The sequence below is a fragment of the Ktedonospora formicarum genome (assembly GCF_016587355.1).
GTDB lineage: Bacteria > Chloroflexota > Ktedonobacteria > Ktedonobacterales > Ktedonobacteraceae > Ktedonobacter > Ktedonobacter formicarum.
The window spans coordinates 1-57671 of record NZ_BNJF01000010.1 but is presented as its reverse complement, the minus strand read 5'-3'; the positions used below and the strand labels follow the sequence as shown (position 1 = coordinate 57671).

56 protein-coding genes and 1 pseudogene (1 of these 57 running past the window's edge) are annotated in these 57671 nt (G+C 50.8%); 19 read left to right on the top strand and 38 right to left on the bottom strand.

Going from position 1 to position 57671, the window contains the following annotated elements:
- Both K3T82_RS44660 and K3T82_RS44655 read left to right on the top strand, forming a co-directional pair.
- A protein-coding gene (locus tag K3T82_RS44660) for a GH39 family glycosyl hydrolase (RefSeq protein WP_220199919.1) crosses the window boundary here: on the top strand, positions 1–573 show its end. It extends 1272 nt beyond the left edge of the window; 573 of the gene's 1845 nt are visible here — the last part of the coding sequence; its start codon lies beyond the left edge, outside the window; it ends in the stop codon at positions 571–573.
- Positions 574–597: 24 nt separating this feature from the next.
- A complete protein-coding gene (locus K3T82_RS44655) occupies positions 598–2097 on the top strand; it encodes a sulfatase family protein (protein WP_220199918.1) in 1500 nt (499 codons plus the stop codon).
- A 120-nt stretch (positions 2098–2217) separates the two neighbouring features.
- Here the strand turns inward: K3T82_RS44655 and K3T82_RS44650 are convergent, their stop codons facing one another.
- The 4 genes from K3T82_RS44650 to K3T82_RS44635 all read right to left on the bottom strand — a co-directional run bounded on the left by K3T82_RS44650 (position 2218) and on the right by K3T82_RS44635 (position 3840).
- The gene (locus K3T82_RS44650; protein WP_220199917.1) at positions 2218–2508 is read right to left on the bottom strand and encodes a hypothetical protein; all 291 of its coding nucleotides are present in this window, start codon (positions 2506–2508) and stop codon (positions 2218–2220) included.
- A complete protein-coding gene (locus K3T82_RS44645) occupies positions 2502–2894 on the bottom strand; it encodes a site-specific integrase (protein ID WP_220199916.1) in 393 nt (130 codons plus the stop codon). Before K3T82_RS44645 ends, K3T82_RS44650 begins: the two co-directional genes overlap by 7 nt.
- Before the next feature lie 6 nt (positions 2895–2900).
- Positions 2901–3053, bottom strand: coding sequence for a hypothetical protein (locus K3T82_RS44640; protein WP_220199915.1), 153 nt, complete (start codon positions 3051–3053; stop codon positions 2901–2903).
- 382 nt (positions 3054–3435) lie between these two features.
- Positions 3436–3840 (bottom strand): hypothetical protein, encoded by a 405-nt coding sequence (locus K3T82_RS44635; protein ID WP_220199914.1) that lies wholly within the window; start codon positions 3838–3840, stop codon positions 3436–3438.
- A 414-nt stretch (positions 3841–4254) separates the two neighbouring features.
- Between K3T82_RS44635 and K3T82_RS44630 the strand changes: the two genes are divergently transcribed.
- Positions 4255–4494 carry a hypothetical protein gene (locus K3T82_RS44630; RefSeq protein WP_220199913.1) on the top strand — a complete coding sequence of 80 codons (240 nt, stop codon included), beginning with the start codon at positions 4255–4257 and terminating at the stop codon, positions 4492–4494.
- Between the two features lie 65 nt (positions 4495–4559).
- Here K3T82_RS44630 and K3T82_RS44625 read toward each other — a convergent pair whose 3' ends face one another.
- The 9 genes from K3T82_RS44625 to K3T82_RS44585 all read right to left on the bottom strand — a co-directional run bounded on the left by K3T82_RS44625 (position 4560) and on the right by K3T82_RS44585 (position 11478).
- Complete coding sequence (locus tag K3T82_RS44625) at positions 4560–5378, bottom strand: 3'-5' exonuclease (protein ID WP_220199912.1); 819 nt, start codon at positions 5376–5378, stop codon at positions 4560–4562.
- Between the two features lie 147 nt (positions 5379–5525).
- Complete coding sequence (locus tag K3T82_RS44620) at positions 5526–5831, bottom strand: helix-turn-helix transcriptional regulator (RefSeq protein ID WP_220199911.1); 306 nt, start codon at positions 5829–5831, stop codon at positions 5526–5528.
- Between the two features lie 932 nt (positions 5832–6763).
- On the bottom strand, positions 6764–7351 hold the full coding sequence (locus K3T82_RS44615) for a DUF488 family protein (protein ID WP_220199910.1): 588 nt from the start codon (positions 7349–7351) through the stop codon (positions 6764–6766).
- A gap of 107 nt (positions 7352–7458) precedes the next feature.
- Positions 7459–7959, bottom strand: coding sequence for a glucosaminidase domain-containing protein (locus tag K3T82_RS44610; protein WP_220199909.1), 501 nt, complete (start codon positions 7957–7959; stop codon positions 7459–7461).
- On the bottom strand, positions 7956–8630 hold the full coding sequence (locus K3T82_RS44605) for a C39 family peptidase (RefSeq protein ID WP_220199908.1): 675 nt from the start codon (positions 8628–8630) through the stop codon (positions 7956–7958). The genes K3T82_RS44610 and K3T82_RS44605 overlap by 4 nt, the downstream gene beginning before the upstream one ends.
- A 147-nt stretch (positions 8631–8777) precedes the next feature.
- Entirely contained in the window at positions 8778–9155 is a 378-nt protein-coding gene (locus K3T82_RS44600) for a hypothetical protein (RefSeq protein WP_220199907.1), read from the bottom strand.
- Between the two features lie 20 nt (positions 9156–9175).
- Positions 9176–9688, bottom strand: a complete 513-nt coding sequence (locus tag K3T82_RS44595) for a hypothetical protein (RefSeq protein WP_220199906.1) — start codon at positions 9686–9688, stop codon at positions 9176–9178.
- 24 nt (positions 9689–9712) lie between these two features.
- On the bottom strand, positions 9713–10873 hold the full coding sequence (locus tag K3T82_RS44590) for a hypothetical protein (protein ID WP_220199905.1): 1161 nt from the start codon (positions 10871–10873) through the stop codon (positions 9713–9715).
- A 329-nt stretch (positions 10874–11202) separates the two neighbouring features.
- Positions 11203–11478, bottom strand: a complete 276-nt coding sequence (locus K3T82_RS44585; protein WP_220199904.1) for a hypothetical protein — start codon at positions 11476–11478, stop codon at positions 11203–11205.
- A gap of 456 nt (positions 11479–11934) precedes the next feature.
- On the opposite strand from K3T82_RS44585, the gene K3T82_RS44580 reads away from it, so the two are divergent.
- On the top strand, positions 11935–12477 hold the full coding sequence (locus K3T82_RS44580; protein WP_220199903.1) for a hypothetical protein: 543 nt from the start codon (positions 11935–11937) through the stop codon (positions 12475–12477).
- Positions 12478–12580: 103 nt separating this feature from the next.
- On the opposite strand, the pseudogene K3T82_RS44570 reads toward K3T82_RS44580, so the two are convergent.
- The 3 genes and pseudogenes from K3T82_RS44570 to K3T82_RS44560 all read right to left on the bottom strand — a co-directional run bounded on the left by K3T82_RS44570 (position 12581) and on the right by K3T82_RS44560 (position 19527).
- A pseudogene (locus tag K3T82_RS44570) lies at positions 12581–14880 on the bottom strand (DNA polymerase).
- 174 nt (positions 14881–15054) lie between these two features.
- Positions 15055–17715, bottom strand: coding sequence for a bifunctional DNA primase/polymerase (locus K3T82_RS44565; protein ID WP_220199901.1), 2661 nt, complete (start codon positions 17713–17715; stop codon positions 15055–15057).
- Between the two features lie 90 nt (positions 17716–17805).
- Positions 17806–19527: a DEAD/DEAH box helicase gene (locus K3T82_RS44560; RefSeq protein WP_220199900.1), complete on the bottom strand. Its 1722-nt coding sequence runs from the start codon at positions 19525–19527 to the stop codon at positions 17806–17808.
- Positions 19528–19866: 339 nt separating this feature from the next.
- Between K3T82_RS44560 and K3T82_RS44555 the strand changes: the two genes are divergently transcribed.
- The gene (locus K3T82_RS44555; protein WP_220199899.1) at positions 19867–20430 is read left to right on the top strand and encodes a hypothetical protein; all 564 of its coding nucleotides are present in this window, start codon (positions 19867–19869) and stop codon (positions 20428–20430) included.
- A gap of 272 nt (positions 20431–20702) precedes the next feature.
- Here K3T82_RS44555 and K3T82_RS44550 read toward each other — a convergent pair whose 3' ends face one another.
- The 6 genes from K3T82_RS44550 to K3T82_RS44525 form a co-directional block, all read right to left on the bottom strand.
- The gene (locus K3T82_RS44550; RefSeq protein WP_220199898.1) at positions 20703–21593 is read right to left on the bottom strand and encodes an adenine nucleotide alpha hydrolase family protein; all 891 of its coding nucleotides are present in this window, start codon (positions 21591–21593) and stop codon (positions 20703–20705) included.
- Positions 21594–21763: 170 nt separating this feature from the next.
- Positions 21764–22354, bottom strand: a complete 591-nt coding sequence (locus K3T82_RS44545; protein WP_220199897.1) for a hypothetical protein — start codon at positions 22352–22354, stop codon at positions 21764–21766.
- 185 nt (positions 22355–22539) lie between these two features.
- Positions 22540–22989 carry a hypothetical protein gene (locus K3T82_RS44540; protein WP_220199896.1) on the bottom strand — a complete coding sequence of 150 codons (450 nt, stop codon included), beginning with the start codon at positions 22987–22989 and terminating at the stop codon, positions 22540–22542.
- Positions 22990–23069: 80 nt separating this feature from the next.
- Positions 23070–23615 (bottom strand): hypothetical protein, encoded by a 546-nt coding sequence (locus K3T82_RS44535; protein WP_220199895.1) that lies wholly within the window; start codon positions 23613–23615, stop codon positions 23070–23072.
- Positions 23616–23697: 82 nt separating this feature from the next.
- The gene (locus tag K3T82_RS44530) at positions 23698–23979 is read right to left on the bottom strand and encodes a hypothetical protein (protein ID WP_220199894.1); all 282 of its coding nucleotides are present in this window, start codon (positions 23977–23979) and stop codon (positions 23698–23700) included.
- 404 nt (positions 23980–24383) lie between these two features.
- Positions 24384–24575 (bottom strand): DUF1275 family protein, encoded by a 192-nt coding sequence (locus K3T82_RS44525; RefSeq protein ID WP_220199893.1) that lies wholly within the window; start codon positions 24573–24575, stop codon positions 24384–24386.
- Between the two features lie 242 nt (positions 24576–24817).
- Here K3T82_RS44525 and K3T82_RS44520 point away from each other — a divergent pair, with 242 nt between their 5' ends.
- On the top strand, positions 24818–25198 hold the full coding sequence (locus K3T82_RS44520; RefSeq protein WP_220199892.1) for a cupredoxin domain-containing protein: 381 nt from the start codon (positions 24818–24820) through the stop codon (positions 25196–25198).
- Positions 25199–25269: 71 nt separating this feature from the next.
- Here K3T82_RS44520 and K3T82_RS44515 read toward each other — a convergent pair whose 3' ends face one another.
- Positions 25270–27609 (bottom strand): glycoside hydrolase family 65 protein, encoded by a 2340-nt coding sequence (locus K3T82_RS44515; protein ID WP_220199891.1) that lies wholly within the window; start codon positions 27607–27609, stop codon positions 25270–25272.
- Positions 27610–27888: 279 nt separating this feature from the next.
- On the opposite strand from K3T82_RS44515, the gene K3T82_RS44510 reads away from it, so the two are divergent.
- On the top strand, positions 27889–28509 hold the full coding sequence (locus K3T82_RS44510) for a uridine kinase family protein (RefSeq protein ID WP_220199890.1): 621 nt from the start codon (positions 27889–27891) through the stop codon (positions 28507–28509).
- A gap of 273 nt (positions 28510–28782) precedes the next feature.
- Here the strand turns inward: K3T82_RS44510 and K3T82_RS44505 are convergent, their stop codons facing one another.
- The 5 genes from K3T82_RS44505 to K3T82_RS44485 all read right to left on the bottom strand — a co-directional run bounded on the left by K3T82_RS44505 (position 28783) and on the right by K3T82_RS44485 (position 32074).
- Positions 28783–29259: a hypothetical protein gene (locus K3T82_RS44505; RefSeq protein WP_220199889.1), complete on the bottom strand. Its 477-nt coding sequence runs from the start codon at positions 29257–29259 to the stop codon at positions 28783–28785.
- A gap of 192 nt (positions 29260–29451) precedes the next feature.
- Entirely contained in the window at positions 29452–29862 is a 411-nt protein-coding gene (locus tag K3T82_RS44500; protein ID WP_220199888.1) for an SRPBCC family protein, read from the bottom strand.
- A 186-nt stretch (positions 29863–30048) separates the two neighbouring features.
- A complete protein-coding gene (locus K3T82_RS44495; RefSeq protein ID WP_220199887.1) occupies positions 30049–30381 on the bottom strand; it encodes a hypothetical protein in 333 nt (110 codons plus the stop codon).
- Positions 30378–31073, bottom strand: a complete 696-nt coding sequence (locus K3T82_RS44490; protein ID WP_220199886.1) for a hypothetical protein — start codon at positions 31071–31073, stop codon at positions 30378–30380. Before K3T82_RS44490 ends, K3T82_RS44495 begins: the two co-directional genes overlap by 4 nt.
- A gap of 170 nt (positions 31074–31243) precedes the next feature.
- Positions 31244–32074 carry a class I SAM-dependent methyltransferase gene (locus K3T82_RS44485; protein ID WP_220199885.1) on the bottom strand — a complete coding sequence of 277 codons (831 nt, stop codon included), beginning with the start codon at positions 32072–32074 and terminating at the stop codon, positions 31244–31246.
- A gap of 413 nt (positions 32075–32487) precedes the next feature.
- Here K3T82_RS44485 and K3T82_RS44480 point away from each other — a divergent pair, with 413 nt between their 5' ends.
- From K3T82_RS44480 to K3T82_RS44445, 8 genes are all read left to right on the top strand, one after another.
- Positions 32488–33546: a LacI family DNA-binding transcriptional regulator gene (locus tag K3T82_RS44480; RefSeq protein ID WP_220199884.1), complete on the top strand. Its 1059-nt coding sequence runs from the start codon at positions 32488–32490 to the stop codon at positions 33544–33546.
- 174 nt (positions 33547–33720) lie between these two features.
- A complete protein-coding gene (locus K3T82_RS49740) occupies positions 33721–34422 on the top strand; it encodes an ABC transporter substrate-binding protein (protein ID WP_220199883.1) in 702 nt (233 codons plus the stop codon).
- The gene (locus K3T82_RS49735) at positions 34389–35012 is read left to right on the top strand and encodes a sugar ABC transporter substrate-binding protein (protein ID WP_220199882.1); all 624 of its coding nucleotides are present in this window, start codon (positions 34389–34391) and stop codon (positions 35010–35012) included. The genes K3T82_RS49740 and K3T82_RS49735 overlap by 34 nt, the downstream gene beginning before the upstream one ends.
- Before the next feature lie 113 nt (positions 35013–35125).
- A complete protein-coding gene (locus K3T82_RS44465) occupies positions 35126–36076 on the top strand; it encodes a carbohydrate ABC transporter permease (protein WP_220199881.1) in 951 nt (316 codons plus the stop codon).
- Positions 36076–36954, top strand: a complete 879-nt coding sequence (locus tag K3T82_RS44460) for a carbohydrate ABC transporter permease (protein WP_220199880.1) — start codon at positions 36076–36078, stop codon at positions 36952–36954. Before K3T82_RS44465 ends, K3T82_RS44460 begins: the two co-directional genes overlap by 1 nt.
- Before the next feature lie 79 nt (positions 36955–37033).
- Entirely contained in the window at positions 37034–38950 is a 1917-nt protein-coding gene (locus K3T82_RS44455; RefSeq protein WP_220199879.1) for a glycoside hydrolase family 127 protein, read from the top strand.
- Positions 38951–39245: 295 nt separating this feature from the next.
- Entirely contained in the window at positions 39246–39779 is a 534-nt protein-coding gene (locus tag K3T82_RS44450; RefSeq protein WP_220199878.1) for an RNA polymerase sigma factor, read from the top strand.
- Positions 39780–39794: 15 nt separating this feature from the next.
- Complete coding sequence (locus K3T82_RS44445; protein WP_220199877.1) at positions 39795–41345, top strand: WD40 repeat domain-containing protein; 1551 nt, start codon at positions 39795–39797, stop codon at positions 41343–41345.
- 222 nt (positions 41346–41567) lie between these two features.
- On the opposite strand, the gene K3T82_RS44440 is transcribed toward K3T82_RS44445, so the two are convergent.
- Complete coding sequence (locus K3T82_RS44440; RefSeq protein WP_220199876.1) at positions 41568–42524, bottom strand: zinc-dependent alcohol dehydrogenase family protein; 957 nt, start codon at positions 42522–42524, stop codon at positions 41568–41570.
- A gap of 137 nt (positions 42525–42661) precedes the next feature.
- Here K3T82_RS44440 and K3T82_RS44435 point away from each other — a divergent pair, with 137 nt between their 5' ends.
- Entirely contained in the window at positions 42662–43558 is an 897-nt protein-coding gene (locus K3T82_RS44435; protein ID WP_220199875.1) for a LysR family transcriptional regulator, read from the top strand.
- 190 nt (positions 43559–43748) lie between these two features.
- Here K3T82_RS44435 and K3T82_RS44430 read toward each other — a convergent pair whose 3' ends face one another.
- The 3 genes from K3T82_RS44430 to K3T82_RS44420 are packed head-to-tail and all read right to left on the bottom strand — an operon-like array spanning position 43749 to position 47888.
- A complete protein-coding gene (locus K3T82_RS44430; protein ID WP_220199874.1) occupies positions 43749–44696 on the bottom strand; it encodes an acetamidase/formamidase family protein in 948 nt (315 codons plus the stop codon).
- 22 nt (positions 44697–44718) lie between these two features.
- Positions 44719–46344, bottom strand: coding sequence for an APC family permease (locus K3T82_RS44425; RefSeq protein WP_220199873.1), 1626 nt, complete (start codon positions 46342–46344; stop codon positions 44719–44721).
- A gap of 50 nt (positions 46345–46394) precedes the next feature.
- Positions 46395–47888 carry an APC family permease gene (locus tag K3T82_RS44420; protein WP_220199872.1) on the bottom strand — a complete coding sequence of 498 codons (1494 nt, stop codon included), beginning with the start codon at positions 47886–47888 and terminating at the stop codon, positions 46395–46397.
- Positions 47889–48564: 676 nt separating this feature from the next.
- Here K3T82_RS44420 and K3T82_RS44415 point away from each other — a divergent pair.
- Both K3T82_RS44415 and K3T82_RS44410 read left to right on the top strand, forming a co-directional pair.
- Positions 48565–49044 (top strand): aminoacyl-tRNA deacylase, encoded by a 480-nt coding sequence (locus tag K3T82_RS44415; RefSeq protein WP_220199871.1) that lies wholly within the window; start codon positions 48565–48567, stop codon positions 49042–49044.
- 266 nt (positions 49045–49310) lie between these two features.
- Complete coding sequence (locus K3T82_RS44410) at positions 49311–50225, top strand: NmrA family NAD(P)-binding protein (protein WP_220199870.1); 915 nt, start codon at positions 49311–49313, stop codon at positions 50223–50225.
- Between the two features lie 35 nt (positions 50226–50260).
- On the opposite strand, the gene K3T82_RS44405 is transcribed toward K3T82_RS44410, so the two are convergent.
- Positions 50261–51253: a DMT family transporter gene (locus K3T82_RS44405; protein WP_220199869.1), complete on the bottom strand. Its 993-nt coding sequence runs from the start codon at positions 51251–51253 to the stop codon at positions 50261–50263.
- Between the two features lie 532 nt (positions 51254–51785).
- Here K3T82_RS44405 and K3T82_RS44400 point away from each other — a divergent pair.
- Complete coding sequence (locus K3T82_RS44400) at positions 51786–52520, top strand: hypothetical protein (protein WP_220199868.1); 735 nt, start codon at positions 51786–51788, stop codon at positions 52518–52520.
- Between the two features lie 140 nt (positions 52521–52660).
- Here the strand turns inward: K3T82_RS44400 and K3T82_RS44395 are convergent, their stop codons facing one another.
- The 5 genes from K3T82_RS44395 to K3T82_RS44375 form a co-directional block, all read right to left on the bottom strand.
- Positions 52661–53443: a polysaccharide deacetylase family protein gene (locus K3T82_RS44395; protein WP_236031930.1), complete on the bottom strand. Its 783-nt coding sequence runs from the start codon at positions 53441–53443 to the stop codon at positions 52661–52663.
- Between the two features lie 407 nt (positions 53444–53850).
- Positions 53851–54729, bottom strand: a complete 879-nt coding sequence (locus tag K3T82_RS44390) for a hypothetical protein (protein WP_220199867.1) — start codon at positions 54727–54729, stop codon at positions 53851–53853.
- Positions 54730–55106: 377 nt separating this feature from the next.
- Entirely contained in the window at positions 55107–55988 is an 882-nt protein-coding gene (locus K3T82_RS44385) for a sulfite exporter TauE/SafE family protein (protein ID WP_220199866.1), read from the bottom strand.
- A gap of 909 nt (positions 55989–56897) precedes the next feature.
- Positions 56898–57146 (bottom strand): hypothetical protein, encoded by a 249-nt coding sequence (locus tag K3T82_RS44380; RefSeq protein ID WP_220199865.1) that lies wholly within the window; start codon positions 57144–57146, stop codon positions 56898–56900.
- A 3-nt stretch (positions 57147–57149) separates the two neighbouring features.
- Positions 57150–57476: a hypothetical protein gene (locus tag K3T82_RS44375; protein WP_220199864.1), complete on the bottom strand. Its 327-nt coding sequence runs from the start codon at positions 57474–57476 to the stop codon at positions 57150–57152.
- Between the last annotated feature and the right edge of the window lie 195 nt (positions 57477–57671).

Below are 57671 nucleotides of genomic sequence, written 5' to 3'. Positions count from 1 at the left end.
CATGCTGATGCCCTGGCCTACTGGGTCGTGAGCGATCATTTTGAGGAACTGGGTAGAGCACCTAAGCTATTTCACGGCGGTTTCGGCTTGCTCTCCGTTGGCAATCTGCATAAGCCGCGCTACTGGGCGTTAGCCTTACTTGAAGAGATGGGACGTGATCTTGTGCATGCAGAGTTACAGGGCGATGGCGCTGGCTCTCTCATTGATTCCTGGGTCACACGCAAAGCCGATGGTACGCTCGATGTCCTGGTCTGGAACGGAACCCTTGATCAATCCAAGATTGATGGTGATCCTCTTCTCGACCGCCAGATTCGCATTCATCTTGAACAGCTTCTTGCCGAGTCCTATCACTGCTCCATCACGCGTATTGATATGACCCACTCCAATATTACGACTCATTGGACCGGGCAGACTGACTGGCCCACTCCTGAACAATGGGATATCCTGCATGCCGCCGATACCCTTGCGGTCGAAGAGATGCCAGATGTCGTAGCAACGCATGGTGCTGCTGATCTTGCCTTTACGCTCCCCATGCCAGGTGTCGTACGATTACGATTGACACCTACACGCTAGTGTTCAGATTGAAAGGAGAGAAGCATGCGCATTCTTTACATCGATATCGATTCGTTACGACCTGATCACCTGGGATGCTATGGATATCAGCGTCCGACCTCCCCAAATATCGACCGCATCGCTGCACAAGGAATACGCTTCTCTAACTATTTCTGCTCCGATAGCCCCTGTGTGCCAAGTCGCGCCGCTTGTTTTAGCGCGCGACCTGGCATTCAAAACGGCGTAGTCGCCCACGAGGATACGCCGGCTGGGTCCACGATGCGCTATGACCATCAGACCCAAGATGAGGCTCCACTCTGGATGCACCATCTCGTGCAGGCAGGTATGAATACGGTGAGCTTCTCCAGTTACGCCAATCGCCATCTGGCTGGCTGGTTTCATTTTGGGTTCAGACAGTTCAATCTCTCCAGTCTAAAAAACGGCAATGAAAACGCGGATGAGGTAAATGCTGTCGCGCTTCCCTGGTTTGAGCAGCACGCTCATGAAGACAATTGGTTCGTGCACCTCAATTACTGGGATCCGCATACCTCGTACACTGAGCCCCTCTCCTATATGCGGCATATGGAAAATTTTCCAGCCACCCCCTCCTGGCCGGATGAAGAGGCCATTCAGGAACATCAGCAAACCATTGGGGCACGTACCGCGCGTCTGCTCTGGAATGATACCATCTGGGAAGGCTATGGAAAGAGCCAGTTCCCGACTATGCCTGACCAGATTGCCAATCGTGGCGATTTCGAACACCTGATGAATGGCTATGATGGAGCGATTCGCTTTGTCGATGAGCACATTGGTCATGTGTTTGCGGCCCTGGAACGCCAGGGAGTTCTAGACGAAACAGCCATCATTATCTCTGCCGACCATGGCGAAGCCTTTGGCGAGCTGGGACAATATATGGAGCATGGCACCGTCAGCCCTGCGGTTAACCGCGTTCCACTCATTGTTAAATGGCCCGGGATCACAGAAAACATCATGGGTAGCCAGCGAGACGAGCTCCTCCTCAATATTGATCTAGCCCCAACGGTCTCTGATGCCCTTGGACTCAGCATTCCTCGGGGCTGGGTTGGTCAAAGCTTCTTGTCCCTACTTGAGGGACAAACACTCACCGCACCACGTAGCGAGATCATGCTGTCACATGGATTGCACACACGACAACGAGCAGTCTATGATGGGCGCTGGCTCTATATCCGCACCTATCATCCAGGGCTGTTTGTCTATCCTCCACAGATGCTCTTTGACCTGGACAATGATCCACATCAAACATCCGATCTGGCTGAGCATCACCCCGAACGGGTCGCTCAGATGGATGCCCAATTGCGAGCATGGGAACACGAGAATATTGCGATCACACACCAGGGCGATCCAATGCGCGCCATTCAAGGATCAGCACCAGTTATGCTTGGTAAGTCTTTTGTGGACTTTGCTGAAAGGCTACGTAAGCAGAATCGAGAAGACGATGTCCAACGCTTACAGACATGCTGGTCTCGCATTGAGAAAGACTACACACCTCAACCTATCGAACAATAGAAGCAAAGAGACAAGAACGATGCTGCCAGTGCTGGATAACTTACTGGCAGCATCGTTCTTGTCTCTTTAAATCATGTAGATTGTCTCCCCAGACGGAACCGTCAGCTAGAGGCTCTTCCCTTAGCGACGCTGTTGCAGTGCGTGAGAGACCGCTCTTACCACAACTATAATGAGAGCCATACCAGGAAGAAGCAATACCAGCGAAGGCTGAGTGAACGCGATGAGGCCATTCATGAAAGCCCCAAAGAGATAGATCAGCAACATAGTTGCCTGAAGGACTGGCGTGGAGAAGGGAATGAAGCCTCTCATTTTATCATTAGTGACAGGTGAGCCAGGAGAAGGCTGCTTCAAACGCTTTACCAGTGTACTGATAAGGCTATTCATTGTACCCGTGATATAGGTAGTTACCACACCCTCGGATCTACACCTAAGGAGAAGAGTATACAGGTGGTATTGTTTCGCACGTCGTGAAGGCTAAGCAATGGAACTTCAGCCTCACGACACACCTGCAGAAGGTCTTGCCGGAGATGCGCTGGCGAGAGAGGTCCTCCCGCCGCTGTAGAGAAGATCAAGCCCTTCTCACTCCAGCCCTCGCTTTCGGCGAGGAACATCTCGCGCTGCTCCTCCTGGTGACGCAAGAGCGCTTCGAGAAGAGATGGTGGGAGCTTAATCCTCCGTTGGAGGGAAGGAGCGACCTCCTCTTCGGTATTGACCTTCTCAGAGAGCGAATTTCGCGTCCGGAGAATTGAAAGCACCCTGGTCTCACCATTGAGATCGTGCCAGCGAAGACTAAGCAATTCTCCCTAGCGCATACCAGTGCAGAGTGCAAACCACAGCAGCGTTCCAAGACTCTGCTGCTCTGCGACCTGGAAGAAGCGACGTAATTGATCGAGGGTCAATACGTGTGGCGTATTCCGCAGACGGACACGGATCGCATTTTTCTCATGTTCTGTCATTGTTCTACCTGACTTTCTCTTGAAGTTGAGGGATTGTTCCCGATGGTTGTTGACGATGGGTCTGAAGGTCGTGCTGGAACTCTTATTACTCCCCTTTCGCGCTCATCTGGGGCTATGGAGGGAACGCGAAAGCAGAAAAGCTGTGTTAAGATAGATCCAGTCAGTGTAGTCTTTGTGGGTAAGAAGGAGGGATACTCCTGGTTCATCCCTGAAAGATGAAATGCCTACCCATGGATTCTGTCGTCGCTGCCTGGTGCTTGCATGGGCGTGCGCGAGGATCTATCAGGTCTGGGCACAGAGATCACGAATGCGATCTCAGATGAACCTGTTCCATTGAAGCTTTCTGCAGAGGGAGTTGAGTCGTGTAAGCACAATACCCCTATCACCTCATGCCCGAAGGCTTTAATCTCAGCTCATGTAGGGTGAGCTGGGTTCCTGGCAATCGGGAATGTGGAGAAGGGTGGACACGATGAGTGCAAAGGGTGACTGGTGCCGGCGTCAGGCCGAGCGTCGTCATGACCCCGCTCAGGCTGAGCGTCGCAACGATGGTCAGGGCGACAAGGAGAAGATCGCCTTGCTGGAGGCGGCTCACCTGTATGACCTGGGCCGCGAGGAAGAGGCCCAGGCCAAGCTCGACAGCGTGCACTACGAGGAGCCGCCGAGCTCTCTCTGAACGCTCTAGATGACGCCATGAGATAGGGCTGAGGGGCCGCTGATACAGCGGCCCCTCAGCCCTATCGTTACGAGGGTGGGCTTTTACTTTAGAAGGGATGCTCATCCAGATCATTAAGACGTAGCTTTCCTTCGAGGCCTGCGCTTGTGCACTCTCGTTGCTGGGGCATTGTGTATGAGGTCACCACATTCGCCATTGCCATTTGGGGGATGATAGAGAAGAAAACGCCTGGAACTCACGAGCAAAGCATGCTACCATAGGAGGTATCACATCTGTCTCTTGATGGTCTGATTCGACTTGAGAGACGCTTCGCTGATGTCTGCTCTGATCGCGCCTTCTGCGCGGAGGCACGGCACACAAACGAAGCATCAGCCCTAGGTGATGAGGTGAGGTATCAACTTCTGGGCTTTGCGGAGTCGACTGAGATGCACTTTGCGTTCAGGCGAGTCCACGGAGCCTTGCACGTTGAGGTGTCCGTTCCAGGAAGGGTCACAAGGACTCTTCCCCAACCTGACCCAGGAGGTCAGCATGCCGCCCAACAGCGGAACAGATAAAGAGGGGGAGGGCCTCACGCCCGACGAGGTCGAGGCGATAGAGCGCGAGCGCCAGGAACTCCTCTCGATCTGGGCCAGCGGCCAGTTCGTCGACCTCTCAGACCCGCAGATCGCTGACGCGAACGCGCGTATGAAGGCGCTCGAAATAGGTATCCGCTACGTCGCAGAAGTCGACGACAAGGGGAACCGCGTCGTCACTCCCTACGGGGTCTGATCACCCATCCATCGCACCAAGCACCAAGCGGACCCGGAATCTTCCGGGTCCGCCCGCTTTTTCCCTTAGAAGGGATGTTCATCTAGATCCTCAAGACTTGAGTCTCCTTCGAGGCCTGTACTCATGCTCTCTTGTTGCTGGGTCGCTGTATTGCACGAGGTCACCGCATTTGCTATCGCTTGCAGGACACACAGCTGCCCCCTGGCTCGATCTATCCCCGTCTGATGAGGGCGTTTCGGTAACGGTTGCCCGATACGTGTGCAGGCTTCTACAAGGCTGATATAGCTGTTGCCCAGGTACTGTCCGACACGTAGTCGCAAATCCTCGCCAATGAAATTCATCCTGGGAAGCTGGTCGCGGTTTGCTGTTTCATTAAGCTTGTCCCGGTCGAAGTCTTGCGAGAAGCTCACAACATGCCGGCCCTGGAAACATCGCTCAATGCGCGGCCAGGCTTCGCGAATCGTTGGGGCGTGCTCCAGATCCTTGTTATGTATCCCATTGATCTCGCTCACCTGGGGAGAGAGCGGCCTCGTGGGTTTGATCAGGATGTCATCAAGGACTGCACCAGTTGAATCAATCAACGTCACACGCACGATCTCGGCAGCTGCATCAAGGCCAGTCGTGTCAATCTCCGGCAGAGCCAGGTTGGGCAAGGTAAGCACTGCATTCGCCCAAAGAACCTCACGTTCAGGTGGGAGACTCGGCAGCGTTTGGACAGTCGAACGGAGTGCTCGCATTTCGTCCTCGATACGTTGCAAAACATCGTAGAGGTGCGCGCGACGTTGTATGCGTTCTTTTAAATCCTCATAGCTCTGGACAGAACCTTTGGAGCGCTCCTGGGCAACAAGGGCATTCACGGTAGCAACAAAAGGATCAATAGACATAAAATGTTCCTTTCTGATCAGAAATCATGTGGTTGGTAGAGGGGCGAAAAAGTTCATGAGAAACAGGGAGTGAAGTTGGTGTGGTGGGCGCTGGGTGGGTATGCTGGAAGAAGTCATTGCTGTCGTACAGTCAAACATCAGGAAAGATTAGACGACGCCGCATGTCTCTCGCTCTTTGAGCCAGGCGATGAGCGATGAGAGCATGACACGGCGCACCCCATCACTCAATTTGACCGAGGAAAGACCATCGCGAAGGTAGTCATAGACTTTGGGACGACCCACGCCCAGGTATTGTGCGGTTTGCTCGATGGTCAATGCTCGCTCCTGGCTTATGTCAGATTGGGAATGTGGTGACGGTATTTGAGTCATAACCTCCTTCTTCTTGCGGCCGCGTCGAGGTTTCTCGGGGACGCCAGGGGAGACAAGGGCTACAGTGGTTAGCGTACGTGACATAGAGGTGTTCTCCTTCTCCAAATCTAAGCAAACAATAGTAACGATGTTTCCTTCCCAACGGCGTTGCGTACACAGGCAGGGCTACGCCAGTCCGCCGGGTATCTTCAGGGGATGTGTCTTTTTTGATATAAACCGACGAGCACACCTGTGTAACGGTGAGGCATTATCAGTTTGCAAGAGCTTCGCTACACAGTGCCGAGGCATGCCCCGAAATGTCTCCTGAGTTTGTCTCCGATGCTATAAAAAAAATGTACCCTAATAGGGGCGTTTGGTAGTGTTTACCCATTTGGCGTTCCCATCTAGTAATTTTGGAATTAGATGCGCTTATGCACATAAGGCTCTAATTCGAGGAGTTCGCTCATGAAGAACTTGGCGTGTACTAAAATTGTTTTTCTTACAGTGTTCAGCTGCTTGTTTGCCCTACTGCTGCTAACCAGTACAACACATTCAGCATCAGCCGCCAGCACCACAACGGCAATGCCAAGCAAAACAGGAGCAGTTGCACAATTCCCCCCTTATAGCCCGTACGTTTATCCCGTTTACAGCCCGTACGTTTATCCCGTTTACAGCCCGTACGTTTACCGTCCGATCGTCTATCCTGTTTACAGCCCATACTATCCTTCTTATGGCCCGTACTATTATCGCCGCTAAAAAATTAGGGCGATCAATGATAACGGCCTCTCGATAGGTTGGGCATTCTGCAGGCTTTGAGTGCTCAACCTGTCTACTACTCTCTAAGGGGAGCCTGAGCGTCATAGATCAATCTACCTCCAATTCCTCCGCGCTTTCCGTACTCTCCTGAAAATGGAGTTCAAGGGAGGAGAAGCTCAAGAATCGTATAACTAGCGGCAATCGCGGCTTTCTTCTTACCTCGTCGGCTGGCAAGCCCTTACAGCAGATACTATAAGGGCTGTTCTACGACTGCCAATGACCTACGACAGGAGTGCGAGAAGCTCAGGATCTTCGTAGGTTTCAATGGCGGAAGGTGGAAGATAGCGATGAGGTGTCCAGGTATCATGGATCACCGCATAACGATTACGTGCCTGACTGACCTCAAGGGGAATGTCAGGATCAATCAACCCGAGACCATAGGGCGTACTCACACGCGAACCAGGACGATACTCTGATACCAGCCCTGGAAGGCGAGCACACACTTTGTCATAGATGACTTTACGATGGCAGCGCGCAACGTCCGCGCACCCACACAGTAAAATGAGTGTCTGCCCTTGGCGGACAATCCAGGCCAAGCCGCGTTGCTCATCCTTCAGTTGGATAGGAAGATGGCGACGAGCATGGTTGATATTCCCCAGCAGATCACCACGCCAGACATAGCGCTCGTGGTAGCGCTCACCTAAGCCTCGCCGCATCCAGAAGGATGACCATTGGCGGGTAGGTGAGTTCCTCGTATCGACAATCATGGCTCTCCTGTTCACACGTAGCGCTTGCTGAAGGAATTCCTCACAGCCTTTGTTGGAGTAGCCAGCCGTGGTCAGCGATCCAAACTCTTCGTGTTCTGCCATTGATTCATGCCTCCTGGCGTAACTGGTCAACAAAGGCTTCCACGCTCTTGGCATACCCATCAGGATCGTTGCTATCTTCTCTGGGCGCATAGACATGCACAATGGCGTCAAACATCCTTGCAGGGGCATTGTGAAGAGACTTCCCCATTCACATACCCATGGGCAATGAGCCGGTACCAGTCGTTGTATCCCTCCGCAAGGTCAGCGTAGACCCGAAAGCCTTCATAGCAGGTTGCATAGCCTGCACACCGCATGTTCCCCAGGTTCAATGTTCTCTGAGCCAGGGGAGAGGTCCCATAGGTACTTTCCTGTCTGAAGAAGGCGAGAGCGAAGATGGGATCGATGCCATACTCGATACCAAGATTGTAGAGATCCTGCCCGGAATGGCAGGCCTTGGGGCGAACCCCATTGTACGTTTCACACAGGATCTGATCGAGCTTCGCGACAGAGATGGTAGGCTTCCCGGTGACAATATAGGCTTCCGTCTGGAGTGAGAGTGTCGTCTGCGCTCGTCCAGACGCTGTGATGCCCGGAGCCACGACATACGCCGCGAGGCCAAAGGCCACGAGGCAGAGAAGCCCAATCAGGCAGAGGCGTGAGAGGCTCATGCGTGCACCTCCTTCTGAGGTGTGCTGGTCTCGTCATTCGGGTCGAGGAGGGCGCTGAACCCTCGCCAGTGCGTCAGAAACGTCGCCCGGTCCATGGTCTGCATGTTGAGGCGAGAGGAATCCATGAGGTGGACGCTCCTGGCATCACCTCCGACCAGAACCAGGAGATGCCCCCCATCGAGAAATGGTGGTGGAAAGCTCACAATGGTTGGCTGTCCATGTTGGGCAAAAGCAATGAGGCCATCGAGGCTATGGACATGGCTAATGGCTGTATTCAAGCCAAGGCGCGCAGCTGTACGTGCAATGCCATTCTCGTCCAGCAAACCCAGCTGCACCGAGATCGCCTGCGCTGCCAGTTGTGCCTGGAGAATATCGGTAATGCGGTAGGCTCGTCCGGTATAGTAGTTGATGACCACGGCCAGGGACGCGGTGGAGCAGGTCGAGAGATGCCAGGTCTCATACTCCTGCTGGTTGGCATACTGACTCACGTCCCACTGATTGATCCTGACCAGATGGTGTGCGCCTTTGGATTGTGATGTTGTACGTGTCGCGTTGGTTGTGGATGACTGTGCCCGTATGGTTGAAGGGGATATTTGTAGGTATCCCCAGAAGATGAAGAGCACCACGACAAGCAGAAGAAACAACAACGTGTTCTTGGCAAGGTTTTGCATATGGGTTCCCTCCAAAAAGAAAACACCACCATGCTATACTTGCATACGTGGGGTTCATAGGGGCCTACACAGAGAAAGCGGTCATTCTAGATGTGGTTCCAAGGCAACTAGAAGACCGCTTTTCTCTGTGCGAGAGCCGGTGTCGCGTTAGGCGTCGTACTGTTCTGGAAAGCGGGCTTTTCGTGCCCCTATCGCGGCTCGACGGATCAGCGTTTTGGTCCACCGCCACAATCCGTAGAGCACAATGGCACCTAGCAGGTCGAACAGAGCAAACACTGACGCAGACCATCGCATGCCCGGATTATCTCCTATCATCGAGGGGAGAAGGAATGCGACTGCGTGTGCTCCAAGCATCGTCCAGACGATCCAGAGCGAGGTCTGCGTCTTTTTCACTGAGTGGATAAAGCTCGCACTCCATTCTGAGGGAAAGGGGCGTGTCTGGGCTTTCAACCGTTGTGCTTGACTGACGACCATCAAGACATAGAGCAAAACGAAGATGGCAAGAAACAAAAGAATCCATTCCATAGTGTGTCTCTCCTTGTAAACTATTCAATCGTGAGGCGTCTTCCACGCTTTAAATTGGCGTAGGCCCGGACTTTGGCCTTGAGACGATAGCGCGTCGAGCGTGGAATATGTTCTTCGTCTTCGAGAAGTGTGAGGGTCTCCTGTTTCTGGGTGAGAAGAGCAGCGAGAAAGAGCGCATGCCCCGAGCGAGACCCTCGAAAGGTTTTATTTTCAAGCGCTGAGAGAGGATGTGCGGTTTCGCCAGGATTATAGACTTTGGCTTCTTCCACAGACCAGACAGGGATGGGAAGGCAGCTGTCATGCCTGGCACACACCACCATCTCAATCAGCCCCATTCCATAGAGGTTGAGGCGATGCTCGTACCAGTGTGAACTACGCACCAGCACCACACATTCAAATTCCCTATCAATCTTCCCGCGTTTATAGTGGATGCGGATACGATGACCAGGACCATCATTGATCTGACGCACTCCCGTTGTATAGGCACTGGACTGCAAAACAGAGAGGATCTGGTGACGAGTGCATAAGAGCATGTCCGTGTCCTCCCTTCATTGTGGCTAGTGGAGCGTGTCATCCTGCGCAGAGACTCCCTGATTGCGCATCCGCCGCATGGTTTCACGCTGCCGTTTGGCTTCCTCGCGTGCATCCGAGTAGAGTTCCGTTAAGAATTTCTCACCCTCTCTGCGAAGCTTGCGGTCTTCCTCCATTTGCTCCAATTTGATACGCGCCTCTTTCTGCTTTGCCCTGGCCTCGCCAAGAGTACTCATCACGCGTTGCAGTTTATTGGCACGCTCCACCTGCTCGTTGGCAACGGTATCAACATCGGTCATCAATTCCGTTCCCGCAAAGGACACCACAAACATGGTGATGAACAGCGAAAGAATACGAATGGCAACCAGAACCCACACGACTCGCTGATCAAAGAAGGTAGAATCTTTGGTTGCCCCATAGAGGAAAACCACCTGGGCGCTGATATCCATGACCGCAACCATCCACCAGAGCTTTTCCTGCAGGCGTACCGCTTTGAGTTCATGCTCTTCGACTTCCAGTCCTGCACGGCGTCGTTTGAAGATCGCTTCTTTGTTCAATTCAAGCAGCACCGTGAGGTAGAGATAGCCAAAATCTACCAGAATGGCAAAGACACCTGTGAGAATCTCCAGCGTCTGATCGGACTTGGAGTAGATGTGGCTAAAGACCCAGATGCTCTCAGGGATGGTGAGACACAGGACTGCAAAGGGCGCAAAGGTTTTGAAGATGAAGATGATCCATTTCTTCATCCGCGCATTGAGCGAGACGCCCGTATGGGCTTTGAGCACAATGCGCACAGCCTCTGCCTCCAGACTATCAATAGAGGTACCTGGTAGTTCCGTGACATCCGCATTAATCGTCACAGATTCATCCTCTTGGCCCTGGCTCCCTTGCATTGTTGGTGCCTCTGTATCTGAGGGAGCAAGTGCTTGGGAGGCATTCTTGGAGCGCTCCTGATCAATCAGGCGTTGTGCCTGAGGATGTAACCGCAATTTCACTTCATTGGGATGAGTAGCGGTGTTGGAAATGCTAGAGAGCGATTGCGCAATATCTCTATCATTCACCTGCGGATCAAAGTAGATGATTTCGATAACACGCTGAAGTTCAAGATTCTTCTTCGCTCTCTTCTTAGCCCGTTCAAGAACGGTGCTTTCATCGTATTTTTGTTTGAAAAAGTCGATGCGTGGCATGGATGAACAACTCCCTCTCATTTTCAGCTGAAAAAAGGAGAGGCAAAATGTTAAAGGTACCAGTTTGGCTGGTAAATGTACCGGATATGTACCGTTAATCTCGCCTCCATTCTCACAAAAGTTGTATGAGTGTCTCAGGTGGTCTCAGGGGTGTCTCACCAAATGATGTTCAAAAAGGCGTGCGAAAATGCGCCTCCGAGAAATTGCCCAGAAAACTGAGGAGAAAATCACCGAGCCTTCACTGCTCCTGCGCGATGTATGGGAAGGTACCCCTCCAAGGAGAGAGGGAAGCTCGGTGATCTCTTCTGGTTCGGTGACGCTCAACGCTATTATGCCTGTGCTCGTTGTGGCTGTGGCAGGACGCCGTTCCCACTCTTCCGTGCCTGCATGCGGGTCTGGCGCGCGCTCTGGAATTTGTTGGTATGCTGGGAGCGTGCGGAGCGTAAGGCATTGCGCCCGGCCTCCTGAGCCAGTGCCCTGGAGCAGGCGCGGCCAATCTTCCCAAAGACCACGGCTGCTTCACTGGACGTACCACTGTTTTCAATCGACTTCACCATTTCCTCAGAGAGGGTCTCCAAGCGCTTCACTTCGGCGTCTGATAACATAGATTTTTCCTCCTTGCGCTCAATCACGTCAATCATCGTGTTCAGGCATGAGACCGTTCCTCTGAGCGCGGAAGGGACGGCCGCTTCACGCGGTGCGATGACAAGGACACTCCAAAAGCCTTCTTCTATATATGTACTGGAGCATCAACTACTTTTTAGGGCAACACAAAATCATACCAGTTGTTCTGGCAGGGGAATTTCTGCATGAAAGTTGTCTCAAATCAGGACTAGCCAATCGTCTTAATAAAGATTACAAGATCTTCCTTCTGCTACAAGCGTTCGCGATCATACGAGCCGCAGAAATTGTGTGCAAGAAGGGATTGGCGAGGAGGTGAGTTGCTACCGTCTGCTCAGATCGCACTCTGTGTGCGGAGAGCGAACGAACAAAGCCAGGAATCCTCCATTTTCCCATGGCAACCGCCATTGGGAAATTCGACAATGATTCTGGGAGGAATCATGTCGCAGAAACTGGACAAGGATGCACTGTTCGAGGCAAAATTTCAGCAGATAGAAGCAGCGCTTGCAGCTGCTCTCAAGCAACTCTGGAGCGACCACGAGGCCAAGGTCGCCGAGCGCCTGGCGCAGAACCCTGTGGCTGACATCGACGATCTTGTTGAGGCCAACGAGGAGGCCACGAACCTCCTCGATGAGTCAAGCGACAAGGCTGTTGCTGAACTCTACAAAGAGATCTACGGAAAGGAGTTCCAGTCCAAGATCTTGGAGATCCTCAAGGAGTACAACGACGGTGTCAAGCCGCTCAAGGCGGCCCTAAAGGTGGCCTACAAGCCACTCAAGGCCGATTATAAGGCCAAGCTCGCCAAGCGCCGAGCCCAAGACCCCAATGCGGACATAAGTGATCTGTATTGGTGGTACAAAGAGAAGCGAGCTGAGATCGAATCGAAGGTGTATCGAAAAAAAGAGAGGGTTTTGCGTAAGAAGCGCCAAGCCAAACTCGCCCGCGCCTATACGGAGCTCGATAAGGGCACCAGCAAGCAGTAATGCTTGTGTGTCGGGGAGGGGCCTGTAACGGCCTCTCCCCGACATATTGCTCTTGCCCCCCTTTAAGAACTTCCTTCTTTCCACGAACTGCGCAACACGCGGGTTATTCTTTCCGCCAGTAGAGATCGATAAGCACCTCTGGCTCAGGAATATGGACTACGTGCAAGAAGTCTTGGCAAGCCTGTACCATCATCGTTTGCATCACCTGAGCCGCTTCGGTTATACGTGCCTCTGGGCATTCCACCACGATCTCGTCATGCACTGCTAAGATCAGGTGTGCGTTGGCTGGAAGTGCTGCATACAGAAGCGCCAGAGCACGCTTGAGAATATCCGCATTCGTGCCCTGAATAGGGTGGTTCTTGGCTGATCTTTCAGCGATGGCGCGCACCTCTCGGTTCCAGTCCAGGCCATCTGGTACCGATGGAAACTCGCGTCGTCGCCCGGCCAGCGTCACTACATAGCCTTGAGCCAGCGCCCTCTTCGCGGTCTGCGGAAGCCAACGCGCGATCCCCTTGTAGGTATTGAAGTAGGTGTGGATCAGGTCCTTCGCTGTTGTGATGTCCACTCCTGCTCGGTCCGCCAGGCCATGCGCGCCCATTCCATAGGCGAGACCAAAGTTAATGGTCTTCGCGATCTTTCGCACTGGGACACCTTTATACAGATGTTTCTTGGTGTCGGTCTCTGGCGGAAGGCGAAACATCAGTTTCGCGGTCTCGGCGTGCAAGTCTTTGCCTTCAGCGAAGAGACGCAGCATCGTCTGATCCCTCGCGATCTCCGCCAGAATCCGCAATTCGATGTTACTCAGGTCTGCCTTGAGGATACGATAGCCAGGGGAGCAATGAAACAGCGGCGCACTGGTTCTTCCTGGCTCTCCTCCTCATCGGCCGGGATCTGCTGAAGATTGGGCTTACTACAAATGATGCGACCAGAGACTGCACCAATCTGGGCATAGTCCGTACGCAATCGCCCATCGGTATCCACCATTGCAAGCAGATTTTCGCCAAAGGAGCTTGCGAACTTGTGGAGCTCTTTCCACTGCAATAGCAAGGCAACTACCGGGAATTGTGGAGCGTAGGGTCCAAGCGTTTCCTCATCGGTCGAGGTGACGGGGATACCAGAGGCATTGAGGGCGGCCAGCAGTTGGGCTGGTGAGGCCAGGTTGATTGCGCCCTTCTGTTTGGGTTGTGGCGGCTTCTTGTGTTTTGTCTGCCACCGGGTGAGCCCTTGCTTTCTGAACGCCTCCCAGGTACTCTTGCCTGCGTGCGCACGATACTCCTCCACAAGCCGTTTCTCTTCTCCCAGGAGCGCAGCGCGATAGTCTTCGTTGGCATGGTCAAGCGCTGCGCCAAGCATTTCAATGAGCTGTGGTTCTAGCGCTTGCTGACGTTCTCGTTTGCGTTTGAGGATACCACGCCAACGCTCGCCGTCGATATACACTCCCCGCATTTCCATTGCAGCGAGCGCTGGGACGGCCTCGTTTTCGAGCTGCACGACCTGGGAGAGCGCCATCGCCTGGATGTATGTTCGTTGTCGCTGCACAATGGCGTAGGGAATCTCAATATCCTGTACCATGTAGACCAGTTGCTCGGCAGGAAAGGGAGCGGCCCATTCATCAGGCCTCGTATGCAGGTCAGGAAACCAGGAGCGGGCCTCTTTGGTCACAGTCAGATGGTAGCGCGTCGCAGTCTCGCGCAGGCCTGCTCTATTGAGACTAACACCGTGAATGAGCTGCTCAACGAGCATCGTATCATAGACATGGGGCAGGTGGACGCCGCAATGCGTCGCCAGGAACTTCCAATCAAACTTCAGGTTATGGGCGATCCAGGTGACGCCATCCAGGTGAAACAGATACTGGAGCGCATCACGCCAAAGCTCCTGCTCCTCGACTGGAAGGCCGTAGTAGGGTCGCATATCAATAACGGCAACGCGCCCTGCTCGACCCAACATGATTGCGACGACGCGATCCTGGTGCTCATGAAGGCCCAGATCGACCACGACGCTTTTATGGACATGGGCCCAGGAAGCGATACTCGCAATATCTTGTAAGAAGAACGGAGCAGAGGTTACGCACACCAGAGAAGGTGAGGCCACGCACTGGGTTCGTGATGCCTCCATGCGACAGGGCTCGCAATAGGTTTTTCCCTGGTCACTGCAACATGTTGCTGGCTGCTGGCACTGGCAACACACTCCTATCGTTTTTAGCACTGGGTTAGGAGCTGGTGGAGTTGAAAGATGTTCAATGAATTCTGCCTTCCTCTGGGTGAGCTGGTCGCGTAGCTCTGAGGTGATCATACCTTTTCGTGGAGCCTCCACCAGAAGGCGATCTCCCGCTAATGTCACACGAATACCTTGATCCTGAAGGGTTTGGAGGAAAGCAGCAGGAGGTAATGTTTGTGTTTGCATGGGTGATATCTCTCCAAGTGAAGTTTGCGGGAAGTTGCAAAGTAACTTCCCGCAAACTCCATGATTCGCTTCCCGTAGAAAGAGGGGCCATTCAGCTTGTAGGGCCTATGCGTGAGGTTTGCTGCCTGATGACATGTTCGCAGGTGCGGGAAGTGGCGGAAGTTGTAGCCGCTCTTATATATATTCTCTTTCTCCTCCAGAATTCTCTTCGTATGGAACGGATATAACTTCCGCCACTTCCCGCAAAACTCTCCATACTCCAAGTTTTCGATGGGGATTCACCTGTTTTTCGAGGCGAAAATTCTCCTCCCCAAAACGTGCGTCAATCCACTTCTCAAGCGCCCTTCCGAGGCGTATACTGAAGCTATGGGGCTTTTCTTTCATCGCTGTTTGGAGTGATTCTGGAAGCGCATCAAACAGCGAAATGTTTTCACAACTTCCCGCACTTCCCGCAGCTTCCATATCTTCGCTCTCTGAGAGACGAGCGATCACTTCTTTAATAGTGACGCCTTCATCTCCAAAGAGATTGTGCCAGGAGCGCAGGAACGTCTCCCATTGCGCTGGAACTTCATCGGCTTCCTGGTAGAGCTGCTCCAGATTGGAGAGAAAGCCTTGAACACCGGCATATTCAAGAATGCCGCCAACAGTGTTGACCCAACCAGTAAAGGTGCCCAGGGCTGGCAGATGCGAGTAGCGAGGGTTCCCCGCCGCGAACCAGGCACGCGCCAACGTCAGCAACGCTTCGACGAGCTCGGCACGATGTTCTGTGGCCCAGGAAAGGAGGTCCTCATGCTTGAAACCCTTACGCATGAAGGGACGCGAGACTTTGGCGTCCAGACGAATGCGGTAGCAGCGACGCGCGAGGTCGCCCCCCAGTTTGATGTTGTTACCTGTCGCGAGCCAGGTAGCCCTGTGTGGCACTTTCGTCATCTTTGATTGCCCCAGGATACGTCCCTTCCAGGTCGTCGAGGTAAGCACACCGTCCAGATGCTTGGATTGGAGGCGGCCGGTAATATTGTCAATGGTGATAATGGTCGAGCCTTCTAGTAGCAAGGACGTGATCGCCTTCTGCAATTCCTCCTCGCTATCCGACATGGTGAGGATGGCTGCACTTGTGCCCGTTGCGATCACAGACACAACATCGCTGAGTAAGCCTTTCCCGGTTCCCTGTTTGGGTGCGTCGATCAAGGCGAGTGGTACGTGGCGCGCGATGGCTGGGCGCAGGATCGGTGTGAGCAGCATCCCCAGGGCATTGGCTTTGTCAGCCTCGCTTACATACGGGAATTCGCCGATGGTATCCCAGAGGAGGGCCAGGGCCGCTTCTCGCTCCTCTGTGGTAGGATTGAGCGAGACTTTGCACGATCCCATCCCAGGCACTGGTGCATAGCAGAGCGTCGTCACAGGGTCATACCCTGGCGTATCGAGAATCGAACCGTCGGGGCGAATGACAGGCGTCTCCACGATAGCGGCCAGCGGAGGGAAAGGAAGGTAGGGAGCCTGGGTTTGGCGCGCGAGGGCCTGTTCAGCCAATTCTCTGGGAGGCGAGATGGGTATCTTCTCATAGGACTCATCCTCCCCAGCAACTTTTCGCAGTCGGAAGTAGTTAGCCGTTTGGGTCAGGACCTCCTTAACTTCAGGGATACCCATCTGGGCAATGACCGGGCGTCGCATCTCGTCGCGGCTCACGCGGACCATGCGCGAGGACTGGAGAAACAAAGACGGTTTGCGACATTCCTGCTGCATGATGGCTTCAATGGCCTGATCTGTTCGCTCACGGAGTTGTGTACCGTTGATGATAATTTCTGGGAGTGGCTCATCCGGTTCCTCAGGAGTCGCCGTACCTGTGGTGACGGTTCCTGATCCGTTGCCTCCTCCTTGGGAGCTTCCGGTCGCAGGTTGCGCCTCGTCGAGAGGTGCCCAGGGATCACGCGCCTTAGACTCATAGGCACTCGTCAGGCTCGCCCTGGCTTCTTCGATGGTATAAGGTGCTTCCTTGCCCTTGGTGTTGGTCTTGGGCACCTGTTTCACATATTGCTGCATCGCTACTCGCGCCTCGTCAAGGCTATAGCCATTATCGCGCAACTGGCACGCGAGCCAGAACCCCGTATCGTTGCGTCCCTGCTGTTGTTCACGGACGCGAGTGAGAGCATACGCAAGCAGCGTTGATGTGGTAACGAGTGAGGTCTCAGCCCCACTCGCCATATCCCCTTCCTCTGAGAGAGAAGGCTCTTGAGGAGGATGGAGGAGGCCAAGAAACGCTCGCAGATCTTCAGGCAGGCAGTCGAGGGCATCAGGTCGAGGTTCGCGAAGCCAGACATACGGGCCGCTGCTACTCTGCCCACAAAAGGCAGCGTAGCCACCATCAGCGCGAATGTCGAGTCCCGGCCAGCGCTCTCCCAGCTCACGCGTACTCTTGCTGTTAAGCGTTGGGACATGCCAGCCTGGATGCTCAAGGTAGACGTGTATCCCACCAGAGCCAGTGCGGACGTGCGGATCAAGCCCAAGCGCCTCGCGTGTTGCCTGTCCTGCTTCCCCATCGAAGTCGAGCACGAGGAGATGACTGATCTGCCCGGTGATGATAGCCCAGAGAGGAGGGGTATAGCTCCGCTCCCAGAACTGGAATTCATTGGGCGATGCATGGCGGGTTTGCAGCGATTTCCAGCCGAGACGCTTTGGCGTCCCATCAGGATAACACGTCCCCAGCTGGGGAGGGCACTTCTCAGCATCGAGAGGAAAGACAGACCATCCCAACCGCTCCAGCGCATCACGCGCGATCTGGGAGGGAGTCAGATCTGCCCAAGCCGGAACGGCAGTTCGCGGTGGAGTAAGAAGCATAGTAGACCTTCCTTTCAGACTCAACGAGGGACGGAACGATGGCGAGAGGCGAAGAACGTAGAGATGGCACCTGTACATCTGTCAGGGGCTTCACGCGGTCACCTTGCCTCGTGAGGTGGTTCGCTTGGTCCTCGTGGTGCGTGGAGGAGGGCTCTGCTCAGCCTTGGCTTGGGCGCGTCTGGCTTTCTCCTCCCCAATGAGATCCGATGCCTCCCCACTCGTGATCTCCGCTTCAAAGGGGATGCCATATTTGCGCAACAGGTAAACTTGCTTAACGGAGGCAGGATAGGAGCGCCAGGGGGCGTTGCTATCCACCAGGACGCGCTTTTTCGCGCTGGTCTGTAAGAGGCACGCCTTCATCTCGGCATGTGTCTGCGCCCATTCTAACGGCGACTCTTTCAACCATTGCTGGGGCTTGAAATCGGGCGCGAGCTTGGCCCAGACTGCGTAGTAACCAGTCTTAAGGGCTGATGGCACAAGGGCGATACGATGTTTTTGTTCGCCAACTTCTAGCGCGTAAGCCCCACTCTTGAGGCGTTTCCAGTCCATAGGGGCCAGGATATTGACGAAGAGATCGGTGGTCCGTGCTGACACTTTTGTCGTCTGCTCGCCACGCTCCTCCTGTGCGGAGATTGGTGTTTCAGTTGCTTCAGCACGAAGGCGCTGGCACGCCTCGGTGAGGCTCTCCCCATTGCGGGTTTCCAGCCCAAGGGCCAACTGGAGGACTTGCGGTTGCAGGCGATGTTTCAGACAGTTATCCGTGACATCGATGATGACACAATCCCGCTTGCCTGGGGCCAGTCGAGCTCCCCGTCCAATCGACTGTACATAGAGAGCGCGTGACTTGGTCGGGCGCGCCATGATGACACAGGAGGTTGCAGAATGGTCATAGCCTTCTGTGAGCACGCTGACATTGCAGAGCGCCTGAAGCTCATCACGCGCATATGCCTGAAGCGTGCGCTTACGTACCTCTGGCGGCGTTTCACCGCTCACCACAGCCGAGCGAATACCCTCCGCTTGAAAGGCTTGTGCCAGATGCTCGGCATGCTCAATGGTGACGGCAAAACAGATTGCCTGACGGTCTTTGCCATGCTCCTGGTAAGCGTGGACGATACGCAGGTTGCGCTCTGGTGTGTCCACGGCCTCTTCAAGCTCACGGGTCTTGAAGTCGCCCCCCTGAGTCCGAACAGCATCCAGGGAGGTTACGGTACGAATGGCAATGGCACGCAGATCACAGAGGTACCCTTGTTCGACCATCTCAATGATAGTGGTCGAGAAGACGGGCTCGCCAAAGAGAGACTCAATACGCTGTTTGTCGAGTCGATCCGGGGTTGCTGTGACACCAAGGACAAACGCATCAGAGAGAGCATGTAACACCGTTTTATAGGCATCAGTCGCCGCGTGATGGCTCTCGTCGATAATGACCAGCTGATAGCCACACTGTTTCAGGTTCTTGAGGTGTTCGGGCCTGCTGATCGTTTGGATAGAGGCGACAGTGATAGGAGCACCCCATTCATGACGCCCTGCACCAATCTGACCAATCACTGCGGTAGGATCGACCAGGCGGAACTTATCAGCTGCTTGTTGCAATAATTCCTGGCGGTGGGCAATGACAAGCGTCTTCACCTTGAGCCGTCGTGCGGTTTCGGTAAAGACGATGGTTTTCCCACAGCCGGTAGGGAGCACGACCAAGGCTTTCCCTCCTTTAGGGCGCTGTTGATGCACACTCAGGACCTGCTGTACACATTCCTCCTGGTAGGGGCGCAGCATGAGTGAAAGCGGTGACGAAGGGGGCGAGAGATCCGAAAGCATAGACGAAGGCTCCTTTCATACAAAAAGCCCTCCAGGAAAGACTGGAAGGGCTTTTGACGATGCAATAAGAGGATCGCGTGTTACTAGGCCGCGCCCAAACTACAAGAACGTGCTACAACAGAAAACCCATGTGCCCCTCTGGGGTATCTTGAGAAGCCGATATGGGGATTTTTGTTTGATTTCTGAATGTCTCTTGAGTTTGTCTCTCCTTTTATAAAAAAAAAGAGACCTTGATAAGAGTGTTTTGTAGTGTTTGGCCATTTGAAATTCACCTGCCGTTTTTGCTTTATCGAGATTTTTTAGCGTATTTACGCGCATCTCGGCAAAAGGGGGTACTTAATGAAGCTGTTAGTGTGTACAAAATTCATTTGCCTTCCTGCATTCAGTGGCTTGCTTGCTCTCTTCCTGATAATCAGTGCAGCACACTCAGTATCGGCCGCTAGTACAACAACTAAAATGCCAGACAAAGTTGTAAAGTCCCAACCTGATGGAGGGGGCATTTCACTCATCAAACAAACTGGCATTTCGCTCTACAATCCTGGAACAGAACTTGTAAGGAATACTGGTACTTCACTCTACAACCCTGGCAGCATTTACTACCCTAATCCTGAAGGTCCAGACATTGTTAGACCACGTTATCCGATACCTTTTCCCGGTGGCCCAGTCATCCTTGGACCACGCTATATCCCCGGTCCAGTCGTCCTTGGACCACGCTATCCTTCCTACCTGGGTCGGTATGGGACTGATCATGGCGGCTGGGGTGGCAGAACTGGAATTGGTGGTTACGGCGGTACTGGCAACGTTGAGCATCCAGTCATCTATCGATGTGGTTCAATCGCCCGTTTCCGGTGCGGTAATCCGCAAGTATGGCATGACTGGCAACAGTGGATGGCTCGACAGTAGCAAACTCGACCTAGTTCTAGTACCCAGGGTAGTGGTAGCACTGTACCTGGCTGTTATGGCGGTACTGGCAACGTTGAGCATTCAGTCATCTACCGATGCGGTTCAAGATTCATTTCCGGTGCGATGCAGGCGCCCTTGGGCCACGTTTCCTTTGGTTCTCCCGGTAGTAGAATGACAGCCAGTAATGGAAGAATAATGGCAGTGGTATCACTAGCAGACATAAAAGAATAGCGACTATAGCGGGCAGGGGCACTTCCTCCGTGCCCCTGGTCTTATGCCAATATCTCAGCAAGAGCAAGGCCATGCTGAATGGTATGCCCAGTCTTCGCCTCCACAGCCAACACCCTCTCCATAACTGCTCTGCCCTCTTGGGTATAGTAGCCTGTACGTAACTGTCCCGGACTCTTGAGAAAGCACATCACACAGGACATGCGCGCGCCGCCCTCAATATCTGTTTCGTACATGTCCTGCTCGGTCATTCCTTGCAGTTCATAACAGTAGTGAGGCTCAATGCCATAAGCCCTCATCTTCTGAAACACCTCAATCCGTCGCCTGGAAAGGACAGGTCGCCACTCATGCATCCACCCTTTTTTGAGACCAGAACGCCCACGCCACACAGGCAACTTCGCACGGTTACGAGATTCTAAGGCGCGTTCGCCCAAGCAGATCACGGGATGCTCTCCAAGGAGTTGCGCGTTGGCTCTGGCCCAGGCGTTGAAATTGTCACGCTTAAAGTAGGAGGTGCAAAAGCGAACCGATAAAGGGGGCCATGCCTGCCGCCACTCCACCAGATCAAGCACATTTTCTACTTGACGCAGATATCGAGCACGATAGGAACCGCATTTACGACACCAGGGTATCGTCAAACTGGCACAGGAGATGAGATAGCAGTGATGGCAGTGCAGGCATTCATAGCCGCTATAGGTTGCCTGGGTGCAATAGAGAGGAACGCCTAACCGCTGGCAAGTGGCCTTGCAATATTCCACCGTTCCAGGCCAGTCTTCAAGGACAATCTGGTGATGTGCTATGACCAATTCGCGTGGGATCGTTTCAAGGACCTCAAGCAACATGGCGACACTATCTTTGCCGCCACTCGTCGAGACGATCACCCGTGTTGCCTGACGCAGGCCAACAACATATTCATTGAGAACCGACTGGCTCATAATTCGACCTCAAAAGGAAAGCCCTTATAGCGTGTGTGTTATAAGGGTTGGTTCAATTCCTCAAAATCAACTTTACATAGGCTTTTGCTCCGTTTATTGACTTGATGTATCGCCCTCCTTCCACAGCTAGCAAAGTGTCACTAATAGATCTATGTATAGGGAAATGTATGTTATACTGATGGCACTTGTGATTTCTGCTCTGGCTCCCTTCTTTTATTAAAGCAAGGTGGTAGACGGAGAAGAGCGACTACTTCACGATACTTGGAAGCACTACCCGAGAAGGGATTGCTGTGATAATGAAATGGCTGGCTAGGCGGCAGGCCGAGGGGCAGTTGCTTGAAGCTGACCGTCGGCGTCTCAGGCTGGCAGAAGAATACTTCGTGCTGGCTTTGAGGTACGGAACCCATGGCCGAAACGCGATGGATGGCGAGCTCGACTGGTTGGACATGCAGGCCAGCACTCTGGCGGGTCAATTCCACCCTCTGGAACAAGCAGAGCTCTTCGAGCGGTGCGCTGAACTGCGATTTGAGCGCGACCTCCGGGAAGTGAAGGCGACCCCGTACCCTCAGCATCAGAAAGAGCTGAAGCCTCTGGCACTGGGGTACTACAAGCTGTATCTCGACATCGCAGCGATCCTCCGGCGGATCGCCTAGGTGTGTTTCCCAAGCATGTGAAGGGGAAGAGAGTCGGTGCCGCAGCCCTATGGGCCGTGGGCACCGACTCTCTGTCGTAGATGTTCCTGCTTCATTGGGTAACATCATATTCATTGGCTCATCGTTTAGCTTCAAGAAACGTCCTTATATTTCCTCCAAGAGAACGTAAGAAAAACTCTCGATGCATGTATATGAGGGCTCGCGCGGCTCCTACTTCTGTCTACCGTACAAAGCCCCAGTAACGAGCAGGACCAGAAATGCCAGCGAGATAGCGAGAGCGCACACGCCAGTGATCAGATTGCCTGGTTGGGTGAGGTTGTACCAGCCTGCGCAGCGAACTCATATTTGTTGGCAAACATCTTGTTGCCGCAATAGATATTACGTCTGGTAAATGGTTCTGGGGTGGTTTCAATGAGGCGAGCCCGTACTTGTGGCTTATGAGGGTTTACTGCATGAAACCAGGGCTCTACTAAAGAATACTGGCTCTGATAAACCCAATCTGGACAGTGCAGGCCATAACGTTGGCAAAGGTACTCCACGGAAGCAACGCAGAAAGCAGCCCACCGTCGCTGTTCAAGAGAAGAGGTTGCTAAAGCAGGAAGGGACTCAGAAACCAGTGCTTCACGCTGATCCTTGGCATAATCATACCAGGCATTCATAAAATTTCCCAGCGCAACCCATGGGGCTTCTCCAGCACAAATAGCTTTATAGGTATCGGCTATAGACTGTATCCATTCTCCCATGAGATGTTCTCTTCCTGGTAAAACACTGCTAATGACTGCCTGCATATATTGTAACATTACTGTACTGAAACAATTGGTGCTCAGGAAAAAAAATCATCAAGCGTTTCTTCAACGTCGTTAAGCTCTTGAACGCGCCGATCAGGGATGTATTCGTCCAGGAGATTTTGTGCTTGTTTGCGAGTCTGAACACCCAAATCTTTGCAGAGTGCCTGAATATCCTCCCGATCTTTGTCCCGGCCAGCAAAAAGTTTGAGCGCCAGGATGTATCTCCTGGGTGGAATATACACTTCTAACATGCCGTACCGACGCCACAACCTTCCAGCTGGTACAGTCCCCATTGTATGAAGGAATTCTCCCATGAGATCATTGAGCCAGGTTGGTGGAATCTGGTGCCTATTCGCAACCTGTCGGATAGCAGCTTTGAACGTCAGATAGGATGGTGAGGCTGGTGAGTCAACGGTATCTTTGAGAAGCACATCAACATCTTTTGTTGCTACTCTGTTGCGAAGCTGGGTTAACATGAATGCGCCTCCAATGAGAAGGATGCGGATGGGTCGCTTTACAGCAAGTCCTTGCAGTTCCTGCCCGAGCTCGGCAAGGTATGCTTCAATTTCCTGTGATTGCATATGTGGCCTCCATTATTAAAAACCTCCAGGCGTCCTATGACCTGGAGGGGTTTTACTCTTTTCTGCGCAGTCATACCATGCATCAACTACTCTTGAGCCATTGGGTAAGTTGGCGCGTATCTTCAGTAGAAAGGTAGATCGATAGCCCCTCTTTCAAAATGGTCAAATGCTCTTTTTTACCCATTTGAAACCGCCTCTGATTAAGAATCAACTGCTCTGATATTGGCCGTTTATTAAGCCAGCTACTGAGCCTAACTACTTCTGTAGCCGATAGGCGTATCCCATCACCATTGCTAAAGATGACAATATTGCCTGAGATATCCCATTCAAACAACGCTTTGGAAAGCTTTAAATGATTAGCCATGCCTGCCTCCTTACAGTCATCAGTAGCATTACAACCTTCCGTTTCGCACTCCATTGCTTATCATTAAGGAGGATATTGCTGTATTCAAAGAATAACAATTCTTGTATGAGCTGTCAAAGGAGTGTAACAAGATATAGCAATAAGAAACAGCAATGGCTTAGCATTTCAGGCTGCGACTGTTTATTAGAGGTTATCAGAACATTACGCTTTGTTTTTCAACGAAGGGGAAGCCGATCTTTGGCGGCTTCCCCTTCGTTGAAAATGACACCAAATTTGACACCAACGACACCAAACGCCAAAGAATCCCGCGTAACACAAGAGAATAAAAATGGTGGTGGTAGATGCTCACTCCATGCTTAAAAAGCACAAAAATGTTTCTTGCTGTGGTGTGGAAGAGTGCTCAATTAGCCTTCAAACTGGGCAAACATGACATTACCAGTCATGTTTGCGATAAAGACACGACCCAACAGCAGGAAACTGATTGCGTCCATGCTACTTGAGACACATGAGAGCAGCAAAACCATTGCATTACGCCCCTGGACAGTTGAGAGCGATAAATGCGCTGTAGCTTGCAAACGAGTCCCAGGTTGTCGCATGAAGACATCCTCTCTTATACCTGTCGTGCTCATCTCTATCAAGCAAGAGTACACTATATAGTATAGATAGATATCATCTAACATGCTATTGCGCGAATAACAACGTGTCTTCACTAGCCTCTCAGATGGTCACCAAAGCATACCGACTCCGCTTCTAGATGTATATGGAAGCACGATCCACTCCTTGACTGAGAGGTAGTCCATCTCACGATTTCCTTATACGATTCAAGAGAGGGGCGCACATGTATAAACGAAGCTTCTTCTTCCTGCTCGTCCTAGCATCGCTCACCTTGATTGCAGGAGCATGCTCTATTAAAATGCAGGTTCAAGCGAGCACAAAAGCTCGTATGGGAACCTCAGATTTTATTGATAAAGAAGTGGCCATTAAAAAAGGGGAGAGTATAGCCCTGGTCGATACCACATCTTCAACGCACATCATCTCCAATGGGACCTGGCAAGGGAATACAGCCAAACCATTTATTGAATCTGGTGCTCCTGTTGTCAATAATCTGAATTTCGCGGGTAACGACTCCAAAAATGTCGGCCCATTTAACACAGCAGGTACGTTCCAGCTCTATTGCACCATTCATCCTGGTATGAATTTAACGGTCACTGTCACTTAGTAATATGTCAACATCCTTCACCTGGAGACCAAATAGGGAATGGATCAACCTGCTACACAACCATCAGAGACTTACCCCAGAGGGGAACGGCCTGGGGGTTGATGCAATCGCTCTTCAACCTGCATCGCAGGTATTGGGCAGGTCATGGATGTATCGGTCGATATCAGTATCTCCTCTCCATAATGGAATATCTTATATGGCTCGCCATCCAGCAGTCGATAGGTTGCCTCATCCTGCTCAATTTCGATACGGAAACAGCGGCCTTGAAAGTGAATTCTAAAGGCCAGGAAGGTTATGGCTTCCGGCAGGCGTGGCTTGAACGAAAGTACACCATCTTGACTGCGCAGTCCCCCAACCCCTGCGACCAATGCAGTCCAACACCCTGCCAGCGCAGCCATGTGTAACCCATCCTGCGTGTTATGTTCCAGATTATACAGATCCATAAGCGCGGCCTCTCTCAGATAGTCGTAGGCAAGCGGAATTTGCCCTACCTCGGCGGCGATAACCGCCTGTGAGGCCGCTGAGAGTGAGGAGTCGCGTACAGTTAGTGGCTCATAATACGCGAAGTTGCGGGCTTTCTGTTCAGCGGAAAACGCGTTGGTGAATAACTGCATGGCGAGAATGAGGTCAGCTTGCTTCACCACCTGCTTACGATAGAGATGTACATAGGGGAAGTGAAGAAACAATGGGTATTGATTGGCGCCGGTATGCGCGAAATCCCATACTTCGTGAGCGGTAAATGCCTCATCCTGTGGAGTAACCTTGAGGCGCTCATCATAAGGCAGAAACATGTGTTCAGCGGCCTGAAGCCAGCTATCAATCTCCTGGTCATCGACTCCAAGAGCCTGTGCTCTCTGATGATAACGCCTCGCCGTCTCAGCAGCGCGGCGCATATTGAGTTGCGCCATCAAATTGGTGTACACGTTATTGTCGGCAAGGGCACTATACTCATTGGGGCCAGTTACGCCATCAATGCGGAAATGACCATCCTGGTTCTCATAACCAAGCGAGCGCCATAACCGTGCGGTTTCAACAAGCAAAGGTAAGCCTGTTTCCTTTTCAAACGCGAGATCACCAGTCGCCTCCATGTAGTGAACAACGGCATATGCGATATCAGCGTTGATATGGAACGCGGCTGTACTCGCGGGCCAGTACCCAGAGCACTCCTGACCCGCAATGGTGCGCCAGGGAAAGGCCGCTCCTTTCAAACCAAGCTGACGAGCACGCTCCTTCGCTTGCTTAAGCAAGGCATGGCGCCAGCGCAAGGCGTCGGCAACCGCAGAAGGGTATGTCAGCGTGAGCACAGGCAGGACAAATATTTCCGTATCCCAGAAGGTATGACCATCATAGCCTGGACCTGTGAGCCCTTTCGCGGGGATCGGTCGGCGTTCGCCGCGCGCGCCCGCCTGCAAGACATGGAAGAGCGCGAAACGCACCGCTTGCTGGATCTGGTAGTCTCCCTGGAGTTCAACATCCGCCTTTGACCAGAACTCATCCAGATAGGCGCGCTGCTCTCGCTGTAATCCCTCCCACCCTGTCACGCGCGCTGCAGAGAGCGCAGCGATCACCTGATCGTGGATAGCAGGCCGTGAGCGTAGGCTTGACCAACCATAGGCCAGAAACTTAATCAGACGTATCCGTTCTCCTGGTTGCACCTGTGCTGTAATCGTCATACGGGCGATATCGGACGAACTCTCAGCATCGACCGTGAGGGTAGCTGGCCCCTCAATCACATGATCCATTGCCGCTCCAATACGCAACCCAGTAGTAGGAGTGTGATGAACCATAACCCCAAGCGTTTCCCTTGCATAATGCTCCTCACATTCAAGCCTGGTCGTCATTACACTGGCGGATCTAGGATCTACCTGTGCGGTTGGAAGCGCCTCGTTGGCGACCAGTTCTGATTGAAGAACAAAGCGCATGGGTGTATCAATGGGCTCGACTTCATAGCAGATCGCCGCAATTGCTCGCTGAGTAAATGACACAAGCCGAGTAGACGACACCTTAACCGTTTGCCCGGCAGGCGAAGTCCAACGAACATGACGGCGCAGGATACCACTACGAAGATCCAGTTCGCGCGAGTGGCTGTGAAGAGTTCCATAACGGATATCAAAAGGCTCATCCTCCACATGCAGGCGAATGATTTTACCATTCGTCACATTGAGAATGGTTTGGGCTGCCTCCGGATACCCATATGCAGCTTCACCATAAGGAATGGGATGTTGCTCATAGACCGAGTTAAGATAACTTCCAGGGATACCATGAGGTTCACCCTCATCTAAGTTTCCTCGTAACCCTATATGTCCATTTGAGAGTGCGAAAATAGATTCTGTTTGTGCCAGGATATCTAAGTGCAATTTCTTCTCTAGGACGCTCCACTCCAGAACGCTAAAGGCTGGATGCTGAATCATCGCAGGCCCTCTCCTTCCAATGGTTCACAGAGGCAATATGCCAAACATACATGAGGTCCTACTCTAACATTTCCTCATCGACTGTGTGACGATCTCAACTACGATCACGATTGACAGAGAGAAAGTGTTGATGCGTCATCAGCTCTCCTCGTTCCTCTCTATGTCTGCCATAATAACGAAATCACCAACAAGTATCTTGAGCCAGAAACACATTAACATACAGCACCCAGCCAAGGGTATATCTTTAAAAGACACGTTCGATGCTGTATACTCAGGCATATGAAAGAGATTCAGAGAAACCAGCAATCCGCGCCCGGCGCGATTCTGCTTGATATTCACCAATTGTTGCGCCATAAGAATCCAGTGCTGGTCGCGCTTGATGGTCGCAGCGGCACTGGTAAATCGACCATCGCGAATGAACTCGCGAAGCATGGAGATGGTGTGGTTGTCGTGGGAGATGACTTCTATTCTGGGGGCGATGATGATGTCTGGTCCGGCATTAGCGCGGAAGAGAAAGTCGCTAAAGTCATTGACTGGCAGCGAATGCGCAAGCAAGTATTGGAGCCTCTGCTTGCGAAAAGACCAGCCCATTGGCACCCGCTTGACTTCCATCCAGAGAGAGGCTGGGTTGGCTGGAAAGACGAGACCATCACACTCGAACCCGCTCCGGTGATCCTTCTAGATGGCGCTTATTCCGCGCGACCCGAACTCGCTGATCTTGTCGATCTGGCAATTCTTGTCGAAGTTAACGACATAACTCGCCGCGAGCGCCTCATCCTTCGGGAAGGTCCAGACTTCATGAGTCGATGGCACAGGTTATGGGACCCTGCGGAAGATCTCTATTTCACCTATATCCGCCCGCGCTCATCGTTTGATATTGTCGTAAGCAATGAGGCATAGAGGTATCCCCAAAGACATTGCTCAAGGTCGAGCCAAACAACAATCAGTGTGCTGCTCATCACACGAAAGGGGCATACAAAGCTCATGTATACCCCTGGAGCCGTTTTGGTCAATACCAAAGTTCAATGCTTTTAACCAATGGTTGAGAACCCACACTTTAGAGGACAACGACCTATCTATATGCGTGCCACTTACATTATACGGAGTAAGCGTTGTGATCCAAGAGGACACTGCTGTGGCAGTAATAAAGCAACTCCACAGCTTGAAAAACATTTAGCAATTTTCATGTGCCTTTCGCCCACGATTAGAAAAATCATCCCAATATTGTCGAGCGATAGCTTCTAACTCAACAAAACTCATCTCTTTGCCACCTTCGTCAAATAGCGCTATATCCTCGCATGAAAAGCTAAGTAGCCCCCCGGCTATTTTCTCATCATCACTCCAACAACAAACCTCAATCACCCCATCTTTATATTCCGCACTTAATACATCCATATCTTCTAGTAATGTTTGTAGCTCTTGCACATCATCATATCTCTTACTGGTATTATCTCTTTCCCATGTATCAAAAAAAAAGGAACCACAACTTTTTAGTATGGCTATAAAGTGAGTATAGGTTGGATTGACCATTTCTGCGAGATACAGAATATCAACTTGCAGCTCAATGTCGTTTGTGTTCTTTCTCTGTAATTGAACGATGCCCCCATCATGGAAAATATTGAAAACGTCTACTTGTTGGTCTTTATCCATCTTGCTTCTCTCCTACGCCCCTTTTCTGAGTGGCTCGATATTTGGCATGGAATAAACAAAGCTTGTCCATTGATATTGCCCTTGTATGGGCAATATCAATGGACAAGCAAAGCAATGGCAACATCTCACCAGATTAGCACCATTCTCCTTCCACTTATCATTGGAGAAGCACAACTTTTCTGGTGAGAAATTTTAGCCTCGCCTTGCGGCTTGAGCTTCCAATGTCTGCTTCATGGTGGCAGTCCCTTTCTCAACCAGTTCACTGATGACCGGGGTGACCTCATTGGGCAGCAGATCAGTAATCCAGACGAGGCGGCTCTGGTTTTCCTCTTCGGCAAAGACTTGCATGGACGCATTGTGGTGGCTGGTGCGCCCACCTACTGCGGCATAGGCCAGCCTGCGAGCCTCGTCGTCAATATCGACGATCAACTCACGAACGACTACCCCATTGGCAAATGTCACAATTCTGGCCTCTCCGTCGAGGCGCGTATCGATCACGAAGCCAGGGGCGAGGTGCTGATGAACCGCGCCCACATCACGAATCGCCGCCCATACATCCTGTGGACTCGCCTGGATCAGAACTTCCTTATGAATCGATGCCATGTGGTTTATCTCCTATTCACATGCTCTTCCTTTAACATTTCATTCCTTGAAACGTAGGTAGTTTCTCCGCTCATTCTATCGCCCCATGCGGACAGGATTCTTCCTCATTCACAAGGTTGAAAAGAGAGATACGCTCTGTGGAGATAACCTAATTCTTCTGAATTACCTCGAAAGACTGGATACGGTCTACCCTTCGGCAAGTTCCTTACTACGCTCAAGCAGGGTCTCGGCGACCTGCCTGTCACGTCGCCCAAGACCACACGCAGCCGCGACATCTACTGGATGCCCAATGGCTTGCTCTACCCACTTGAGTACCTGTTGTTGCTCCTCCAGAGAGGACTTCTCATGCACAAGCCCAGCGGCAAAACGCGTCCCGGCTGGAAGCTTTAATCTTCTTAAGTCACGATAGAATGTCTCCCGCAGCGGAGGAGGAGTTTCCCCAGCCGCCAGCGGCACATGCAAAAACTCCAATGTACGTTCAGCAGGCCATTGACTGATGAGCGCGTTTGCGAACGTCACCAGGGGGCAGTTGTCCTCATCCGTCCTAGCGCCTGATTATGAAGATCACCCAGACAAAGATGAACGCCAAAACGGGTGCCAGCGGGCGCTTCCTTAACCAACCGTAATACTTTACGGGCAAGAAAGCGGCTCACTGCGGACTGGAGGAATCCCGGCATTTTCGTGACTAATACAAGCTCTATTGGTAACTCTAACTGAAATACAACATCTCCATGTGCTTTTGTCTGGATCGCTCGTATCTCTCTTATCGTCTCTTCCGCGAAGACGCTCCGATGGCGTAGCGCTCCTTGCATCCCCATGCTCAAAAGGGCCACATCTAGATCTCCAGCAATACTCACCTGATATGCCAGGTCAGGTTGCTGATATTCCTCGCGTAATTTCTGAAATAAGGGGTAACTCTCCTCAAAAAGGGCCACGCGCCCAAAATCGAGCGAGTCGGCTTTCAGTTTAGCCCCTCGGCGAACACGCAATACCAACACGTTCTTGTAGCTTGACCAATCGCCCTCCGCCTGTACGCTTATACTTGGATTCTCACGCAAGCTCCTGATAATAGGAATAATCCACTCGCCACCCGCTTCTCCATCCGAAAGAGTACGCAAATAGTGACCATTTTTGCTTAATGCTAAACGCATACCATCCTCGGCGTTCTCGCACGGGATGCTCCCAACAAGATGAATAGAACGCTCTACCATTGTACGAATCCTCCGTAAACTTCCGCCTGACATCTCGAAACAAGAAACCTCACCCTCTTTCAGCACGAACCACACAACGATAGTTCCTCACTGGCTGCATGGTACCGTGCAGCCAGATGCTAAGGAGCTTTTCGCTATTCAGTCCTGAGTGAGGTTTACCTATATTTTTGTTATAGTTTCACAGGCGAAGAGACAATTTCGGCTCGTCGAAGCACAAATATCTTGCGTTGGCGAAGGAGGCGGAGACCCTTTTCAGTTGTATTGTAACGTGCGTAGAGATCTAAAGCCCCCTGATCTTGCACTGGATCATACGGTTTGTGTGGCAATGATCGCGGCAATAACCATGGGCTCAGCATGACCGAGACCTGGGTAAGAAACGCAGCCAGGTGCTCGCGGTCGCGAAAAAACTCCTCATAAAAATACTCTTTGCAACTCACTGGGAAGAGCCCCAGGTTAGCATACTCGCTCAAAAGGACTTCCTGATCAGAGGTAGAGAAAGGGGTGAGATACCGCCGCCCAAAAATCTCACCAAGGGGGTAGCCATCGAGATTGCTTACTATCTCCTGGATCAGGATCGCCTCCTTACGCAACGTCCGTAAGAGATTTTCGCTAAATTTAGGGCCTCGCCGACTCAAGACCAAATCAAAGGTTGCATCTGGCAGAGATTTCGCTACGTCAGGATCATTGGCCGCGCCCAGAAGATAGCGAGCGTTCGTGATCCCCAAACGCTCACCTCGCAGGCGCGTGGCGCTTAACAACTCCTCACTGCTATCAAGACCCCAGATCTGTTTTACCTTCGGCGCAAGCTGACAGAGTGTCTGACCAGCTCCACAGCCAATTTCAAGAACGGTGCTCGAAGCTTCGGCATAATGGTCCAACAGGCGATCCATTTCCGCAGCCGGATTCTCACCGTAATATTCAATAGCCGAAGGGGATGCATCTGACTGGTAGCTTGTGAAGGCACCATAACGCCTGGCAAGCTCAATATCGAAATCAAACACGCCTCAATTTCTCCATTCATCGCTAGTAGGAAATAACACAAAAAGACCCCTCTCATTCTTCTTCTGATCATGCTTGCTCGCATGTACCTGAGACATACGACAAACGCCAGAAAAAGATTGAAATTGTGTGTTTTCCTCCCTCAGTAGAGAGATACTAGAATTGGAGAAGCATAGAAAAAGACTGACCTTTCATTTGTTGAGAGCACTATAACATGCAACACTGCTTGGTAGCAAGAAAATCCATATTCGCGGACCACTACACCAAAATCGCTCACAAAATTTGTTTTCGTTTTTATAGGAAATATGCTTGACTTTAGGGGATAAATTGGGTACTCTTCCAAACAAAGGCAATATATTTCCATCCATAAATGAAAAGTTTCCTCATATTGTAGGTAGTTCAAGGAAAATAGCTGATGGAATCCGAACCGGACAAACCATTATCTGATCTATCACCTCAACAAAGGCAGAATGTGACTTTACGCGATGTCGCAGATGCTGCTGGTGTAACATTAGGAACAGCCTCTAAAGCCATCAATGGGAGGGGAAAACTCAGCCCAGAGACTCGAGAACGTGTGCGTTCGGAAGCCAGACGACTGGGTTTTCGTTTTTTCAGCCTGCAAGAAGATATGCCAGCAAGTCATGGTGTCATGGTTGGCGTATTAACTACCGACAACTACGGTCGTTTTAGCATTCCTCTCTTGATGGGGATTGAAGATGCCTTTGGGGCTCGTCCGGTTTCAGCTATGCTCTGTAATTCACGCGATCAGAGCCGCGAGCAACAACATTTGCAGCTTTTACTTGCACGCAAGGTTGATGGCATCGTAGTGTCTGCCCGACGTGAAGATTCGCGCCCACCAATACAAATAGGAAGGACAGGAATACCGGTTGTCTATGCGTTTACCTATGTCGAAGATGCCAATGCCTTGTGCGTCCTACCTGATGATGCTCAAGGCGCGCGCTTAGCAACCGAACACCTCATCAACTTGGGGCGACGCCAGTTTGCTCACATTACAGGTCCCAGTTATTTTGAAGCGGTCCGTTTACGCGAAAAAGCCATGCGCCAGGTGCTTATGGAGCATAATATTGCTCTATCTAACAATCGTGTTCTGTCAGGTCCCTGGCAAGAAAGCTGGGGATATACCGCGACGAATTTTCTCTTTGATCAAGATCCTTCGATTGATGCGCTTTTTTGCGGGAGCGACCAGTTAGCAAGAGGTGCCATCGAGGCATTACGCGCACGCGGTCGACATGTTCCAGAAGAAGTTTCAGTCGTAGGTTTTGACAATTGGGAGCCGATAGCATGCGCAACGCGACCACCATTGACAACTGTAGATATGAACCTTGCCCAGGTGGGACGTTATGTAGGCGAAAGCTTGCTAGCGTTGTTTGCTGGTGATCAACATTCTGGGATTGTGCGTCTTCCCTGTAGCTTGATCGTACGCGGTTCGAGTGATCCTTCACAGCCTGGGTAGTAAGCAAGAGCCAGGGATCCTTTGCCTGAAGGATGAAGGCACCTCGGATGAAGTGGTTAGACTTTCTCTCGTTAGCGTTGATTTGCTTGAATGATGACACTGTTCCTCAACGGTAGAGGACAAGATAGCACTGGAAGACTTTCAGTTTTTTCATCATTTATAAGGAGGTCATAGATGACCCACAAACAACAAGAACCCTGGAAAGACTTACTGACCGAAGTTCGTACCGGACGGGTGAACCGTCGAGCGTTCCTTGAAAAAACAGCGGCCCTGGGAATCAGCACTAGTGCTGCCATGACGCTGCTGGCGGCATGTGGTGGTTCCGCCACCAGTTCGGGGTCCGTCACATTAAGTATCTGGGATTATTCCAATCCTCCCGGTGCAGGATACCTCAAGCTTCTCGCCGATTATCCCAAGGTTAAACCCAATGTAAAGATTGAACGCACAGCTATCCCGTTCGCCGACCTCAAACAGAAAATTATTCAGGGTGCTGCCGCGCGCCAACTACCCGATATCTTGATTATTGATAATCCAGATCATCAGGCCTTTTCTTCTATGGGCATTCTGGCGGATTTAACCTCTCAAATCTCCTCATGGGGACAAGGCAAAGACTATCTTACCGGTCCCTGGACATCGACCACCTGGAAGAATAAAAACTACGGTATTCCAAATAATAGTAATTGCCTCGCGCTCTACTATAACGCAGATATGCTGAAGAAAGCCGGGGTCAACCCGCCCACAAACTGGGATGAACTGCATGAAGCGGCAAAGAAGTTGACCACCAAGGGGTGTATGGACTCTCGATGTCGCTCGTTCAAAGTGAAGAGGGAGCCTTCCAGTTCTTGCCATTCCTCTGGGAGGCAGGAGCGGACCTGAACACACTCGATAGCCCCGAGGCAACGACCGCCCTGCAATATCTGGTCGATCTCACCAAAGAGAGGCTGCTCTCTATCGATGCTTTGAACTGGACGCAGCAGGATGCGATGACCCAGTGGACCGCTGGCAAAGCTGCAATGTGTATTAATGGCCCCTGGAATCTCCCAGCGGCTCGCTCAAACGCGAAATTCAACTGGGATGTCGTCCCCCTGCCACGCGGAAAGCAGGAAGCTTCTATTTTAGGTGGTGAGAACTGGGCGATCACGGTCACCAGTCAACACCAGGCCGAAGCGTGGGAGTTTATCAAGTGGACGCAAGATCAATCTGTTCTTAAAGAATACTTGCTGGGCAATGGAACACTCCCAAGTCGTACGGACCTGGGCAAGGACTCCGCGTTCATCCAGGACCCCAAACAGGCCGTATTTGTGAAGGCCCTTGTGACAGCCAAACCACGCGCGTATGGGCCAAACTATCCCAAAATTTCGAATTACGTGCAGCAAGCATTTCAGGCAGCAATTAGCGGACAGAAGTCCGCCTCGACGGCTCTTCAAGCAGCTAGCCAATCCGTCAAGCCTTTACTGCCATCCTAGTAGTGATCGTGCTCTTTTATTAGGAGGAAGAGTAAGCGCATTTCTCTTAGCAAGAGAAAGCGTTTACTCTTCCTCTTAGACCTTGCAGGTCACAGGAAGGAGGAAGTTTCTCAATGTCTACACTTGCCAATACCTCTCCGCAAGAGACGAAGGCGATGACTCAACGCCCTGCGAGACGGCGAAGGATAGGCAAAATACTGGGCCCATATTTCTTCTTGCTGCCAGCATCCCTGTTCCTACTGCTCTTCCTGGTCTATCCAGTTGTTAATATGATCATCTATAGCTTTGAACAGGTAAACGTTGGTAGCCTATTAACTGGTATTACGCCATTTGTCGGCCTGGATAATTATCGCACTGTGATTTCCGACCCAAGTTTTCGCTCTTCACTGGTCGTTTCGCTGATTTTCACCATTGCGTCACTGGTGTTTCAATATATCCTTGGCTTCGCGATGGCATTGTTGTTTAATCGGCGTATCCCCCTGGTCGGCCTGATGCGTGGCTCTGTGATGATTGCCTGGATGCTACCAGTCATTGTCAGTGCAACGATTTTCAAGTGGATGTTACAGCGAGACTCTGGCATTGTGAACTATGTCTTGCAAAGTTTCCATGTGATCTCTACTCCCATTGACTGGCTAACCAATCCCCAACTGGCGCTAGTGGCCGTGATCGGCGCGAATATCTGGATTGGTATTCCCTTTAACATGTCCCTGCTCTTAGCTGGCCTACAGGGCATTTCGGGAACCCTGTACGAGGCGGCTGTGGTTGATGGCGCAAATGCAATGAGACGGTTCTTGCATATTACGTTGCCATTGATGCGCTCGACCAGCCTGACCATTCTGATGCTTGGGTTCATCTATACCTTGAATGTGTTTGACCTGATTTATGTTCTGACAGGCGGCGGCCCGGTCAATGCGACTGAAGCCATGCCATTGTATGCCTATCGTATTGCCTTCGGCCAGTTTGATCTTGGGTCAGGCGCGGCTGTTGCTACATTGATGTTTCTACTCTTACTGGGCATAAGCGCGATCTACCTGTTCCTGCTCAGACGAGAGGAGGTTGCCTGATGATAACCACACAAAAAGCGTATCACGTCGCGAATAAATCTCCTCTCAAACGCAAATCCTGGAATACTATCATGCTGACGGTGCTAGGGATTTTCTTTACCATCGTCATGATTTTCCCTTTGTACTGGGTTATTGTCAGTTCGCTCAAGAACACAACTGAGCTATTTAGCACGCCGCCCACGTTCTATCCTCACCAGATCGATTGGAGCCCTTATATCTCTAACTTTATCCAGAATACGGATATATGGCGCTATATGGGCAATAGTCTTCAGATTGCGCTTGGGACTATGCTCTTGAGTCTGGTGCTGGGAGCACCGATGGCCTATGGATTAGCCCGACTCCCAGTAAAGGGAAAACAGGGCTTATTACTCGCCTTTCTGGTCGTCCAGATGTTTCCCAGTATCATGCTGGCTCTACCGCTCTTTGTGATCTTTTCCCAAATCGGTTTGGTTAACTCCATTCCAGCGGTCATCCTGGCAATCACGACACGCACCTTGCCATTCGCAACGCTCGTCATGCGCCCCTACTTTTTAAGCTTACCGCGTGACCTGGAAGATGCAGCCTTTATTGATGGGTGTAATTTATGGGGGGCTTTCTATCGCATCATTATGCCACTCTCGCGACCCGGTCTCCTGACGGTTGGAGCACTCACCTTCTTGATGGGCTGGAGTGACTTTCTTTTCCCTTTGACATTGATCTCCGATGATGCCAAACGCCCTTTGACCCTGGGCATTTACAAATTCATTGGAGAATATGGGGTACGCTGGAATGATTTGATGGCGGTTTCGGTCGTCGCAGCCTTGCCAATAATCCTGGTTTTTATCTTTGGGCAACGCTATATCACCTCCGGTCTGGTGGCTGGCGCGGTCAAAGAATAAGGAGACCAGAGCACCATCAACATGAACCTGATTACGCTGCGATGATCAGCACAACATGTATATAGGAAAGGGATAGGCAATGACATCAACTTCTCCAACATCAACGCATCAGGCGGACGCAAGGCAGGGCTCCAATGCTGTCGCGCATACAGCTGTCACCATTGAGGATACCTTCTGGGCACCACGTTTGCAGCGTGTGCGGGAAAAGACCTTGCCAACTATGCATGAGCAAATGCAACTGAACAACTATTTTGATGCGGAGAAACGGGGTTGGAAGAGAGGCATGCATCCCATCCCCTATGTCTTCTGGGAAACAGATATTACCAAGTGGATTGAGGCGGTGAGCTTGAGTCTAGCGACACATCCAGATGCCCAACTAGAAGCCCTGCTTGATAAGACTATCGAATTTCTACGCTCTATCCAACAGCCCGATGGCTATCTGAATATCTGGTTTACTGAAGTTGAGCCAGAGAAGCGCTGGTCAAATATGCGGGACCTGCATGAGCTCTATTGCGCCGGGCACCTGATAGAGGCTGGCGTAGCGCACTTCAAAGGTACGGGCAAACGCTCACTGCTAGATATTGTGAGTCGTTATGCAGACTATCTTGACCAAACCTTCGGGGTTGAGGAAGGCAAGAAGCGGGGATACAGTGGTCATCCAGAGATCGAACTGGCATTAGTCAAACTCTATCGGGCGACTGGAGAGAAGCGCTATCTGCATTTGAGCCAATACTTTATTGATGAGCGTGGGAAACAGCCGCACTATTTTGATGAAGAAGCGCGTTTACGTGGGGATGATCCGCGCGACTTTTGGGCACACACATATGAGTACAATCAATCACATGCACCAATACGAGAGCAGAAAGAGATCGTTGGGCACTCTGTCCGCGCCATGTATCTATATAGTGCTGTCGCGGATCTAGTCAAAGAGGAATACGACGAGTCGCTATTCCAGGCTGGTGAGCGGCTCTGGCGTCATCTTGTCAGCAAACGGCTCTACATCACCGGAGGAATAGGTTCAACAGAGAAGAACGAGGGTTTCACGGAAGATTATGATCTGCCAAATCTGACTGCCTATGCTGAATCATGCGCCTCGATTGGCCTGATTATGTGGAACTACCGCTTGCTCCAACTCGATGTGGATAGCCGCTATGCGGATCTGCTTGAGCGGGCCTTATACAACGGGATGTTAAGTGGTATTTCGCTGGATGGAAACAAATATTTTTATGTGAATCCCCTGGAGAGTAAGGGCGATCATCACCGTGTTGGCTGGTTCAAGTGTGCCTGTTGTCCCCCCAATATCGCGCGTACACTGATGTCACTGGGTCAATATGTGTATACAGTAAGTGACACAGATATTTTCACGCATTTGTATATTCAAGGAACTGGTAATCTATCTGTGGGTGGACACGACGTACAAGTGCGGCAGGAAACGAATTATCCCTGGGATGGCACCATCAACCTGGAGATAGCGCTGTCTGAGCCTGTTGATTTTGGCCTGAACCTGCGTATTCCTGCTTGGTGCCAGGAGGCACGCCTCTCCGTCAATGGTGAAACGCTTGAGCTCAATCATGTGCAGAAGGGATATGCGCGTATCAAGCGCCTCTGGCAGAACGGTGATCGGGTAGTGCTGCAATTGGCAATGCCAGCGATGCGTATCTACTCCCATCCAGATATTCGCGAAAATAGGCATCGAGTCGCCTTGCAACGTGGCCCCCTGGTCTACTGTCTGGAAAGCGCGGATAACGCGGTTCCTCTCCACCATATCCACCTTCCTGAAGCCTCTCCCCTGGAAAGTCACTTTGAGCCTGAGCTATTAGGAGGGGTTGCTATTATTCAAGGTCCAGCAACCGTCGTAGAGAGCGATGGGTGGGGGGAAACCTTATATCAAACGACGCCTCCACCATCTCATGCACACACGTTTACGGCCATTCCCTATTATGCCTGGGATCATCGCCAGGCTGGTGAAATGTGCGTCTGGATCTCAACACAATAGCCTGGAAGCATTTACCTTCTTCAAAAGGTTGTTAAAATACTGTTCGTAAACGAGCCAGTGATACGCAAGCAAGCGGCTTGCGTATCACTGGCTCGTTTACGAACAGTATTTTCCCGTAGGGATATAGGCAAAAAGTGTAACAAAAACCACACATACACGATGTGGTTTGCGAGATCTCAAAATACTATAAATACTTCTTAGCCGAACCCTGAGCAAGCTTCCCTCTTCCCACAGGTGGGAAGCGCTAGCCACAGGAGTGATGTTGGGTTTCGGAGAGGAGTATAGAGGGGAATACATGCAGCAAGAGTACACTCCCTCGCTGAATGATAAGGCCTATCTGACCGCGGTCTATCGTCAATATTCGCCAGCGCTGCTGGCATATCTGTACCGGCACCTGCGTTCGCTGGAAGACGCGGAGGATCTGCTCCTCGACGTCTTCCTGGCAGCTCTGGAACGTCAGGGCTTTGAAGGTCTGGGTACGAAAGAACAAGAGGCATGGCTCTGGTGCGTAGCACGCAATAAGATAACAGATCATTATCGCAAGCGCAAACACCGTCAGAACATCTCCCTGGAATTCGTGCCAGATGAGGACTATGGGCAGGACAGTATGACACCTGAAATCATGCTGCTACACAAAGAGGAGGCCGAACGCCTTCAGGCACATATTGAACGTCTGCCAGCTCACCAGCAAGAACTGGTACGTCTGCGTTTTGCTCATGGGCTGCGCAGCACCGAGATTGCGACCATTGTACAGAAAAGTGAGGGCGCGGTTCGCACCATGCTCTCACGTGCGATCAAATTACTACGCAAAGTCTACGAGAATGAGTAGGAGGAAATATAAAATATGAGTGAAAATAACGAGCTTTTCTCCCCTCAAAACGTAGATGAGTCGATTGAAGAGATATTGATCAGCAGTCAACATCATCTGCCTGGACAGCAGCCGAAAAATGCTGATGTCCGCCTGATGCAAGGCTTACAGCGTCTTTACGACCCCGAGTCGGCACGCTATCAGCAGGTCTTGCAGCGGGTCGAAGAGCGCCTGCTAGCGCAACGCCTGGGGAACGTGCGTGAACGCACACCTCTTAGATCCTTGCCTGTCGCGCCAGAGCAGTTGCTTTTGCAGGCACAACAAAAAAATAGGAAAAGCGTCATGGATGATAAAAAAACAGGCTGGAGACGTGTTGAACGTACACTCGGCCTCCTGGTAGCCATTTTCGTTCTGGTCATCGCGGTTGGGGGTTTCATTATCGCGCAAGGCCATTTCTCCCTAACAGGAACAGCAGGCAAGCCCCCAGCAACACCTAGCCCAACTTCTCAGATTGTACAATCACCCACACCCCAGACCACTAACCCCAAAGGAATCACAATTCCTGGGGATCAGATGGGCTTCCAGAGTGTCGCATGGTCAAACGATAGCCAGCGGATTGCTGCGAGCACCGATTCTGGTGTGCGCATCTGGATGGCGGCAACTGGGAAGAAAATCCTGGACATCAAGCTTCCTGGAGAGAATGAGTGGGCCTATGGGTTGTCCTGGTCGCCTGATAGTCGGTTTCTCGCCATTGGTACCAACCAGGCCCTCCATATTGTTGATAGCCAGACAGGGAAGGTAGTCAACTCATACACACCCTCACTGGCGCAGACAACCACTCCAGGTGCTATGAGTTCACTGGTGAATGACTCACATTATGCGACCCTGCTCCCCACCAGCGGTGGTCTGGGCTTCCGCGCCGTCGCCTGGTCACCTGATGGCAATTCTATCGCGGTCAACATTAGCGCTGGTTATAATGGGTATATTCAGGTGCTGAAGGCCCAGAACGCTACACTGGATTACACATTGACGTGGGACGGCGACTACAATGGCATTGGTCTGGCTTGGTCCTCCGATAGTCAGTATCTGGCAACCAGCGTTTTTAATACGCAAGGTGGAGGCGATCCAGCAACAGCCAATTTTGTCTATGCCTGGGAACTTGCGAGCAAAACACTTGTCTTTAAAGAGAATGGTGGTGCGAATCCTGTCGCACTTGCCTTCCAGCCAAAGACACATAATCTGGCCTTTAACGCCTATGCAATGGCAAAGCCTGCGAGTATCCAGGTATGGAATGTAGAGACACAGAAAAAGCTTGCCAATTACACTGGCGCAAATCTAGTCTCCTGGTCGCCCGATGGTAAACAGTTGGCCTATAACGGTTTCACACAGTTGGGCAAAAACAACTATACCAGCAATATCACCTTTATAGACGCTACTACTGGCAAGATTGCGCATACTCACAGCTTGGGAAAAGCTCAAGTAAATCAGTTGTTCTGGTCACCCAATGGAAAATATATGCTCACCATTGAGGCTAACTCTTCCATGTCCAACCCATCAGCTGATGCCCACATCTGGCCGGTTGCCTGATCTATCTGAGCTTGAGACAAGAAACAACCAGAAGGCACAGCTACTGGTTGTTTCTTTCTCTGCTACCCCTTTTTGAAGCTCACTTTGGTCAAAGCATTTCCTGATCTCAGGATAGTCCCCTTCTATGAGGAAGCCAAAGCGCGAGGGCAGAGACACTTTCAAGAAATGTGACAGGAGATTATCTGAGATCTCCTGCCACATAGGTGTGGTCACTGGCTAAGATTATGAGCGATCGACGATTTTGAGCGCAACTTTACCAGCTACGCCACCCTGCTCTAGGTGTCGTTGCGCCTCGGCGACCTGTTCGAGCGGGAAGACTTTGGCGACCAATGGTTTAATCTGATTGCGTTCAAGCAATGTCCTGAGTGCTTCGAGTTTGTAGCGTTCGCGTTTCAGGAAGAGAAAATGTAGCGTGATATCCTTTACATGAGCGGGCCAGGTATTACCTTCCACGTTCACCACGCTAACCATACGTCCATTTGTTCCCGTCACGGCAATACTCTTTGCGATCATCTCACCGCCAACGGTATCAAAGACAACATCGACGCCTGCGCCATTCGTCTCCATTGCGATAACATCGACAAAATTCTCACGCGTATAATCTATTACACGGTCCGCGCCCAATTGTTTGGCGACTGCGACGTTCTTGCTACTGCACGTCGTATACACATAAGCCCCAGCAGCTTTGGCGATATGAACGGCCAGCGAACCAACGCCGCCTGTCCCACCGTGAATTAACACCGTCTCTCCAACACGCAACTGGGCTCGTGTAATCAATGCATCATAGGCAGTACCTCCTGCCAGAGGAATACTCGCAGCCTCAACATGCGACAGATTCTTTGGCTTGAGTGCCACGATCGCTTCATTCGCCACATGATACTCAGCATAACTGCCTATGCGTCCCGGAATCTCTGGCGTATAAAAAACTTCATCGCCAACTTTAAAATTCTTGACGCCCAGGCCGACTGCCTCTACCACGCCTGACACATCATAGCCAATCACTGCGGGGGGCTTCACTCCGGCCCATGAGCCCTCCTGCCGGATCTTGTAATCGACCGGATTAATCGAGCTTGCATAAACTCGCACTAATACCTCGTTTGACTCTGGCGTTGGCTTCTCGATATCTCGCTCCTGAAAAACTTCTGGACCACCAAAGTCTGTAATAACCATTGCTTTCATAATGTGATCTATCTACTACTTTCGTTGAAAGGATTTTGTTCGTGACAAGAGGTTACATCCCTTGTCTTGTAGACAGTATAGATCTGTGACATTCTATAAAACAAATAGGAATTTTACAGCAAGGTATAAAAATATTTATGATAAATCTGGAATGGTATCGGAGTTTTCTCATGGTCTATCGTTCTGGAACTGTTTCGGGAGCAGCCAGAGCACTTTTCCTCACACAACCTGCTGTCACACAACATATCGCAGCATTGGAAACAGCACTTGGTGAGCCGCTGTTTCAACGCACGCCACGACGCATGATACCAACAACACGTGGGAAGGCACTTTATAGCCAGGTAGTTCAAGCCCTTGAGACACTAGAACGAGTCACCCAAGAAGCCCAAAACATGCAAGTTGAACCACCCCTGCTCCGCTGTGGTTCGTCCCGTGAATATTTTTCCGAGGTGGTCTTACCACACATCAGGAAACTACCGTATCGCTTGTGGTTGCAATTTAGCGAGACGCCATCACTCATCGAAAATCTAGAGCGCGAGAAATTGGATATCGTTCTTGCCTCACAGCAGATTGCCTCGCATGGCGTGGAGTACCATAAAGTGGACGAAGAGCATTTTTTGCTGGTTGGCCCACCAGATCTTAAAGTGCCGGGGACTGAGAATTCCATTGTGAATGGAATGCAACTGGAAACACTGGAGCAGTGGCTCTCTACGCAGAAATGGATTAGCTATGGCGTTGAGCTACCTATTATTCGTCGCTTCTGGCAGCAGTGTTTCGGGAAACGTCCAACATTTCAAGCAAAGTTCGTCATTCCTGATTTGCGTCTCATCATCAAGATGATAGAGGAGGGTGAAGGGCTGAGTGTTCTGCCCGATTATCTTTGCCGCCAAGCCCGTGAAGCTGGAAGACTACAGGTTATTTGGGAGCCATCGAAGCGAGTGACGAATGAGCTCTGGTTGGCCTATCGCAGGATTGATCGAAATGACACAAAAATTCGATCTATCAGGCGCATACTCCAGCAAACATATATATAACTATATTCAGGAACGGTGGCAAAACATACCTAAAATAGGATCTGCCCAATACCTATAGAAAAGTCGCATTCAGCCTTCCTGCGTAGCAAAGGAGACTGAATGCGCGGAAGAAATATGAAGAATCCCTGCGCTTGCGCGCAGGGATTCTTCATATTCGGTAGGGTTACTGCCAAGAATTGCTAGACCTGTTTTAAGCAGTAAAGATACTCAATGGAAAGAATGCGCCAACCAGGAAGTTTGGCATGTCTACCACTTCACAGATCTTCAGATCAACGGCTACGCTACAGAGCATATAAGCGTCAGAGCGTGAGAGCCCATACGTCTTTTGCAGATGCTCAACCATGTGACGTATCGCTTTACGCGTGGCTTCCAGCAGATCGGGGGCTATACCATCCGTCACATAATAAGGAGCAGTGTTCGTACGCTCGGTCAGTGGTCCACTGGTGATGAACTGTGGCTCCTTGACTTGCATATCCTTATGAGTGGTAAGGCGCACAGTCACGTTCATAGGAGTCTCAATTGCCGTGCCACAGACTTCACCATCTCCCTGAGCAGCATGACCATCACCGAGCGAGAATAACGCACCAGGGACTTCTACTGGTAGGTAGAGCCGTGCCCCTTTGGTGAGATGTTTCGTATCCATATTGCCACCATGCCGATATGGCGGAATAGTGGAGTGAGGGCCAACAGCCGCAGGGGCAAGCCCAATTTCGCCACAGAAAGGAGAAAGAGGAATACGAATCCCTGGCGCAAACTCGGCCCAGCCATCTGCGCCCCCTTCCAGATGCCAGATCTTGAGAGCTGGATCTGGAAACTCATCGGCAAGCAAACCAAAACCAGGAATGATGGCAGTCCACCCCCATTGGGCGGGCTGAATATCGAGGAATTCTACTTCCAGGGTATCTCCCGGCTCAGCCCCTTCCACATACACTGGACCACTTACCTGATCCAGGCGTGTGAAATCCAGGGCAGCAATAGACTCAGCAGTGCTTTCAGGGCCAATCTGACCGCACGATGCATCCAGCGTATCAAAAGAAACGGTCTCGCCGGATTGAATGCGGGCAATTGGAGAGATACTATGATCCCACACCAGATGCCATTGATGGCGATGAACATGAATAGTTCGACCCGTTGTCATAGCTTGCTTTGAGTCCTTTCTACTATCTTCTGTTCCTCTGCTTCTTTCTGCTCTTCTGCTTATTTCTGTTCCTCTGCGCCGAGGAGGAGCCATTCTTGGTGTTGGTCACGATTTTCTTGGTACTGGGGATTGCTTTACTGGTAGTGACCACAACTTTCTTTTCGTCCTCGCTCTCTTTATCGTCGACCGAGGTTTCAGTTGTAGCAGCCTCTTCACTCTTTACAGATGATACTTTGGTATCACTATTCTCAAGCGAGAGCCCTTCACTCTTTTCAAAACTCAGGCCAATGCGTTTGACAAGAGCAGGATTGGCGAAGATGAAGACAAGACCAATTACTAACCAGGCCAGAGCAACATAAGGGAAGTAGTTGCTGGGGGGAGCAGGAATTGGATAGAGGTTGCTATAGAGTGTATAACCTAATGCGACGATAGCTAGCACTGGAATAATACAATGCCATGTCCAGATTCGACGAGTGACAAAAAAGCGAATCGCTCCTATATTGGTAAGAATGTATGTTACCAGAATCAAAAAGACACCGATGGTTCCAGCGTATCCAAAGAGTGATGCACCATTGATGTCTGGAACGCGGCTCCAGAGGAGATCGACAATAAAGGCAATGATCATTACGATACCAACAGCAATAGCTGGCGAGCTTGTGCGGCTGCTGGTGGTGCCGATGCGTTTGCTGATGAAACCATCACGTCCCATGGCGAACAGGATACGTGCTGCCGCGTTGGCGGTTCCTAGTGCGCTAGCAAACGCGCTGATAGTCGCGCCAAAGTTAATCGCCGTTGACATCGGATTGCCCATATAGCGCTTGCTCAGATCGCCAAGTGGGGCAGTTGATGTGGCGAACGCATTGATACCCGCTGCATCGGTACCGAAACCAACTGTTTGGGCATAAGTAACCGCTACATAGAAGATACCTGTACCAAGCGCAGCCGTAAGGATCGCTAAAGGAATATTGCGACGAGGATTGCGCGTCTCTTCACCAAGCGTCGCGGCTCCTTCAAACCCCGCGAAGGAGAGGAAACCAAAGACTGCTGCTAACCCAATATTACTGAGTGGCTGACCACTGGGAATGAACGGCTCCACACTGAGGTGTCCACTGGCACCACCTCTAGAAAGAATGACGACCGCAACAATAACAATAAGTAAAACAGAGATTCCTTCAAGGATCAATGTGAGGCGCGTCGAGAGCGTAATCACACAATAGGCGCAGACCCAAATAATTATGCCCGCCACCAGAGCCAGAGGGAGCCAATCAACCGAGATATTTAGATCCGCGAGAAATGCCTGGGCGAAATTTCCGACTTCCGCCATTGAAGCACATGTGAAAGCGATGTAGGTTCCCAGGAGAGCCCATCCCGAAAAGAACCCTACGCGTGCGCCAAGCGCAACACCATTGAAGGCATACACCGAACCACTATGAGCAAAATAGCGGCTGAAGTAGATAAAGGAGAAGCTCGCCAGGCCAACAGTAATTGTGGCTAGCAGAAAGGCCAGCGGGACCGCACTTCCTGTCGTGGCCGCGGCAAGCGAGCCATTGAGAGCCATAGCCGCCGTTGGGGCCATAATTCCGATTGAAAGCGCAATAGCTTCTATAAGAGAAAGCTGATTGCGCAATGTTGCTTTTTCCTTTTGCACAATGTGCATCCTTTCAGAAAATGATCAGGATTCTCCTTATCCGAAAACCATTAAGAGGATTTTTCAACATTTACCTTCTCATCTGTCTCTGCGATACTCGACTGATCTTGCCATGCGGCCTCGCTCGTTGCAAATAAACTGAAAATCACACAGATAACTAAGCAGACGATAGTGAGACCACCGACAATATACATCCACTGCTGAGCAGAAAGCTGCGGAATAGGCGAATAACTCAGCGTCATAATGATCGCAACAATACTGGCGACAGGAGCAATAACAATGCAGGCCCATATGATTGACATAGGGAAAATTCGCTTCTGACGGAAGCCTTTTGGATCACGTAGACAAAAGATTAATAAATTGATGAACAAGAATATTGAAGAAAAAGACCAGACAAGTGTCATCATCGATAAGGTGATGGAGAGCACTTCATTATTCAGGTCCGCGGGATTTTCAACACGAAAAATGTATGGCAAGAGGAAGGCGATAGCTACAAACAACACAGTCACAATCGTTTGAAACCGAATTGCTGAGGCTGGTTCGCGCATCTTGTTGAGTTTGGCAAGACCCACAGGTAGACGCCTGTCAATACTCGTCGTCATCAAGAGGCGAGCAAAAAGATTACCATTGAGTGCCAGAAAAATGGGGAAATAGGCAATAATGCCAATAGCAGCCACCCCTCCAACCGTTTTGCCAAAAACTTGCTCAATAGCCGCGATCACTGAGAAATTTCCCAATTGGGCAACTCCATCTGATCCCTCTATGACGAGCAAGGCAAAGGAAACGATTAAGTAGGCAGCAATCACTGCGATGGTACTCCAGAGCAATGAACGTGATACAGAAAAATTCTTTTTCGTCTCACCTGCCAGGATCAATGGTGCATCAATACCTAAGTAGGCAATAAGAACACCACCAAAGAGTCCAAAATTGGAAGGATTGACGCCCCAGTTCGACAACGCAAAATCGGTTGCCGGGTGATGCCCCATCATGATCCAGATGACAGCCCCAAGGCCAAGTAAAGCAACAAGTGCATAGGTAATGATCGTTGTGATACGTACGAGATAGAGCAAGATTTGTAACCGTTGCAATGAGAGAATTGTCGAGACAATGAGCAGGGCAATGACAAGTAGTCCCTGTTCCCAGGGAGCAGTCAGCCACTTGGTATTTAGCCCTTGTATCAAGCTAACACAATAGCTAGCCGAGCCCACAGTCACTAAGACACCCGGAAGCCAGAAAGTTACACTGGCGAAGAAACTCCAAAATCCGCCTAACGCTTTGTGCGTCCAGTTGTAATTAGAACCTTCGTGAGGCAAGAGCTTTGTCAATTGGGCGGCTGCAACCACCGTTGGGAGAAAGAAAACCAACGCGCCAAGAAGCCAATAGGTCAAGGCGGCTGGCCCTCCACTCATCGTTCCCACAGGATTAGTGATAAAAAACATGTATAACATGACTATCATCACCATGTCCAATGTTCCAACTATTTGCGGCATAGTCTTGCGCACATATTCTTCCGAGGGTAGGTTCCTTCCATTCCATGCCCGCATAGTATCTATCTCCTTAAAAAAAATGAAGAAGACACTTCCTCATTGAAGGCCGTGCCCACAAACGTATAAAGCAAAGCTTTTTGAGTTTTTCTCCGACCGGAAACAAAGCAGTGATACAAGCAATCGGGATATACGTAAAGAAACAGAGCCTTTTGCAAAAGAAGTGGCAAAGAAGAGAGTCACTAACTCCCCTCCCTTGCTGACACTATATACAAAAGCGAGCATAAATGCAAGATGGGGGACTGTTGTACCTTGAGAAAAAATTTTACTCCTACAGATATAAAGGATAGAAATGCTCTGCCGTATTGCGCTATTGAAAAGCTGGAGGCGAGTCATATCATTACTGCATCGGCAACAAATTCAGCGTGACAGCCAGGATAATATGTCAAGAAACACTTATTGTAGACAAGAAATCATATATGGATTTTATGACCTTTAACAATCAAGTTAAACATTTCCCATATCTACATTCAGTTAGGAAGGAATAAATGGCTCTGGCACATCTGCACGGGATTGAGGGCTTCTGTTGCCTGGGGCCTCTGAGCAACAATATGCACGTCCAAATATCAAAAGCCAATTTGCTCATGCGTATAGCACAGCTAGGAGGCCAAACATATACTAATATCGAGTAATAGTGGTTACCGTTATCTATGACAATGAAAGGAGGTATTTCTCTATGCAATGCAAAGAGAAGCTGGAGACATACTTGCAACAGAATCATGTTCCTTTTCAGGAGCAGCAGCATGAACGCGCAGGTAGCGCCCAGCAGGTAGCACAAGCAGAGCACCTTTCAAGCGAAAAGATGGCGAAGGTCGTGGTCATTTATGTCGATGGCAAGATGATGGAGTTGGCGCTCCCCGCCTCCTCTCAGGCAAATCTGGAGAAGGTTCGCGCGTCGCTGGGTGCCAAAGAGGTGCTTCTGGCAGATGAGGAGGATTTGGCGATGGCTTTCCCCGATTGTGAGATTGGCGCCATGCCCCCCTTTGGCAATCTGTATGGACTTCCCGTCTATGTCGAGAAAAGGCTTGCCAATGAAGATGCCATCACCTTCTCCGCTGGCACCCACACCGACACCATAAGCATGAAGTACATTGATTTTGCCAATCTCGTTCACCCTCATATGCTGGACTTTGCGGGTCCGAGCGCCGTTGTTTAACAGATCAGTTCTCCGAGCCGATCTGTATATGAACAAGCTACACATCCTGTTTAGTTCCTGCTTCCACGAACAGCTGCCTGAAGTCTCAGGTCTTACAAGATCTCTACAGGCATCAATTCCCGTGAGTTACACGGGAATCCTTTTGTAGAGGCAACAAATATCCATCAAGTGATGTCTCATCTAATGACAATCAGATCCAAGAACACGCCAAACGCCGAATACCTCCCAATCTACAAGGCTACCACTCTACAATAAAGTATATGGCGATGAAATCAACACATGAAAGTCCAATTCTTGTAACCGGAGCGGCTGGCAATGTCGGTGCTATCGGCCGCAACCTTACCGCATTACTGCTCACCAAGGGACATAGGGTCCGCGCCCTGGTCCGGAGGGAGGATGAGCGAGCCGAAGCGTTGCGCCGACTCGGTGCCGAAGTTGTCCAGGGCGACCTGACAGATCTCACATCGATGCATCGCGCCATCGAAGGGTGTGCGCGCATCTACTTTGGAATGTCTGTCTCTCCGGCTTATCTGGAAGCCACAATTAACACCGCCACGATAGCACGCTATCACGGCGTCGAGGCTTTCGTGAATATGTCGCAAATGACAGTCTCGCAGATGAGCATCACCGAGACCACGGACAGCCCACAGCACAAACTGCATTGGCTGGCAGAGCAGGCGCTGTTGTGGTCAGGCTTGCCGGTCGTTACAGTCCGACCGACAGTCTTCCTTGAAGGCTTCTTTCTCCTTCTGGCCGCGGCTAGCGTACGGGATGCCGACGAATTGGCGCTACCACTGGGTGGTGGCAAAACCTCGCCGATTTCGGCGGTTGATGTGGCGCGCGCCGTAGCCATTATCCTTGACAATCCGGACCCACATATCGGTCATGTGTACAATCTGACTGGATTTGAGTCGGCTGATCTCGAACACTACGCACGCATCTTTTCTGAGGCACTTGGTCGAACGATACGCTATCGCGATGTGCCACTCCCTCAGTGGGCCGATAAACTTCGTGAGGCAGGGACCTCTCCACACGTCGCCAATCATTTCAAAGCGATGGCTGACCTGCATGCTCAGGGGCGTTACGACCGTATGACTGACGACTTTTTCAAACTCACTGGCGAGATGCCAATAAGCATGTATGATTTCGTGAAGCTCCACGCCGCCGAATTCACACAATGAGACACCACCGCTTGAAGGTTCCACAAGGTTATAGTTTAGTCAACAGGCTGAGTACGCGCGGGACGGTTGATGAGCGCGATACCGATGGCAACGGCGACAAGTCCAAGCATGTCACGAAGGCCGAAGGGTTCGCTCAGTAACAATGCTGATAACACAAGGCCGACAATAGGTGTCAGAAAGTAGTAGGAACTGACAGCACTCGCTTCACCGCGCTTTAAGAGCCAGAACCAGAGCAATGAAGCCCCAATGCTTATCACAAAGACAAGATAGAGAAATGATTCGATGAGAGGTGCGCCCATGTCTATGTGCGTGGGATGCTCAAAAAGAAGCGCGGGGAGTATGAGTACAAGACCCGCTGCCCCCAGTTGGACCGCATTAACCACAAAGGCATGCTCACGGGGCGGGTACCGTTTATAGAAAATAGTAGCTCCAACCAGCCCTACAACCCCAAGAAACGCTATGATCATCCCGCCCACCGTATCGAGATGACCACCTCCATTGAGCCTGGCGCTCATGACAAAGACCACCCCGCCAAATCCCAACACAAGACCAAGAATACGCCACCACGTCAGACGCTCGCGTAACAGCAATGGCGCAATCAGGGTGAGTATAAGTGGATTCGTGGCGGCAATAATTGATGCCATGCCCGCCGAGAGTGAGCGGAGCGCTATGTAATTACATCCCAGGTACAAGGCGCAGTTCAGCAGACCGAAGATCACGAGGCGACCCCAGGCTGCCCATCCGCGTGGCCATGAAAACTTCCCTATCCACACGAGTACCGCCATGATGAGCGCTGCAGCAAGAAAGCGGATTGCGAGGAAGGTTATCGGGGGACTGAGAGTAACCCCAACCTTGGTAGCAATAAAGGCCGACCCCCATAGAACAATATAAAAGAGCGCCACAATGATGATCAGTGGCGAATGTCTAATATTCATAGAGGTCTTCTGATTCAGGCGCTTTTCGCCTTGCTGCGGAAGGTTCTCCGACGAATCCTGCTGTCTATTCTCTGGCTGATCCACCATATCCATGAAGCGTGCTTCCCTCTGTTCTCAAAATGAGCGTAAGTCTGGCGTCCCGCGCCCTATCCATAAGCGAATATTCGCTACCTATACTAGCAGCACAAGTCATGTTTCGCCACAGCCAATCGAGCAATTTCATTGGCAGAGAAGGAAAAAGCTTACAGCCAATCCAGCGACCATGTCACATCAAACACCATCTGCTTCCTCTAAGACTTTTTCTCCTCATATTTTGCAGAAGCTTCTGTTTCAGGTATACTATCTTGACAAACTCTCGCTGGTGGTGACTTACTAAAATTGGAAGAACATCGTGCGAATTTTCTTCATGCACTACCAACGCTCACCCTTTGCTCTTAATGCTGTATCTGGATCATTTCCCATACTGTGGAGAATTCTCGTAGCGAACATAGGTACGTAGCAGATAGAGCGCGTCTCCCAAAGAGTGGTCGTTTCCGCCGAGATATCCATGAGACGCATTCCCCTCATTTAATGTTCTTCCTAGATGAGGCAGGCTTCATACTTGCCTTGTGAGGAGCCAGAATCAATGACCTACTCACATCAAGATACCAAACAACAAGAGGCCTGCCAAATAGCCGAGCAGATTGAGGCGATAGGCAAGCAGATACAGATCCCGCTCGACGCTATTGACTGGCAACAATCGGGTATACAGGCTGTAGTAAAGGTAGACGGTATCGAGATAGCTTCTCTTAAGCATCTCAGTCGATATACAAGCGATGAACTTCTTCGTCACATCCAAATGAAACTTTTCGAACATGCGGCACGTAAAGCCACTCATGCACATGCAAGTATGAAAGCCTTGATGTGGACCCCTGTTGCTGTTGTACAGCCACAAGTTTTTTTAAGCCTCTGGATTGTGACCATGGAAACAGATGAACGCGTCCCTATCATTGAGTCTCTTAAAAATGGACGTCGCGTCTATGAACCCTACATACTCGATGGAAGTGACGAACAGTTTGCTCAGCTTTTTGGACCGATGGGTGAAGGAGCGTATCCTATTGGGGAGAAGGTTACCATTCAGGTGCGGGAACGCCAGTATTCTGGAGAAATCCGCTACATTCTTCCTCCTGGGAAAAATCCTATGACCCGCAAATATGCGTCAAAGGGGCATCGGCCCACGTCAGATAAAGCATACCCTAGCGATACTATCGCACGCTATCTGATTAATTGTCATGATGGTTTTCCCCATATTGTGAACCAACTGCAAGTCATTCGTGAGTCTGAAACTCAAACCTCAACCGGGAAGGATCTGCTGGAATGATGGATCTTTTTCGCACTTTGCATTAGCGCTGGCATAATAGAGCTAGTTTGCCCCAAGGTATCCATATGTTTCATGAATACCTTGTGGCAAACGGACTGATCACCAGCTCACTCAAAATGACTTATAGCCTCGGATAACCCTCATTCACCGGCATCGGCCATGAGTTCTGGAATTGTGACGATCCGAAAGCCGCGCTGCTGCAAGGCAGTGATGATTCGCGGAAGAGCTGCAATAGTCTGAGAACGATCTCCACCACCATCGTGCATGAGAATGATACTTCCATTACCAACATTACTCACCACATTGTTTACTATTGCATCAACCCCTGGCATTTGCCAGTCCGTTGTATCAATAGACCAGAGTACCGGCGTCATATTTAAACCATCGGACTGCTCTTTGACCTTGTCATCGATTGCCCCATAGGGAGGGCGAAAGAGTACTGGTGTGATACCAGTCGCATTCTTTATCTGGTTAGAGGTCATTTGCATTTGGGAATTGATATCCTGTACAGAAAGCGTCGTAAGATCAGGATGGCTCCAGGTATGGTTCCCAACAATTTCCCCATCCTGAAACTCCTGCTGGACCAACGCTGGAAACTCCTGCACCTGTTGACCAATACAGAAAAAGGTCGCTTTGATCTGGTATCTTTGCAGGATATCAAGGATTTGCGCGGTATATGTAGGGCTCGGACCATCGTCAAAGGTCAATGCAATCTCGTTGACTGCGTCGCTTCCCTGTGAGAAGACATTGGCCTTCATTTTAGGCGAAATAGGCTTTGTCTTATCTTCGACTGGCGTTGGTGTTGGTGTTGATGCGGTCTGCGCTCCAGCCTTTTGCACCGTGTCTGGATAGGTGATTACATATGAAGCCCAGGCACCCAGACATATAATGAGTACGAGGGTTGTCAGTATCATCTTTTTCATAACCGTTTTCTCACATATACTTTACTTTTTAGAAATCAATAATTTTGAATAGCTCAATTAGTTTATTAAGTTTTGAGATGAATATTATGTAGGGTTGCAGCCGTTCTTCTTATGAGCAAGCATATCCGGAAAATGAATAGATGAGTATGACACAGGCCACAAAATTACTATGAGAAAGGCACAGGAGTAATGAAGTTCACATTTTTTGGGGTGGGCGAGCCTACATAGAGGCTCACTTCCTAAACCGCCGCAAGGGGAGGACGGAATGATAGATAGGTGGGCGCAGACGCAAAGGGGAGAAGCCTCTGAATTTGTTGTTTCATGACAAATGTTATGGATCTAGCGGAGATAAAAAAAGAGAGACCACTGATTAAAACCAGCGGCCTCCCACCGAAAGAGAACGCCTCTTAGTCAGCCTCAGCTTCCAACGTCACTTTTTCCCCTTCAGTTGGAATAGTGCCATCTGTGCCTGTAAGCTTAAGGGACATGACATTGAGGTGATGCTCATGTTCATGGCCAGACCAATCTACAAAGAGCGTATTATTGCCATAAGCCAGACCAGAGACTCCTGTGCTTGAAGATTTCTCGTCCAGTGTCACCTTCTGGCCCCAGTTTTTCCCATCTTCAGAAGACAGAAGATTGACCCGCCTATCATGACCGATCCAGGAAAGGTACAAATACCCGTTACCATAAACAAGTCCTGGTGTAGCTGTATGAGGGCTTTCCTCTTTTAGCGTCTGTTTGTTCTGGAAACTTTTGCCATTTGTCGATGAAAGGATATTGATATGGTTATCTCGGCCCTGCCAGGCAAGGTAGATTCTATCATTTGCCGTTGTTAAAGCAGGCCCTGACTCACCTGTAGCTTCCTCATCCAACGTTACCTTATCGAATGGAGCTAGCGCACCATCATCAGCCACATTGAAGGAGGTGATATTGATATGACTCTTGTGGTCGCGACCAGCCCAAGCCAGAAAAAGCTTGTCATCGGCAAAAGTGAGAGCAGGGACGCAACGGCGATGAGCTGTCTCCTCCATTGTCATCTTATCGCTCCAATTGAGGCCATCGGGCGATGATGCAATATTTATATATTCATCATGATCAATCCAAGCAACAAAGATTAACCCTTTGCCAAAAGCAATGGCTGGTCGTGTGCTCCTCAGACTGCTCTCTTGCAATTTATGTTCATTTTCAAAGTCGATACCATCATTCGATGATAAGACGCGTAAATATTTGTCGGTTCCTTCCCAAGCCAGGAACAGCTTCTCGTTCCCATAAGCTAGAGGCATACGATTATTTTCTCCTCAATGTTTTGAAATATTACCGGCAAGTAGCCACTTTATCTACTACTCACCCACTTATATAGACGTAGAAAATTAAAAATTTTAACTACTTATACCGCTAAAATGTGAGGTATCTTAAAAAAAGTATGTAACTAATAGTAAAAGCAAAAGTTGCTATTCTGGAAACATACGAAAAAGGATAAGTTAAAGGCAAAAGGAAGTGACACCGTTTACCTTCAGCGAATGAATGGAGGCGCTGAACACCGCTTCCTCCAATGCGGAGCCAAAACGCAGAGGAGATCTGGAGGCCATGTAGGCCCCAGATCTCCTCCTTAGAATTGAGGTATGAGCAGATAAGCATCACCTGATCAACCTCACACCTACTACTTAACGAGCAGCAGCCCTCCCGAGAGCCCCAGGACACTCATCAGGACTGCCATGAGGAGTTTCGCGGGGATCTTCTTGATCACCCACGCCCCAAAGAACACAGCGGGAAGCGAGCCCAGAATAAGCCCACCCGTGATGTTCCAGTCAATAGTTCCTGTGGCAAGGGTGCCGATGGAACCAGCAAATATCACCCCGAGGGAGGCCACCAGACCGTTCCCAACCAGGCTCGCAGGCTCCATCTTCGGGTGCAGGAGCAGCATGACGAGCATGAAGAGCGAACTGCTCCCGACAGAGGCCAGCCCCACCACCACTCCAACGAGCGCGCCCATGCCCACTGTCACGCTCAGACGCTGCCAGGACGGAGAGGGCTGAACGCCCTCCTCCTTCTGACGCGCTCGCAGAATTACCGGCTTCACCCCAAAGAAGACCGCCGAGACGATCAATATGCCGCCCAACGCATGCACGATGAGCGTGCTAGAGCCGTACCTGCCACCCATCAGCAGGGATGTGATGAGAGTCGCCGGGACGCTCCCGAAAAACAGCGACCATGCCACCTTGCCGTCGATCTGCTCGCGCTTCTGGAGTTGCTGAAATCCGACCAATTTGATGACCGCCGAGACAATGAAGCTCACACCCACCACAACGGGGGCCGCCACGTGCTGCACCAGAACCAGAACGGGAGGCAGCGCGACGACCCCGACACTGGTTGCGCTCGTAAGCGCACCAGTCAACGCACCAAGCCACCCATAATCCAGGGTATAATGCCCGAAACGCCCCGGAGACCAACTCCGCCCATGCTGCTGACCCGCCGCGAACGCTGACGCCGCGATGAGCAACACTAGGAAGGCGATTTTCACGCCTTTTATGGTAACCCGCATGGCACGCCCCTTCACCCACACCATTGCGAAACCCCTTCCAGAAAGAGTGCCAACTCGCAGGCATTTACCACGCGAGGTACTGCCAGCACGCCCCTTCTTTTCGAAGGGTTCGCGGAGAAGTTCACTGACCTCTCAGCTCACTATCGGGTATTGTTGATATGGTCCCGAAAGAGAGCTCAAAAGCCAGGGATATCTCTGCTTGGCCCATGCAACTATGCATGGGTCCAGGTGCCAGGGAGCAAAGGACGGAAAGCTTCGCCTTCTGGAGCGAGATTATCGGCGCCCATCACCTACCACATCAATGCCAGTCTTCCGCTTCGATAACCTCCTCTCTATGCCTGTTGGCATACTCCAATTTGTGGGGAATAAAGTCGATTGGTCTTTTTCCTTTCCTCGCAGCCCCGTTCGCAAAAAAACTGGCGCGTATCGGAAAGGCAGGCTCACAAAAATGGTCCGGTTCAATGGGACCAGGGAATCAATCTGCCTGCAAACATCGGGCATCAGCAGTATGTTTATAAACATATGCGAGCGTGATGGGAGAAAGACTCTATCAGGGAACCTCGGGGACCAGCCACCTGACGACATAGATCGTCATACATACAGATCTAACGATCAACAGCTAGTACAATAGACTCACTTTATCTCACACTATCTAGGGAGAGAAATCATTGGGGCATGCGCTTGTGACGCACTTATAGAGTGAGACAACGATTCCTGGCATGCGTATCCCTTTCTTGCCATCAAAGAACCAAGCTCGCTTTCCAATTCCCCTACACACAAAGTACACATAAATGTCATAGAGTAATATATCACTCTTTTACTAATATCTTACATATGAATGCAAGATGCTGCAACTTACGTGGCCTTGAATATTATGAATTTCTCTTCTATGTACACTCCATTTCGCGGTCATACCGCTTCATCCCGAGCATCATCCTGGTCAATCGTAAGGAGCACCAGGGCCTGTTCAAGCCAGGCGCGCACTTGCTCTTTGGTGAGGATTTGCATCTCATACCAGCGTTCTAGCGGATAGCGTGCTAACAGGTCAGTAACCATATGCTCCCTATTGATGGTTGCTGTGGTAATCTGCTCCGAGTGGACAAGCGCTCCAAGAAACGTAAAGAGAAAGAAGCGAGCCTCAATCTCGATTCTAGACATCGTTCACCCTCCTTTCAATCCTTCCGAAGGTTGCCAATCATCGCTGTCAGGAGTAAGAAGATGCTGATATATCGTTGGTAGACAGCTCAAGGCACAGCTCAATGCGGTAAGGTCATCACAGACTACGACCCAGGAGCCGTCTCCATCTCTTAATACCCCATTGAGATAACGAACCCCTTTGTACTCAGGAATCGTCCAGCGCCGTCTATTCCAATATTGGATAAGAACTCGAAACTGATGCTCTCCCAATTCCACAATAATACGTTGCGTGCCCACTACACGATAGGCGCTCTGCTGAGAGTCTGATCTTATCACCTGCAAGAGATTCAAGAGGTACTCCTTTTGAGAGAAACTCTCCCTCACTGCCAAACGTCGGCACAGTAAGAAGATTCAGCCTATCAAATCTTTAGAAAAGAACTTGCCGAGATGATGAAACACGCATGTTTTCTCATTCGGTTCCAGGACTATTATTCAATGAATGATTACTCATATATTGAGTATAAAAGGGAGGGCATCAATAGTCAA

Excerpts from the sequence above, each read along its gene's own strand:
- K3T82_RS44655 (WP_220199918.1), top strand. The coding sequence starts at position 598 with ATGCGCATTCTTTACATCGATATCGATTCGTTACGACCTGATCACCTG.
- K3T82_RS44640 (WP_220199915.1), bottom strand. The coding sequence starts at position 3,053 with ATGACAGAACATGAGAAAAATGCGATCCGTGTCCGTCTGCGGAATACG.
- K3T82_RS44635 (WP_220199914.1), bottom strand. The coding sequence starts at position 3,840 with ATGATCTGGATGAGCATCCCTTCTAAAGTAAAAGCCCACCCTCGTAAC.
- K3T82_RS44630 (WP_220199913.1), top strand. The coding sequence starts at position 4,255 with ATGCCGCCCAACAGCGGAACAGATAAAGAGGGGGAGGGCCTCACGCCC.
- K3T82_RS44625 (WP_220199912.1), bottom strand. The coding sequence starts at position 5,378 with ATGTCTATTGATCCTTTTGTTGCTACCGTGAATGCCCTTGTTGCCCAG.
- K3T82_RS44620 (WP_220199911.1), bottom strand. The coding sequence starts at position 5,831 with ATGTCACGTACGCTAACCACTGTAGCCCTTGTCTCCCCTGGCGTCCCC.
- K3T82_RS44615 (WP_220199910.1), bottom strand. The coding sequence starts at position 7,351 with ATGGCAGAACACGAAGAGTTTGGATCGCTGACCACGGCTGGCTACTCC.
- K3T82_RS44610 (WP_220199909.1), bottom strand. The coding sequence starts at position 7,959 with ATGAGCCTCTCACGCCTCTGCCTGATTGGGCTTCTCTGCCTCGTGGCC.
- K3T82_RS44605 (WP_220199908.1), bottom strand. The coding sequence starts at position 8,630 with ATGCAAAACCTTGCCAAGAACACGTTGTTGTTTCTTCTGCTTGTCGTG.
- K3T82_RS44600 (WP_220199907.1), bottom strand. The coding sequence starts at position 9,155 with ATGGAATGGATTCTTTTGTTTCTTGCCATCTTCGTTTTGCTCTATGTC.
- K3T82_RS44595 (WP_220199906.1), bottom strand. The coding sequence starts at position 9,688 with ATGCTCTTATGCACTCGTCACCAGATCCTCTCTGTTTTGCAGTCCAGT.
- K3T82_RS44590 (WP_220199905.1), bottom strand. The coding sequence starts at position 10,873 with ATGCCACGCATCGACTTTTTCAAACAAAAATACGATGAAAGCACCGTT.
- K3T82_RS44585 (WP_220199904.1), bottom strand. The coding sequence starts at position 11,478 with ATGTTATCAGACGCCGAAGTGAAGCGCTTGGAGACCCTCTCTGAGGAA.
- K3T82_RS44580 (WP_220199903.1), top strand. The coding sequence starts at position 11,935 with ATGTCGCAGAAACTGGACAAGGATGCACTGTTCGAGGCAAAATTTCAG.
- K3T82_RS44565 (WP_220199901.1), bottom strand. The coding sequence starts at position 17,715 with ATGCTTCTTACTCCACCGCGAACTGCCGTTCCGGCTTGGGCAGATCTG.
- K3T82_RS44560 (WP_220199900.1), bottom strand. The coding sequence starts at position 19,527 with ATGCTTTCGGATCTCTCGCCCCCTTCGTCACCGCTTTCACTCATGCTG.
- K3T82_RS44555 (WP_220199899.1), top strand. The coding sequence starts at position 19,867 with ATGAAGCTGTTAGTGTGTACAAAATTCATTTGCCTTCCTGCATTCAGT.
- K3T82_RS44550 (WP_220199898.1), bottom strand. The coding sequence starts at position 21,593 with ATGAGCCAGTCGGTTCTCAATGAATATGTTGTTGGCCTGCGTCAGGCA.
- K3T82_RS44545 (WP_220199897.1), bottom strand. The coding sequence starts at position 22,354 with ATGATGTTACCCAATGAAGCAGGAACATCTACGACAGAGAGTCGGTGC.
- K3T82_RS44540 (WP_220199896.1), bottom strand. The coding sequence starts at position 22,989 with ATGGGAGAATGGATACAGTCTATAGCCGATACCTATAAAGCTATTTGT.
- K3T82_RS44535 (WP_220199895.1), bottom strand. The coding sequence starts at position 23,615 with ATGCAATCACAGGAAATTGAAGCATACCTTGCCGAGCTCGGGCAGGAA.
- K3T82_RS44530 (WP_220199894.1), bottom strand. The coding sequence starts at position 23,979 with ATGGCTAATCATTTAAAGCTTTCCAAAGCGTTGTTTGAATGGGATATC.
- K3T82_RS44525 (WP_220199893.1), bottom strand. The coding sequence starts at position 24,575 with ATGCGACAACCTGGGACTCGTTTGCAAGCTACAGCGCATTTATCGCTC.
- K3T82_RS44520 (WP_220199892.1), top strand. The coding sequence starts at position 24,818 with ATGTATAAACGAAGCTTCTTCTTCCTGCTCGTCCTAGCATCGCTCACC.
- K3T82_RS44515 (WP_220199891.1), bottom strand. The coding sequence starts at position 27,609 with ATGATTCAGCATCCAGCCTTTAGCGTTCTGGAGTGGAGCGTCCTAGAG.
- K3T82_RS44510 (WP_220199890.1), top strand. The coding sequence starts at position 27,889 with ATGAAAGAGATTCAGAGAAACCAGCAATCCGCGCCCGGCGCGATTCTG.
- K3T82_RS44505 (WP_220199889.1), bottom strand. The coding sequence starts at position 29,259 with ATGGATAAAGACCAACAAGTAGACGTTTTCAATATTTTCCATGATGGG.
- K3T82_RS44500 (WP_220199888.1), bottom strand. The coding sequence starts at position 29,862 with ATGGCATCGATTCATAAGGAAGTTCTGATCCAGGCGAGTCCACAGGAT.
- K3T82_RS44490 (WP_220199886.1), bottom strand. The coding sequence starts at position 31,073 with ATGGTAGAGCGTTCTATTCATCTTGTTGGGAGCATCCCGTGCGAGAAC.
- K3T82_RS44480 (WP_220199884.1), top strand. The coding sequence starts at position 32,488 with ATGGAATCCGAACCGGACAAACCATTATCTGATCTATCACCTCAACAA.
- K3T82_RS49740 (WP_220199883.1), top strand. The coding sequence starts at position 33,721 with ATGACCCACAAACAACAAGAACCCTGGAAAGACTTACTGACCGAAGTT.
- K3T82_RS44465 (WP_220199881.1), top strand. The coding sequence starts at position 35,126 with ATGTCTACACTTGCCAATACCTCTCCGCAAGAGACGAAGGCGATGACT.
- K3T82_RS44460 (WP_220199880.1), top strand. The coding sequence starts at position 36,076 with ATGATAACCACACAAAAAGCGTATCACGTCGCGAATAAATCTCCTCTC.
- K3T82_RS44455 (WP_220199879.1), top strand. The coding sequence starts at position 37,034 with ATGACATCAACTTCTCCAACATCAACGCATCAGGCGGACGCAAGGCAG.
- K3T82_RS44450 (WP_220199878.1), top strand. The coding sequence starts at position 39,246 with ATGCAGCAAGAGTACACTCCCTCGCTGAATGATAAGGCCTATCTGACC.
- K3T82_RS44445 (WP_220199877.1), top strand. The coding sequence starts at position 39,795 with ATGAGTGAAAATAACGAGCTTTTCTCCCCTCAAAACGTAGATGAGTCG.
- K3T82_RS44440 (WP_220199876.1), bottom strand. The coding sequence starts at position 42,524 with ATGAAAGCAATGGTTATTACAGACTTTGGTGGTCCAGAAGTTTTTCAG.
- K3T82_RS44435 (WP_220199875.1), top strand. The coding sequence starts at position 42,662 with ATGATAAATCTGGAATGGTATCGGAGTTTTCTCATGGTCTATCGTTCT.
- K3T82_RS44430 (WP_220199874.1), bottom strand. The coding sequence starts at position 44,696 with ATGACAACGGGTCGAACTATTCATGTTCATCGCCATCAATGGCATCTG.
- K3T82_RS44420 (WP_220199872.1), bottom strand. The coding sequence starts at position 47,888 with ATGCGGGCATGGAATGGAAGGAACCTACCCTCGGAAGAATATGTGCGC.
- K3T82_RS44415 (WP_220199871.1), top strand. The coding sequence starts at position 48,565 with ATGCAATGCAAAGAGAAGCTGGAGACATACTTGCAACAGAATCATGTT.
- K3T82_RS44410 (WP_220199870.1), top strand. The coding sequence starts at position 49,311 with ATGAAATCAACACATGAAAGTCCAATTCTTGTAACCGGAGCGGCTGGC.
- K3T82_RS44405 (WP_220199869.1), bottom strand. The coding sequence starts at position 51,253 with ATGGATATGGTGGATCAGCCAGAGAATAGACAGCAGGATTCGTCGGAG.
- K3T82_RS44400 (WP_220199868.1), top strand. The coding sequence starts at position 51,786 with ATGACCTACTCACATCAAGATACCAAACAACAAGAGGCCTGCCAAATA.
- K3T82_RS44395 (WP_236031930.1), bottom strand. The coding sequence starts at position 53,443 with ATGAAAAAGATGATACTGACAACCCTCGTACTCATTATATGTCTGGGT.
- K3T82_RS44390 (WP_220199867.1), bottom strand. The coding sequence starts at position 54,729 with ATGCCTCTAGCTTATGGGAACGAGAAGCTGTTCCTGGCTTGGGAAGGA.
- K3T82_RS44385 (WP_220199866.1), bottom strand. The coding sequence starts at position 55,988 with ATGCGGGTTACCATAAAAGGCGTGAAAATCGCCTTCCTAGTGTTGCTC.
- K3T82_RS44380 (WP_220199865.1), bottom strand. The coding sequence starts at position 57,146 with ATGTCTAGAATCGAGATTGAGGCTCGCTTCTTTCTCTTTACGTTTCTT.